Annotated in this window: 49 protein-coding genes; 10 read left to right on the plus strand and 39 right to left on the minus strand. The window is 73.7% G+C overall.

The features are described from left to right. Positions 1-207 precede the first annotated feature (207 nt). The 3 genes from ABZY91_RS24015 to ABZY91_RS24025 all read right to left on the minus strand — a co-directional run bounded on the left by ABZY91_RS24015 (position 208) and on the right by ABZY91_RS24025 (position 2,123). Positions 208-1,011, minus strand: coding sequence for a DUF3710 domain-containing protein (locus ABZY91_RS24015; RefSeq protein WP_329882675.1), 804 nt, complete (start codon positions 1,009-1,011; stop codon positions 208-210). Positions 1,012-1,080: 69 nt separating this feature from the next. After that, on the minus strand, positions 1,081-1,548 hold the full coding sequence (gene dut / locus ABZY91_RS24020) for a dUTP diphosphatase (RefSeq protein ID WP_329882674.1): 468 nt from the start codon (positions 1,546-1,548) through the stop codon (positions 1,081-1,083). Next, complete coding sequence (locus tag ABZY91_RS24025; protein ID WP_329950060.1) at positions 1,545-2,123, minus strand: PaaI family thioesterase; 579 nt, start codon at positions 2,121-2,123, stop codon at positions 1,545-1,547. Before ABZY91_RS24025 ends, dut begins: the two co-directional genes overlap by 4 nt. A 135-nt stretch (positions 2,124-2,258) precedes the next feature. Here ABZY91_RS24025 and ABZY91_RS24030 point away from each other — a divergent pair, with 135 nt between their 5' ends. Further along, on the plus strand, positions 2,259-2,708 hold the full coding sequence (locus tag ABZY91_RS24030) for a DUF3093 domain-containing protein (RefSeq protein WP_329882673.1): 450 nt from the start codon (positions 2,259-2,261) through the stop codon (positions 2,706-2,708). A 255-nt stretch (positions 2,709-2,963) separates the two neighbouring features. Here the strand turns inward: ABZY91_RS24030 and ABZY91_RS24035 are convergent, their stop codons facing one another. The 4 genes from ABZY91_RS24035 to ABZY91_RS24050 all read right to left on the minus strand — a co-directional run bounded on the left by ABZY91_RS24035 (position 2,964) and on the right by ABZY91_RS24050 (position 7,164). Beyond that, on the minus strand, positions 2,964-3,263 hold the full coding sequence (locus ABZY91_RS24035) for a DUF4193 domain-containing protein (protein ID WP_327681335.1): 300 nt from the start codon (positions 3,261-3,263) through the stop codon (positions 2,964-2,966). A 597-nt stretch (positions 3,264-3,860) separates the two neighbouring features. After that, complete coding sequence (locus ABZY91_RS24040; RefSeq protein ID WP_355405185.1) at positions 3,861-4,844, minus strand: acyl-ACP desaturase; 984 nt, start codon at positions 4,842-4,844, stop codon at positions 3,861-3,863. A 291-nt stretch (positions 4,845-5,135) separates the two neighbouring features. Then, positions 5,136-6,293 carry a HAMP domain-containing sensor histidine kinase gene (locus ABZY91_RS24045; protein WP_329882684.1) on the minus strand — a complete coding sequence of 386 codons (1,158 nt, stop codon included), beginning with the start codon at positions 6,291-6,293 and terminating at the stop codon, positions 5,136-5,138. Between the two features lie 217 nt (positions 6,294-6,510). Next, a complete protein-coding gene (locus tag ABZY91_RS24050; protein ID WP_329489897.1) occupies positions 6,511-7,164 on the minus strand; it encodes a response regulator transcription factor in 654 nt (217 codons plus the stop codon). Positions 7,165-7,616: 452 nt separating this feature from the next. Here ABZY91_RS24050 and ABZY91_RS24055 point away from each other — a divergent pair, with 452 nt between their 5' ends. Next, entirely contained in the window at positions 7,617-7,802 is a 186-nt protein-coding gene (locus ABZY91_RS24055) for a hypothetical protein (protein WP_030301315.1), read from the plus strand. A 175-nt stretch (positions 7,803-7,977) separates the two neighbouring features. On the opposite strand, the gene ABZY91_RS24060 is transcribed toward ABZY91_RS24055, so the two are convergent. Next, complete coding sequence (locus tag ABZY91_RS24060) at positions 7,978-8,811, minus strand: inositol monophosphatase family protein (RefSeq protein ID WP_355405187.1); 834 nt, start codon at positions 8,809-8,811, stop codon at positions 7,978-7,980. Positions 8,812-8,830: 19 nt separating this feature from the next. Continuing rightward, positions 8,831-9,973, minus strand: a complete 1,143-nt coding sequence (locus ABZY91_RS24065; RefSeq protein ID WP_355405189.1) for a ferrochelatase — start codon at positions 9,971-9,973, stop codon at positions 8,831-8,833. Positions 9,974-10,104: 131 nt separating this feature from the next. On the opposite strand from ABZY91_RS24065, the gene ABZY91_RS24070 reads away from it, so the two are divergent. Both ABZY91_RS24070 and ABZY91_RS24075 read left to right on the plus strand, forming a co-directional pair. After that, the gene (locus ABZY91_RS24070) at positions 10,105-11,361 is read left to right on the plus strand and encodes an MFS transporter (protein ID WP_355405191.1); all 1,257 of its coding nucleotides are present in this window, start codon (positions 10,105-10,107) and stop codon (positions 11,359-11,361) included. A gap of 92 nt (positions 11,362-11,453) precedes the next feature. Next, on the plus strand, positions 11,454-12,776 hold the full coding sequence (locus ABZY91_RS24075; protein ID WP_355405192.1) for a D-arabinono-1,4-lactone oxidase: 1,323 nt from the start codon (positions 11,454-11,456) through the stop codon (positions 12,774-12,776). Positions 12,777-12,848: 72 nt separating this feature from the next. On the opposite strand, the gene ABZY91_RS24080 is transcribed toward ABZY91_RS24075, so the two are convergent. Further along, complete coding sequence (locus ABZY91_RS24080; RefSeq protein ID WP_355405193.1) at positions 12,849-13,829, minus strand: hypothetical protein; 981 nt, start codon at positions 13,827-13,829, stop codon at positions 12,849-12,851. Between the two features lie 512 nt (positions 13,830-14,341). On the opposite strand from ABZY91_RS24080, the gene sepH reads away from it, so the two are divergent. Continuing rightward, entirely contained in the window at positions 14,342-15,418 is a 1,077-nt protein-coding gene (gene sepH, locus ABZY91_RS24085) for a septation protein SepH (protein ID WP_329882666.1), read from the plus strand. Between the two features lie 106 nt (positions 15,419-15,524). Here sepH and ABZY91_RS24090 read toward each other — a convergent pair whose 3' ends face one another. Continuing rightward, positions 15,525-16,385, minus strand: a complete 861-nt coding sequence (locus tag ABZY91_RS24090) for a sulfurtransferase (RefSeq protein ID WP_355405194.1) — start codon at positions 16,383-16,385, stop codon at positions 15,525-15,527. 153 nt (positions 16,386-16,538) lie between these two features. On the opposite strand from ABZY91_RS24090, the gene ABZY91_RS24095 reads away from it, so the two are divergent. Further along, positions 16,539-17,291 carry a VOC family protein gene (locus ABZY91_RS24095; protein ID WP_355405195.1) on the plus strand — a complete coding sequence of 251 codons (753 nt, stop codon included), beginning with the start codon at positions 16,539-16,541 and terminating at the stop codon, positions 17,289-17,291. 57 nt (positions 17,292-17,348) lie between these two features. Here the strand turns inward: ABZY91_RS24095 and ABZY91_RS24100 are convergent, their stop codons facing one another. The 4 genes from ABZY91_RS24100 to ABZY91_RS24115 all read right to left on the minus strand — a co-directional run bounded on the left by ABZY91_RS24100 (position 17,349) and on the right by ABZY91_RS24115 (position 22,849). Beyond that, positions 17,349-18,011, minus strand: coding sequence for a thymidine kinase (locus ABZY91_RS24100; protein WP_329882663.1), 663 nt, complete (start codon positions 18,009-18,011; stop codon positions 17,349-17,351). Between the two features lie 33 nt (positions 18,012-18,044). Beyond that, entirely contained in the window at positions 18,045-19,229 is a 1,185-nt protein-coding gene (locus ABZY91_RS24105) for a nucleotide pyrophosphatase/phosphodiesterase family protein (protein WP_355405196.1), read from the minus strand. Positions 19,230-19,402: 173 nt separating this feature from the next. Next, on the minus strand, positions 19,403-20,002 hold the full coding sequence (locus tag ABZY91_RS24110; RefSeq protein ID WP_329950043.1) for a DUF5998 family protein: 600 nt from the start codon (positions 20,000-20,002) through the stop codon (positions 19,403-19,405). Positions 20,003-20,095: 93 nt separating this feature from the next. Next, complete coding sequence (locus ABZY91_RS24115; protein WP_329882683.1) at positions 20,096-22,849, minus strand: GNAT family N-acetyltransferase; 2,754 nt, start codon at positions 22,847-22,849, stop codon at positions 20,096-20,098. A 355-nt stretch (positions 22,850-23,204) separates the two neighbouring features. On the opposite strand from ABZY91_RS24115, the gene ABZY91_RS24120 reads away from it, so the two are divergent. After that, a complete protein-coding gene (locus tag ABZY91_RS24120; protein ID WP_355405197.1) occupies positions 23,205-23,486 on the plus strand; it encodes an HPr family phosphocarrier protein in 282 nt (93 codons plus the stop codon). A 77-nt stretch (positions 23,487-23,563) separates the two neighbouring features. Here ABZY91_RS24120 and ABZY91_RS24125 read toward each other — a convergent pair whose 3' ends face one another. The 11 genes from ABZY91_RS24125 to ABZY91_RS24175 all read right to left on the minus strand — a co-directional run bounded on the left by ABZY91_RS24125 (position 23,564) and on the right by ABZY91_RS24175 (position 36,914). After that, entirely contained in the window at positions 23,564-26,134 is a 2,571-nt protein-coding gene (locus tag ABZY91_RS24125; RefSeq protein ID WP_355405198.1) for an FtsX-like permease family protein, read from the minus strand. Continuing rightward, positions 26,131-26,883 carry an ABC transporter ATP-binding protein gene (locus ABZY91_RS24130; RefSeq protein WP_329882682.1) on the minus strand — a complete coding sequence of 251 codons (753 nt, stop codon included), beginning with the start codon at positions 26,881-26,883 and terminating at the stop codon, positions 26,131-26,133. Before ABZY91_RS24130 ends, ABZY91_RS24125 begins: the two co-directional genes overlap by 4 nt. Before the next feature lie 38 nt (positions 26,884-26,921). Further along, the gene (locus ABZY91_RS24135) at positions 26,922-27,302 is read right to left on the minus strand and encodes an SHOCT domain-containing protein (protein WP_329882658.1); all 381 of its coding nucleotides are present in this window, start codon (positions 27,300-27,302) and stop codon (positions 26,922-26,924) included. 364 nt (positions 27,303-27,666) lie between these two features. After that, entirely contained in the window at positions 27,667-28,335 is a 669-nt protein-coding gene (locus tag ABZY91_RS24140; RefSeq protein ID WP_329882657.1) for a response regulator transcription factor, read from the minus strand. Between the two features lie 36 nt (positions 28,336-28,371). Further along, positions 28,372-29,619: a histidine kinase gene (locus ABZY91_RS24145; protein ID WP_355405199.1), complete on the minus strand. Its 1,248-nt coding sequence runs from the start codon at positions 29,617-29,619 to the stop codon at positions 28,372-28,374. 14 nt (positions 29,620-29,633) lie between these two features. Next, a complete protein-coding gene (locus ABZY91_RS24150; protein ID WP_355405200.1) occupies positions 29,634-30,410 on the minus strand; it encodes a DUF2269 domain-containing protein in 777 nt (258 codons plus the stop codon). A gap of 397 nt (positions 30,411-30,807) precedes the next feature. Continuing rightward, a complete protein-coding gene (locus ABZY91_RS24155) occupies positions 30,808-31,446 on the minus strand; it encodes an NAD(P)H-binding protein (RefSeq protein WP_329882654.1) in 639 nt (212 codons plus the stop codon). 97 nt (positions 31,447-31,543) lie between these two features. Further along, complete coding sequence (locus ABZY91_RS24160; protein ID WP_329950039.1) at positions 31,544-32,173, minus strand: NAD(P)H-binding protein; 630 nt, start codon at positions 32,171-32,173, stop codon at positions 31,544-31,546. Between the two features lie 76 nt (positions 32,174-32,249). Then, positions 32,250-33,884, minus strand: a complete 1,635-nt coding sequence (locus tag ABZY91_RS24165) for a PQQ-binding-like beta-propeller repeat protein (RefSeq protein WP_355405201.1) — start codon at positions 33,882-33,884, stop codon at positions 32,250-32,252. Positions 33,885-33,915: 31 nt separating this feature from the next. Further along, positions 33,916-34,893, minus strand: a complete 978-nt coding sequence (locus tag ABZY91_RS24170) for an NAD(P)-dependent oxidoreductase (protein ID WP_355405202.1) — start codon at positions 34,891-34,893, stop codon at positions 33,916-33,918. 290 nt (positions 34,894-35,183) lie between these two features. Next, positions 35,184-36,914 (minus strand): MDR family MFS transporter, encoded by a 1,731-nt coding sequence (locus ABZY91_RS24175; protein ID WP_355405203.1) that lies wholly within the window; start codon positions 36,912-36,914, stop codon positions 35,184-35,186. Positions 36,915-37,131: 217 nt separating this feature from the next. On the opposite strand from ABZY91_RS24175, the gene ABZY91_RS24180 reads away from it, so the two are divergent. Beyond that, on the plus strand, positions 37,132-37,995 hold the full coding sequence (locus ABZY91_RS24180) for an SDR family oxidoreductase (RefSeq protein WP_355405204.1): 864 nt from the start codon (positions 37,132-37,134) through the stop codon (positions 37,993-37,995). A gap of 58 nt (positions 37,996-38,053) precedes the next feature. Next, positions 38,054-38,905 carry a GNAT family N-acetyltransferase gene (locus ABZY91_RS24185; RefSeq protein WP_355405205.1) on the plus strand — a complete coding sequence of 284 codons (852 nt, stop codon included), beginning with the start codon at positions 38,054-38,056 and terminating at the stop codon, positions 38,903-38,905. 290 nt (positions 38,906-39,195) lie between these two features. Here the strand turns inward: ABZY91_RS24185 and ABZY91_RS24190 are convergent, their stop codons facing one another. The 13 genes from ABZY91_RS24190 to ABZY91_RS24250 form a co-directional block, all read right to left on the minus strand. Beyond that, positions 39,196-40,245 carry an ArsR family transcriptional regulator gene (locus tag ABZY91_RS24190; protein WP_329882647.1) on the minus strand — a complete coding sequence of 350 codons (1,050 nt, stop codon included), beginning with the start codon at positions 40,243-40,245 and terminating at the stop codon, positions 39,196-39,198. 204 nt (positions 40,246-40,449) lie between these two features. After that, on the minus strand, positions 40,450-41,628 hold the full coding sequence (locus tag ABZY91_RS24195) for a hypothetical protein (protein WP_329950033.1): 1,179 nt from the start codon (positions 41,626-41,628) through the stop codon (positions 40,450-40,452). 31 nt (positions 41,629-41,659) lie between these two features. Then, a complete protein-coding gene (locus tag ABZY91_RS24200) occupies positions 41,660-42,058 on the minus strand; it encodes a nuclear transport factor 2 family protein (RefSeq protein WP_327681289.1) in 399 nt (132 codons plus the stop codon). A 54-nt stretch (positions 42,059-42,112) separates the two neighbouring features. Further along, positions 42,113-43,540: a tryptophan 7-halogenase gene (locus ABZY91_RS24205; RefSeq protein ID WP_329882645.1), complete on the minus strand. Its 1,428-nt coding sequence runs from the start codon at positions 43,538-43,540 to the stop codon at positions 42,113-42,115. A gap of 4 nt (positions 43,541-43,544) precedes the next feature. Beyond that, positions 43,545-43,910, minus strand: coding sequence for an antibiotic biosynthesis monooxygenase family protein (locus ABZY91_RS24210; RefSeq protein WP_329882644.1), 366 nt, complete (start codon positions 43,908-43,910; stop codon positions 43,545-43,547). A gap of 29 nt (positions 43,911-43,939) precedes the next feature. Beyond that, on the minus strand, positions 43,940-45,175 hold the full coding sequence (locus tag ABZY91_RS24215) for a beta-ketoacyl synthase N-terminal-like domain-containing protein (protein WP_329882643.1): 1,236 nt from the start codon (positions 45,173-45,175) through the stop codon (positions 43,940-43,942). Further along, entirely contained in the window at positions 45,172-46,458 is a 1,287-nt protein-coding gene (locus ABZY91_RS24220; RefSeq protein ID WP_329950032.1) for a beta-ketoacyl-[acyl-carrier-protein] synthase family protein, read from the minus strand. The genes ABZY91_RS24215 and ABZY91_RS24220 overlap by 4 nt, the downstream gene beginning before the upstream one ends. Further along, positions 46,455-46,886 carry a cupin domain-containing protein gene (locus tag ABZY91_RS24225; protein WP_329950031.1) on the minus strand — a complete coding sequence of 144 codons (432 nt, stop codon included), beginning with the start codon at positions 46,884-46,886 and terminating at the stop codon, positions 46,455-46,457. The genes ABZY91_RS24220 and ABZY91_RS24225 overlap by 4 nt, the downstream gene beginning before the upstream one ends. A gap of 5 nt (positions 46,887-46,891) precedes the next feature. Next, positions 46,892-47,383: an SRPBCC family protein gene (locus ABZY91_RS24230; protein ID WP_329950030.1), complete on the minus strand. Its 492-nt coding sequence runs from the start codon at positions 47,381-47,383 to the stop codon at positions 46,892-46,894. A gap of 3 nt (positions 47,384-47,386) precedes the next feature. After that, positions 47,387-47,656 (minus strand): acyl carrier protein, encoded by a 270-nt coding sequence (locus tag ABZY91_RS24235; RefSeq protein ID WP_329882639.1) that lies wholly within the window; start codon positions 47,654-47,656, stop codon positions 47,387-47,389. A 119-nt stretch (positions 47,657-47,775) separates the two neighbouring features. Continuing rightward, positions 47,776-48,108, minus strand: a complete 333-nt coding sequence (locus ABZY91_RS24240; RefSeq protein ID WP_329882638.1) for a TcmI family type II polyketide cyclase — start codon at positions 48,106-48,108, stop codon at positions 47,776-47,778. 41 nt (positions 48,109-48,149) lie between these two features. Next, on the minus strand, positions 48,150-48,605 hold the full coding sequence (locus ABZY91_RS24245) for an ester cyclase (RefSeq protein ID WP_329882637.1): 456 nt from the start codon (positions 48,603-48,605) through the stop codon (positions 48,150-48,152). Positions 48,606-48,722: 117 nt separating this feature from the next. Then, the gene (locus tag ABZY91_RS24250; protein ID WP_329882636.1) at positions 48,723-49,178 is read right to left on the minus strand and encodes a hypothetical protein; all 456 of its coding nucleotides are present in this window, start codon (positions 49,176-49,178) and stop codon (positions 48,723-48,725) included. Between the two features lie 408 nt (positions 49,179-49,586). On the opposite strand from ABZY91_RS24250, the gene ABZY91_RS24255 reads away from it, so the two are divergent. Continuing rightward, the coding region (locus ABZY91_RS24255; RefSeq protein WP_355405206.1) for an amidohydrolase family protein at positions 49,587-50,418 on the plus strand (832 nt) is incomplete at its 3' end.

The following is a 50,418-nucleotide window of genomic DNA, read 5'->3' on the forward strand; positions in this document are numbered from 1 at the left end:
CTTTCACACCGGCCCTCCGGGCGCTTCGTTCTTTCGTGTTTCCAGCTTACCAGACGTTTTCCGCTCCGTTTTCCGGAGTTTCATTCATCCGATTTGCTTTCCCGCTTGTCCCCGCTCTTTCGCGGCGACTCCGGAACTGTACGGGGATCGGCCCGTCACATGCAAATCGCCCCCGTCCGGCGGTCCGGACGGGGGCGATCGCGGTGCTCAGCGGACCTCGGTGATCTCCGGGCCGCGGGCGAACGGGTCGAGCGAGGTGCCGGTGTAGCGGGTGTCGCCCTCACCGGCGCCCGTGACCGCGCCGCCGCCGTCGGCGACCATCTGCGCGTCCTCGGGCAGCTTCAGCACGATCGGGTCGCGGGGTGCCATCGGGCCCTCGCCGCGGACGACGACGGTCTGCCGGAAGACCTGCTCCAGGATGCCGCCCACCTCGGGCTGCACCGCGGCCTGGCCGGAGATCACGCCGCGCAGGAACCAGCGCGGTCCGTCACAGCCGACGAAGCGCACCAGCTGGACACCCTGCGTGCCGTCCGGCAGCTGGACGGGGACCTGTGCGCGGAGGTGCCAGCCCAGCGGGCCCTCCTCCTCCTCGACCACGCCGCCCTGCGAGGTGATGCCGGTGGCGATCTCCTCGCGGACCTCGCCCCAGATGCCCTCGGACTTGGGGGCCGCGAAGGCCTGGAGCTGGATGGCGCTGTTGCCGAGGACGAGCGTGGCGGCGACGATCGACTCGCCGGCCACCTCGACCCGGAGCTCCATGCCCTCGACACCGGGGACCAGCAGGCCCCCGAGGTCCACCCGGCCCTCTTCGGGATCCTCCAGCTCGGAGTGGTCCCACGGCCCCTCCGGACGCGGGGCCGGCGGCAGCCCGACGCGGTCCGTCGGATCCAGGTCGGTCACGTTCTCGCTCTCGGCGGAACCTTCGACGTCATCGGCCGTCTCGTCGGCGCTGATGGCGTCGTCGGCGAGCTGCTCGACAGCGTCCTCGCTCTTCTGGCGACGACGGAACACGGTCACTGTCCTTCCCGGTCCAAGACCGATGCGAATACCTGCTCGGCTTCCTGCGAGGCCGCGGGCAGCCTAGACCGCGGCGTGGCCGCCGGTCGACCCGAACCCGCCCTCGGCGCGTGCCGACCCCGGCAGCTCGGCCACCTCGTGGAAGCGGGCCTTCTCGACCTGCTGGATGACCAGCTGGGCGATCCGGTCCCCTCGGCGGAAGCTGACCCCCTCGCGCGGGTCCAGATTGACGACGATCACCTTGATCTCTCCACGGTACCCGGCATCGACCGTCCCTGGGGCGTTCACCAGAGCAACACCGCAACGAGCTGCCAGGCCGGACCGGGGGTGAACGAACGCCGCGTAACCGTCGGGCAGCGCAATGGCGACACCGGTGGGAAGCACGGCCCGCTCGCCGGGGGCCAACTCCGCGTCGACGGTGGTCCGCAGGTCGGCTCCCGCGTCGCCGGGCTGCGCGTACGCGGGCAGCGGCAGCTCGGCGTCGATCCGCCGGATCAGGACGTCCAGGGGCGGGCGGGGGGTGCTGGTCAAGGGTTCACCTCAAAGGCTCGGGCGCGCTGCATCAGGTCAGGGTCGTCGAGGACCTTCTCGATGTCCTCCGGACGACCGTGCTTGGTGAAGTGTTCCAGCTTCACCTGGATGAAGAGTGCCTGCGCGCGCACGGCGACCGGTCCGTCCGGTCCGCCGATCCGGCCCTCGGCGGCGCTGTAGACCTTCCGCCCGTGGACGCCGGTGACCCAGGCGCGGAGGTGCAGCCGGGTGTCCACCGGTACCGGGGCGAGGAAGTCGGTCTCCAGCCGGCCGGTGACGCCGGGGGCGTGCAGCAGCCAGTTGAGCGAGCCGAGGATCTCGTCCATGGCGGTGGTCAGCAGGCCGCCGTGGGCCAGACCCGGGCCGCCCTGGTGCTCGGAACGGACGGTGAACTCGCCGGTGACGTCCAGGCCCTCGCCGGCCACCGCGTCGATCCGCAGGCCCGTGGGGTGCCGGGGGCCGCAGCCGAAGCAGTGTTCGTAGTGCGAGCCGAGCCGGGTGCCCGGGGCGGGGGCCTCCGGGGCGCGCTCGGGGAGGACGGCCTCCGGCGGCGGCGTGGTCGACGACCGCGGCACGGCCGGCGCCGACGGGACGGAGGGCGAGGTGGGGGCTATCGAACCGGTCACGCCGCCCCACCCTACCGACCGGTAGGCGGGCCGGGACCGGGGGTGCCGTCCAGGGCCGGCCGTTGCGGCGCCCACAATGGGGGCATGTACGACGAACGCCTCACCGCGCCGCGCTCCTGGTGGTTGTTCCCGGTCGCGATCGGCCTCACGCTCGCGCTGACCCTGCTGCGAATCAGCGCGGTGGGCGCGCTGGTCGGACTGGTGGTCGGCATCGCCGCAGGTGCGGCCGCGATCAGCAGTTACGGCTCGGCCCGGATCCGGGTGGTCCAGGGCTCCCTGGTGGCCGGCCCGGCCCGGATCCCGGTGGACGCCCTCGGCGCCGCCCACCCGCTCAGCCCGGCCGAGGCCGTGGCCTGGCGCGGGCCGAAGGCCGATCCCCGGGCGTTCATGCTGCTGCGCAGCTACGTTCCGACGGCGCTGCGGGTCGAGGTGACCGATCCGGCCGACCCGACGCCGTACCTCTACCTGTCGACCCGCTCCCCGATGAAGCTGGCCGAGGCCCTGGACGAGGCCCGCCGGGGCGCCCGCGCCTGACCGGGGCCGCAGCGGGGCCGCAGCGGGGGCGGGCCCGCCGAGCGGACCCCGCCGGGGCGCGGACAACAGAAAAACGGAGAGGGACGGTTCCGCCTTCGCGGGACCGTCCCTCTGTATCTCCGTATGACCGTATGACTGGTGCGTCCGCCACGGCGACCGCCGGAGCTGCCGTCCGGCCCCGCTGCCCGGGGCCGGAAGGGGCGTTGTACCGGTCTCGCTGAAATCGCGAGGCCCGAGTCATGGCCGCCCTGGTCCTCAGGCGCCGCAGTCCCGGCAGATCGGGTTGCCGTTCTTCTCGCTGTACAGCTGGCTGCGGTGGTGGACCAGGAAGCAGCTCATGCAGGTGAACTCGTCGGCCTGCCGAGGCAGCACCCTGACGGAGAGCTCCTCGTTCGAGAGGTCCGCGCCGGGGAGCTCCATGCCCTCGGCAGCTTCGAACTCGTCGACGTCGACAGAGCTTCCGCCCTTGTCGTTCCGCCGAGCCTTGAGCTCCTCGATGCTGTCCTCGTTGAGCTCGTCATCGGTCTTGCGTGGGGTGTCGTAGTCGGTAGCCATATTTCGCTCTCCCCCTCCGGGTTGTGCGGTGTGTGCGGTATCTCCAGCGCACGTAACGCATGGGGGGTCGGTCTTGTGCCCGACCCGAGGCGGAGATTTTGCCTTACTTCAAGCCCTGTTACTCAATCGACACTCAGCCGGGGGTCCGTTGGGGTGATCGACTCGGGTGCGAGGGGCCTCACGCTGGGCCATCGCCAAGCCGCCGGAACGCCCGCGCGGCGGACACGGAGAGTGATCAAAAGCCCGTGCGGCGCCCGCGAATTCCCTTGCCCACCAGGGACGCGGGTCAATCCTCCGCGCCGGAGTCGATCATCGATCCGCTCACGGAAAGCGATCGGCGACGCCGCGGGCATGATCACGCTCCGAGGTCGGCCCGCATCGCGCAGCGACACGGTGTGAGCTTGGTCACGTTCTGAATCTTCCCGGGCAAAACGTGGAAAATCCGCCCAACCGGAGCGACCCGGTCCGTGACCTTCCGGCCCCCGAGTTCGTGTCCGGCACACTGCCCTCCGGGCGGTCCGGAGGCCGCGCGGAGGGCCGTTCCCCGCTCCCGTCGGACCCCGGCCGCTCCGGCCGGGGGGTGGGCGCGGGCGCCGGCTACTTGGCGGCCTGGCGGGCCGCCCGGCGGGCCTGCAGCGCGGCCTGCCGCTCGTCGAACTTGGTCGCCTGGGCGTCCAGCCCGGCGAGGAAGAGGCCGAGCTCCTCCTGGGCCCGCGCGCCCTCCGGACCGAGACCGCCCACCTCCATGACCTTGAGGTGGCGCAGCACCGGCTGCAGCACGTCGTCGAGGTGGATCCGCAGGTTGTAGACGCCGCCGATGGCGATCTGGGCGGCGGCACGCTCGAAGCCGGGGATCCCGTGGCCCGGCATCCGGAAGTCGGTCACCACGTCGGCGATGGCCCGCATGGCCTGGTCGGGGGCGATCTCCAGGGCGGCCTTCAGCAGGTTCCGGTAGAAGACCATGTGCAGGTTCTCGTCGTTGGCGATCTTCGCGAGCAGCTGCTCGCAGAGCGGGTCGCCGGCGAAGTGGCCGGTGTTGCGGTGCGAGATGCGGGTCGCGAGCTCCTGGAAGGCCACGTAGGCGACCGACTGCAGCATGCTGTGCGCGTTGTCGGACTCGAAGCCCTCCGACATGTGCGACATCCGGGCCCGCTCCAGCTCGACCGGGTCGACGGCCCGGGTGGTGAGCAGGTAGTCACGGATCGCTATCCCGTGCCGGCCCTCCTCCGCGGTCCAGCGGTGCACCCAGGCACCCCACGCGCCCTCGCGGCCGAACATGGTCGCGATCTCGTGGTGGTAGCTCGGGAGGTTGTCCTCGGTGAGCAGGTTGACCACCAGCGCGACCCGGCCGAGCGGGGTCACCTTGGACTGGCCGAGCTCCCAGGCCTCGCCGCCGAGGACGCCGTCGAAGTCCCGGCCCTGGCTCCACGGGACGAACTCGTGGGGCATCCACTCCTTGGCGACCTTCAGGTGGCGGTCGAGTTCCTTCTCGACGACCTCTTCGAGGGCCAGGATCAGCCGGGCGTCGGTCCAGGTGCTCGAACCGAGCGAGGCGCTGCGCTGCACGGGGGCGATGGTCACGAGTCTGACTCCTGGGGGACGGGCACGCGCGGGACGGGCGCGTTGGGACGGGCGCGTCGGATACGCACTTACGGTTGCGTAGGTTACGACACCGTAAGTTGCTCGGGCCGGAAAAGACAAGCCGCCCCCGCCAGGGCTTATGTCTTCTTGACAGCCTGACGGGGGCGGCTAGCGGTCGGGGCGCGGAGGCCGGGCGGCACGGACGGCCGGTACGGACCACGGAGGGGCCAGGAGGGCCCTGACGGGGCCGGGAGGGCCCTCGGACGCTCCCGGCGCGCCCGGTGGTGCGGCTCAGACGCCGGGGATGCGCACGCGCATCGTGAGGCCGCCGCCGGAACGCGGGGTGGCCTCGATGGTGCCGTGGTGCGCGCGGACCACCGAGCGGACGATCGAGAGTCCGAGGCCGACGCCCTTGTCGCTGCGGGTCCGGTCGGCCCCCTTCACCCGGCGGAACGGTTCGAAGATGTGCTCCAGCTCGTACCCGGGGACGACCGGGCCGGTGTTGGAGACCACGAGCTCGCCGCCGCCGGGCACCGGGGCGGTGGTGATCTCGACCCACCCGCCGGCGGAGTTGTAGCGGACGGCGTTCTGCAGCAGGTTGAGCGCGATCCGCTCCAGCAGCACCCCGTTCCCGGCGACCGTCGCCGGGTGGAGCGTGGCGCGCAGCTCGACCTCGCGGTTGCCTGCCTCGGCCCGGGTCTGCTCCAGCGCCCTGGTGGCCACCTCGGAGAATTCCACCGGACGGCGGTCGGTCAGCTCGTTGTCGCTGCGGGCGAGCAGCAGGAGGCCCTCCACCAACTGCTCGCTGCGCTCGTTGGTGGCGAGCAGGGTCTTGCCGAGCTGCTGGAGGTCGTTCGAGGCGTCGGGGTCGGAGAGCTGGACCTCCAGCAGGGTCCGGTTGATCGCCAGCGGGGTGCGCAGCTCGTGCGAGGCGTTGGCGACGAAGCGTCGCTGGGAGTCGAAGGAGTGGTCGAGGCGGTCGAGCATGTCGTCGAAGGTGTCGGCCAGTTCCTTGAGCTCGTCGTCCGGCCCGTCCAGCTCGATCCGCCGGTGCAGGTCGGAGGAGGCGACCTCGCGGGCGGTGCGGGTGATCCGGCCCAGCGGGCGCAGCACCCGGCCGGCCATCGCGTAGCCGGCCGCGAAGGCGATCACGGCGAGGCAGACCAGCACGGTGAGGGACTTGCGCAGCAGGGTGTTGAGGGCCGCGCTGGAGGCGGCCTCGTGCCGCTTCACGAGGAACTGGTTGAACTGCTCGGGGGTCATCACCACGCCGTTGACGGTGGTGCCCTTCTCGAAGATGAAGGGCGGCGGCGCGACGTCGTGCAGGGCCTGGCGGAGGAAGAAGTACATGAGCATCAGCAGGACCACGCCGGCCATCAGGAACATCCCGCCGTAGAGCAGGGTGAGCCGGATCCGGATGGTGGGGCGGAACGGCAGCCAGGCGAGCATGCCGTCGCCGGGCACGTAGGTGTCCTGCGGCTGGTGCAACCGGGGGGCGCGCGGCGGGTGCACGGGCTTCGGCGGCACGGCCCTGGGTCCTGCGGCGCGCCCGCCGGCGGGCGCGCCGGAGGGCCCGCCGGCCGTGGGCGGGGTGGTCATGATGGTCCTCTCGGAGCGTCCGCCGGGGCGGCGGGCGCGATGGGGCCGGCCGCGGGGGCCGGTACGGTCAGATCCGGTAGCCGGAGCCCGGCACGGTGACGATCACCGGCGGGTCGCCGAGCTTGCGGCGCAGCGTCATCACGGTGACGCGCACGACGTTGGTGAACGGGTCGGTGTGCTCGTCCCAGGCCTTTTCGAGCAGCTGCTCGGCGGAGACGACGGCTCCGCCGGCCCGCATCAGGACCTCCAGGACGGCGAACTCCTTGGGGGCCAGCTGGACGGGCCGCCCGTCACGGATCACCTCGCGGCGGCCGGGGTCGACCGAGATGCCGGCCCGTTCCAGGACGGGGGGCAGCGGGACGGTCGCACGGCGGCCCAGCGCCCGGACCCGGGCGACGAGTTCGCTGAAGGCGAACGGCTTCGGAAGGTAGTCGTCCGCTCCGATCTCCAGCCCTTCGACGCGGTCGCTGATGTCACCGGAGGCGGTCAGCATGATCACCCTGGTGGCCAGGCCCTGGTCGACCACGCTGCGGCAGACGTCGTCACCGTGGACCAGCGGAAGGTCCCGGTCGAGCACGACCACGTCGTAGTCGTTGACCGCGATGCGCTGGAGCGCGGCCTCCCCGTCGTACACCACGTCGACGGCCATCGCCTCGCGGCGCAGACCTGTGGCGACTGCCTCGGCGAGCAGCTGCTCGTCCTCGACGACGAGAACCCGCACGGTCGTTGTCCCTTCTCCAGGCCGGCCCCGGAAAAGCGGACGCACGGCTCCGACGGTGCCCCCCATCCTGCCTGGTCCTGCGGTAAAGCAGCGATAAGCTGCCCCGGAGGCAGCGGCGGCCGGCCGCCGGGCAACGGTCCGGTGACGGTTCGGGTGTCCACCACTCCGATTGGACTGTGACGCGGGCAACTTTCTCGCGTGGGGAGGTTTCCCCGTCCCGGGGGCGGGGAGGACAGCTGCACACCCGCGATCTGGCTGTAGGCCGATCGCACCCACCCGCCGTGCGTTCATCCGCGCCGGCCCTGGGGCTGGGGCGTCACGGGAGCGGCCGAGGGCCGTCTCCGCGCCCGACCGGAGACTTCACTGCCCGGCTCGGACGCTTCCGCTGGCCACCACGACCTCGGGGCGGGGGACGCACGACCGTGCACGTCCGACACAGTAAGGGGGCCCGTATGGACGCCTTCACCGCCGGAATCCTGCAGCGCATCGCCAACGCCGAGCAGGATCTGCACCGCGCGATCGAGGCCGGGGACGAATTCCTGGCCGAGGTGGAACAGTCCGAGCTGGACGACCTCCGCCGGCTCGCCGCCGAACACGGCGTGGACACGGTGCTGGAACGGCACCGCACCGCCGCCTGACCGACCACCGACCCGACGCCGGTTCCCCGGCACCAGCGGCCCTGAGGGGGTCGTGCGAAAACCCAGGCCCTGGCATCCCCCGTATGCCAGGGCTCTTCGCTGTCCCGGCACGGCCGCGGGCCCGGCCGGAGCGGGCGCGGCACGCGCTCCCTGGCCGGCCGCGCCCGGGAGCGGGTCAGTCGGCCCAGGCCCGCAGGGCGGCGAGGCGCTCCTGGAGCGGCTCGTAGACGCCGGGCGCGGCGGCCACCGTCAGCGCTCCGTCCGGCCCGTGGCCGGGTCGGCCGCCGACCAGCGCACCGGCCTCGGCGGCGATCAGGCAGCCGGCGGCCCGGTCCCAGGGGGCCAGCCCGCGCTCGTAGTAGCCGTCCAGCCGGCCGGCGGCGACGTCACAGAGGTCCACCGCGGCGGCGCCGCCCCGGCGGATGTCGCGCACCTCGGGCATCAGGGCCAGCAGCACCTCGGCCTGCCGGACCCGGACCGGCTGGACGTAGTTGAAGCCGGTGGCGATCAGGGCCTGGCCCCACGGGGGCGCCGGACGGGCCACGATCGGCCGGCCGTCCAGCTGCGCGCCGCGGCCCAGCACGGCCTGGAACAGCTCGCCCCGGGCCGGTGCGAGGACCACGCCGACCACCGCCCGCCCGTCCAGCTCGGCGGCCACGCTGACCGCCCAGGACGGCAGTCCGTAGAGGTAGTTCACGGTGCCGTCGAGCGGGTCGACGACCCAGCGCACGCCGCTGGTGCCGGCCCGCTCGGCGCCCTCCTCGCCCAGGTAGCCGTCCCTGGGGCGGCGTTCGGCGATCAGCTCCAGGACGAGCTTCTCGGAGGCCAGGTCCATCTCGGTGACCACGTCGACCGGGCTGCTCTTGGTCCCGGCCACGCCCAGGTCGGCGGGCCGGCCGTCGAGCAGCAGGGCGCCCGCCCGCCGGGCGGCGTCCAGGGCGACGTCGAGCAGCTCGTCGAGCAGGGCCGGGTCGGGCGCGGCGGTTCCGGGAACGGCGGGGCTGGTCACGAAGGTCTCCTCGGAGGGGTCAGCGCTCGGCGGCGGCCGGGCGGGGGGCGCGCGGGTTGGGGCAGCAGGCGACCGCGCAGACGTCGTGGCCGGGGCCGAGCGTGCCGAGGGCGCGGCGGGTCACCGGCTCGCCGCGCTCGGCGGCGGCCCGCTCCAGGACGAGTTCGCGGACGGCCGCGGTGAACCGGGGGTCGGCGCCGACGGTGGCGGCCCGGGCGACCGGCAGGCCGAGTTCGGCGGCCTTGGCCGTCGCCTCGGTGTCGAGGTCGTACTTGACCTCCATGTGGTCGGAGACGAAGCCGATCGGGACCATCACCACGGCCGGGTCGCCCTCGGCGTGCCGGGCCTCCAGGTGGTCGCAGATGTCCGGTTCCAGCCACGGGGTGTGCGGGGCGCCGCTGCGGCTCTGGAAGACCAGGTCCCAGGGCCGGTCCCGGACGCCGGTCCGCTCGGCGACGGCGGTGGCGACCAGCCGGGCCACGTCCAGGTGCTGGGCGACGTACGCGCCGCCGGGGCGACCGCGGGCCGGGTCGTCCGGGGCGCCGGAGCTCTCGGCCATGGTGTCCGGGATCGAGTGGGTGGTGAACGCCAGCCGGGCGCCGTCCCGGACGTCCTCGGGGAGCCGGGTCAGGGCGTCCAGGGTGGCGTCGATCATCGGCTCGACGAAGCCGGGGTGGTTGTAGAAGTGGCGCAGCATGTCGACGGCCGGCACGGGCAGGCCCTCGGCCGCGAGCTCGGCCAGCGCGTCGGCGAGGTTCTCCCGGTACTGGCGGCAGCCGGAGTACCCGGCGTAGGCGCTGGTGGCGAGGACGGCGATCCGGCGGTGCCCGTCGGCGACCGCCTCGCGCAGGGTGTCGACCAGGTAGGGCGCCCAGTTCCGGTTGCCCCAGTAGACCGGCAGGCCGAGGCCGTGCTCGGCGAAGTCCTTGCGCAGCGCGGCCAGCAGCTCGCGGTTCTGCTCGTTGATCGGACTCACGCCGCCGAACAGGAAGTAGTGCTTGCCCACCTCCCGCAGGCGTTCCTTCGGGATGCCGCGGCCCCGGGTGACGTTCTCCAGGAACGGGACGACGTCCTCGGGGGCCTCGGGCCCGCCGAAGGAGAGCAGCAGCAGCGCGTCGTACGGGGCGGCGCCGGTGAGGGAGGTGTTGCGCGCGTCGGACATGGCACCGATCCTGCCACTGCGGGACGGACCGCCCGGGGCGGGGCCGCCCCGGGTGCCCGGAAAAATCCAGTTTGCCAAGGTTCGTAGGCTGTCCTTACCGGTCTCGTTCCTTACCCCCCTGCGGAGCTCCCGTGCTGTCCAGCTACCGCCAGATCTTCGCCGCACCCGGCAGTCTGGCCTTCTCGTCCACCGGATTCATAGCCCGGCTGCCGATCTCCATGACGGGGATCGGCATCGTCACGATGCTCTCCGAACTCAGAGGCTCCTTCGGCGTGGCCGGCCTCGTGTCGGCCACGATGGCGGTGTCCGCGGCCGTCCTGGGGCCACAGGTCTCCCGGCTGGTGGACCGGCACGGACAGCGCCGGATCCTGATGCCCGCCACCGCGATCACCGTCGCCGCCGCCGTCGGGCTGCTGATCTGCGCGCGGCTGGGGGCTCCGGTCTGGACGCTCTTCGTGTTCGCGGCCGGGATGGGCGTGATGCCGAGCGCCGGGGCGATGGTCCGGGCCCGCTGGGCGCACCTGTACCGGGACCAGGCGCCGCGGCTGCACACCGCGTACTCGTTCGAGGCGGTGGTCGACGAGGTCTGCTTCATCGTGGGCCCGATCCTCGCCGTGACCCTGGCCACCTCCGTGTTCCCGGAGGCGGGCGTGCTGCTCGCCGGGGTCTTCCTCGCGGTGGGCGTGGTGCTGTTCGCCGCCCAGCGGAGCACCGAGCCGCCCGTCCACCCCTCCGCCCGGCACACCGGCACGCCGGTGATCCGCAACCGCGGCCTCCAGGTGCTGATCCTGACCTTCGTGGCGACCGGCGCGATCTTCGGCTCGGTCGAGGTGGTCACCGTCGCCTACGCGAAGGCGCAGGGGCACACGGCGATCTCCAGCGTGATCCTGGCGCTCTGGGCCTTCGGCTCCTGCCTGGCCGGGGTGGTGTTCGGGACGCTGAAGCTGACCGGCTCCATGGCCGGCCGCTTCCTCGGCGGGGTGGTGTTCATGGCGGTCAGCATGGTGCCGCTGCTGCTGATCGCCGAGTCGGTGAGCGGGGTCGGCGGACTGGTGGCGGTCGGCGGCGCGCTGCTGATCGCGGGCATCGCCATCTCCCCCACCCTGATCACCGCGATGGCGCTGGTCGAGCGCCTGGTCCCGCCGGCCCAGCTGACCGAGGGCATGACCTGGACGACCACGGGGCTCGCCCTCGGTGTCGCGACCGGCTCCTCGGCCGGCGGCTGGGTGGTCGACGCGGCCGGGGCGGCCGCCGGATACTGGGTGCCGTTGACCGCCGGGGCGTTCGGCGTGGTCGCCGCGCTGATCGGGACGGGGCGGCTGCGGACCGGCTTGGCCGCGCTGGAGGCCACGCCGCCCGCCGCCAAGACCGTAGACCTCGAACGGTGAGCTGACTTACCCTCCTCCCTACCCGTGGGCTACCCGCGGGTAGGGACCCAGGTGCGCCGACGCCGCTCGGCCACGGAGCAGGAGGCGCCGCAATGCCCCAGGCCAGGACCGCAGCCCGTACCCGCTGGACCAACTGGGCGGGCAACCAGAGCGCCCACCCGGCCCGGGCGGTCACCCCCGGGACGGCGGAGGAACTGGCCAAGGAGATCCTGCGCGCCGCCGACGGGGGCCGGACGGTCAAGGCGGTCGGCTCCGGCCACTCCTTCACCTCGATCGCCTCCGCCGGGGACGGCGTCCTGGTCCGCCCGCACGCGATGACCGCCGTCCGGGGCGTCGACCGGGAGAACGGCACGGTCACCGTCGAGGCCGGGCTCCCGCTGCACCGGCTCAACCGGGTGCTCGCCGCCGCCGGCCTCTCGCTCACCAACATGGGCGACATCGAGGTGCAGACCGCGGCCGGCGCCACCAGTACCGGCACCCACGGCACCGGCCGGGACTCCGCCTCGCTCGCCGCCCAGCTCCGCGGGCTGGAGATCGTGCTCGCCGACGGCAGCATCCGGCAGTGCTCCCCCACCGAGAACGCGCGGCTCTTCGAGGGCGCCCGGCTCGGCCTCGGCGCGCTCGGTGTGATCACCGCGCTCACCTTCGCGGTGGAACCGGCCTTCCTCCTCACCGCCCACGAGCAGCCGATGGGCTTCGACGAGGTACTGGAGCGGCTGGACGACCTGACCGCCGTCAACGAGCACTTCGAGTTCTACTGGTTCCCGCACACGTCCCGCTGCTCGACCAAGCGGAACAACCGCAGCCAGGGGCCGGCCGCACCGCTGCCCCGGTTCAAGGAGTGGCTGGAGGACGACTTCCTCTCCAACACCGTCTGGGAGGGGGCCTGCCGGGTCGGCCGCCGGTTCCCCGCCGCGGTGCCCACCATCGCCGCGGTGGCCAGCCGCGCCTGGTCGGACCGGAGCTACACCGACACCGCGTACCGGGTGTTCACCAGCCCCCGCACGGTCCGGTTCACCGAGATGGAGTACGCGGTGCCGCGTGAGGCGGTCGGCGACGTCCTGCGCGAGCTGAGGGCGATGGTCGAACGGTCGGACTGGCGGATCAGCTTCCCGGTCGAGGTGCGGTTCGCGCCCGCCGACGACCTCTGGCTCTCCACCGCCCACGGCCGGGACACCGCCTACATCGCCGTCCACCTCTACCGGGGCACCGCCGAACAGGGCTACTTCACGGCCGTCGAACAGCTCATGACCGCCCACCGGGGGCGGCCGCACTGGGGCAAGCTGCACACCCGGGACGCCGAGTACCTCGCCGGGGCCTACCCCCGGTTCGCGGACTTCACCGCGCTGCGGGACGAGGTCGACCCGGACCGCCGGTTCGGCAACGACCACCTCCGCCGGGTGCTGGGGGCCTAGCCGCTTCCCCGCCCGACCCGCCCGACCCGCCCGAACTGCCCGACCCGCCTGCCTCGGCCCTCTCGGCCGGCCCTACTGACCCGACCCGCCCGGCTGCTGCTGCGGATCCGGAGCCGCCGGGTTGGTGGCCGCCGGCGGGACGACCGCGGTACCCGGGGCCGGGGGCTTCGGCGTCGCACCGCCGGACGGACCGGCGGAGGCCCCGCCCCCGGACGGCGCGGACGACTCGCCGGAGGGACGGGCGGAGGGCGTCGCGCCCGGACTCCCGCCCGGGTCCGGCGTGGAGCCGGCCGAGGGGGACGCGGTGGCGCCGGACGTCCCGGTGCCCGCGCCCGGACTCGTTCCCGGGCTCGGGCGTTCCGAGGCGCCGCCGCCCTTGCCCGCCGAGGGCGAGGCCCCCGGTCCGCCGGTCGCACCGGGAGACGGCACGGGCGAGGGGACGGAGGAGGGTCCGCCACCCGACGGCCCGCCGTCCGACGGGGCCGGTGGCTTCCGCTCGACCGTGCCGCCCAGCGAGGTGCCGGTACCCGACCCGCCCTTCACCGTCGCGGACACCGGCTGCCCGGTGGCGAGCTCGAACGCGAGTATCGGCACCATCGCGAGCGTGAAGACCAGCGCGGAGACCGTCGCGTACGACTTCCACGTCCAGCGCCGACGCGCCCGGACCGTGCGCGGGGCGTTCCACTCCGCGGAGGGCGGCTCGGAAGACCGGGTCGAGGACGGGGTGGTGGAGACCCCCGGCACCGGTTGCGGTCCGGTCGCCTGCCGCAGCCCGTTCGCCAACTGGCCCGGCGCGGCGGTGCGGTCCACCGCCTCCCGCAGCTGTTCGCCGGTCCTTTTGAAAACGTGCTGGAACACCGCACCGCCGGTGGTCGCGCCGACACTCACCACGGCCGCGCCCAGAATGGTTCCGTAGACCCCGAGTTCGGACGCGAGCAGCGCCCCCACCACCGTGGCCAGCGCACTCGCCACGACCTGAGCCACACTCAGATCAATTCGCCTGCGACCTTCCTTGCCGTCCTCCCCGGCGGGCTTCTCCTGCGGCATCGACATCCCTCAAGTCAGTACGACTGTCTTTCGAACAAGTCACTCCATCTTGCCCAAAGAAGGACACAAGGGTCGAAAATGCGGTTCTGTGCGGGAGATATATGTGAAGATGATCACCGTTCACCGGGTGATCCTCGGCCATTGAGGTCGTGCGCTCTTGAGATTCCCGTGAATCGCGGGAGACTTGAGCGGCGAGCCGCCCCTCTGGTTGCCACGAATGGAGTACTGTTCGTAAAGCCTGAGCCTTGGGTCGACTTGTCGACTACCCATCAACAGGGAAGCCGACAAGGAGCCACGGTGCAGACACGCACGGCGACGCCCGTCCCGGATCGTCGCGTTCACTGCGCGTGCGAGAACGGCCGGGACACCCAGGCGCGACGTCGACGGATGGCGTGGCAAAAAGGCAACCGTGCCACAGCGGCGTGACCGGGCGTAAGCCCGACACGCCGGGGAACTCAGCAAGGTTGTGGCCAGTCGCGAGCGGGCAGGCCACACTCAGTACGGGAGCAGCGACGCAGGTGACGTCGGCAGGCACCACCCGGGAGGTAACCGTGCCCGAACTGCGGGTTGTGGCCGTCAGCAACGACGGCACACGGCTGGTGCTCAAGGCCGCCGACAGCACGGAGTACACCCTTCCCATCGACGAGCGGCTTCGTGCCGCCATCCGTGGTGACCGTCCGCGTCTCGGCCAGATCGAGATCGAGGTGGAGAGCCACCTCCGTCCTCGGGACATCCAGGCCCGGATACGAGCCGGTGCCTCCGCCGAGGAGGTCGCGCAGGCGGCCGGCATCTCCGTCGACCGCGTCCGACGCTTCGAGGGTCCCGTCCTGGCCGAGCGCGCCTTCATGGCCGAGCGGGCCCGGAAGACCGCGATCCGCCGGCACGGCGAGTCCTCCGGCCCCCAGCTGGGCGAGGCGGTGGCCGAGCGGCTGGCGCTGCGCGGCGCGGAGAAGGACACCGAGCGCTGGGACTCCTGGCGCCGCGACGACGGTACGTGGGAGGTCATCCTCTCCTACCGGGCCGACGGCGAGGGCCGCAGCGCGGCCTGGACGTACGACCCGCCCCGGCGCCTGGTGCAGCCCAACGACGACGAGGCCCGCGCGCTGATCGGCGAGAACGTCGAGCGCGAGGAGGAGTCGGTCTTCCCGTTCATCCCGCGGATCGCCCGGCTCCCCCACGACCGGCCGCTGCGGCCGATGATCGACCGTCCCTCCGCGGACCGGATCATGTCGTCCCGCGAGGTGCGCGAGTCCCGCGAGGCGACGGCCGAGGCCAGGGACTCGCTGACCAGCCTGCTGGACGTCGTCCCGGCGTTCCGGGGCGACCTCGCCGTGGGCGCCCCGCCGCCGGTCGAGCCGATGCCCGCCGAGGTCGCCGAGGAGGCCGAGGAACCGGCGGCCGCCGCTCCGGCGGTCGGCGCGGGCTCCGCGTACGCGGACATCCTGATGCCGCGCGCGGTCGCGCCGCACCGGGAGCGACTGGTCGGCACCACCGACCGGCAGGCCGAGGCGGACGGCGTCCGGCCCGGGCGCCGGGCCACCGTGCCGAGCTGGGACGAGATCGTCTTCGGCAGCCGGCGCAAGAAGCAGGAGTGACACCGGGCACGACGGTGTGACGAAGGGGCGGGAGGCCGTGGCCTCCCGCCCCTTCGTCACACCGTCACCCGTCACCCGTCACGGGTGGCGTCGGCCGGGCCCGGGATCAGCCCGGCTGGTCGGTGACCGCGACCGGCCGGGTCTCGTCACCGGACCACTCGCTCCAGGAGCCCGGGTAGAGGGTGGCCGGCAGGCCGGCCACCGCCAGCGCCAGGATCTGGTGCGCGGCGGTCACCCCGGAGCCGCAGTAGACGGCCGTCCCCCGCTCCCCCGCTCCCAGCGCCCGGAACCGGGCGGCGAGTTCGGCGGGCGCCAGGAAGCGGCCGTCCGGGCCGACGTTCTCGGTGGTCGGCGCCGAGACCGCACCCGGGATGTGCCCGGCACGCGGGTCGATCGGCTCGGTCTCGCCGCGGTAGCGCTCCCCCGCCCGGGCGTCCAGCAGCAGACCCTCACGGGCCCAGACGGCGGCGCCGTCCGCGTCGACCGTCGGCAACTGCCCCGGGACCGGCTTGAAGTCGCCCTCCCCGGCGGGCGGTGCCTCGGTGGTCACCGGCAGGCCGGCCTCCTGCCAGGCCGCGAAACCGCCGTCCAGGACGCGGACGTCCGGGTGGCCGGCCCAGCGCAGCAGCCACCAGGCGCGGGCCGCGGCCAGCGAGGTCGCGCCGTCGTACAGCACCACCGGGCGGTCGGCGCTGACGCCGAAGCCCCGCAGGGCGGCGCCGAACGCCTCCGGGTCGGGCAACGGGTGACGGCCACCGCGGCCGGGCGGGCCGGCCGGGGCGGCGAGATCCGTGTCCAGGGACACGAAGTGGGCGCCGGGCAGGTGGCCCGCCGAGTAGTCGTCGATGCCGGGCGGGCCGCCGAGCTGCCAGCGCACGTCGAGCAGAACCGGCGGGTGCGCGGAGTCGAGCGCCGCCCGCAGGTCGGTCACCGAGACCAGCGGGGAATCATCGTGATGGGTCGTCATGGCGGCCATTCTGGCGCAGCGCGACCTGGCCGGCGCTCTTTGTCCGGTCTTTGCCGGACTTTCCGCGCGGCCCGAGGGTTCGATGCACGCCACGGTGGAAGCATCACCCTCACTGCGCCGTTTCGTGCGCCTACCGCCCGTGAGGAGACTGTCATGCCCGCGGTGACACTCCGGCTGGCCCAGGGCACCCCGTGCTGGGTCAGCCTGATGACCGACGACCTGCCCGGCTCCCGGGCGTTCTACGGCGAACTGCTCGGCTGGGACTTCGCGCCGGGCCCCGGCCCGCTCGGCGAGTACGTCCGGGCCCGGCTCGGCGGGGAGTCGGTGGCCGGCCTCGGGGAGTCCTCGGTGACGGGCTTCCCCGTGCAGTGGACCACGTACTTCGCGGTGGACGACGCCGACCGGGCGACCCAGTCGGTGCGGGAGTGCGGCGGGACGGTCGCGGTCGGGCCGCTGCAGGCCGAGCGGGCCGGGCGGCTGGCGATCGCCTCCGACGTCTCCGGCGCGGTCTTCGGGCTCTGGCAGGGCGAGGAGCACCCGGGCCGGGAGACCGGACCCGAGCCGGGCGGCCCGGCCTGGGCGGAACTGCTCACCCCGGACGCGGACGGGGCGGCGGCCTTCTACCGTGCGGTGCTCGGGGTGTCGGCGGCGGCGGCCGAGGGCGGGTCGGCGCTGCTGGTGGGCGGCCGGCCGGTGGCCGGGATCCGCCGCGGCGACGAGCTGCGCGGCCACCCGCCGCGCTGGCGGTCCCATTTCGCCGTGCAGGACGTCGACTTGACGGCCCGCCGGGCGGCGGAGCTGGGCGGCCGGGTGCTGGTCCCGCCGCAGGAGACGGTGCGCGGCCGGGCGGCCCGGCTGGCCGACCCGCGTGGCGGGCACTTCTCGGTGCTCGAAGCCCGGGCCTGACCTGACCCGACCCGGGGCCTGACGTGACCTGACCGCGAACCTGTCGGTCCGTGCACCTCAGAGCGTGGGCTGCTGCTCCTCGAAGGGGAGGACGTCCGGGGAGAGGACGGAGGCCCGGGCGGTGGCGGCGGTGAGCCGGCGGCGGTGGTGGCGGCGGCAGAGCACCTCGTAGCCGACCTCGTCGTCGCGGACCGAGATGTCGCCGATCACGACCTGGGCGCCCTCGACCACCATCACGCCGCCGACGGTCCGGGCGTTGTGGGTGGCGCGGGCACCGCACCAGCAGAGCGCCTCGACCTGGAGCACCTCGACCCGGTCGGCCAGCTCGATCAGCCGCTGCGACCCGGGGAAGAGCCGGGTGCGGAAGTCGGTGGTGATGCCGAACGTGTAGACGTCGATGTCGAGTTCGTCGACCACCCGGGCGAGCTGGTCGACCTGCTCGGCGGCGAAGAACTGGGCCTCGTCACAGATCAGGTAGTCGACCCGACCGCCGGCCGAGAGCCGCTGCACGACGTGCGCGTGGAAGTCGAAGCCGTCGGCCACCTCGACCGCGTCGGCGCGCAGGCCGAGGCGGCTGGAGATGGTGGCCTTTCCGGCCCGGTCGTTACGGGTGAGGATGATCCCCTGCCGACCGCGGGCGGCGTGGTTGTGGTCCATCTGGAGCGCGAGCGTCGACTTGCCGCAGTCCATCGTGCCCGAGAAGAACACCAGTTCAGCCATGGGTGGTGCAGAGGCCTTTCGGATCGGGGGAGTTCAGCTGCGGACTTCGAGCAGCGGCACGAACTGCTCGACCGGGGTCATCGAGCCGTGCAGGCCGATCATCGCGGACTCGCCGGGCTCGTTGCGGGAGGCGGTGATCGCGATGTCGTCCCGGGCTGCGGCGACCACGTCGCCGATCCGGTGGTAGACCCGGTCGTCCACCGCGGGGCCGAACCAGCCGGCGGCGATCGCCTGGTCGCGGGTGGCCACCCACATCCGGTCACCGAGCACCTCGCTCCAGACCGTGTGGACGTCCGCGGCCGCGCCGGGGACCGCGTAGACGTGCCGGGCCCGCCCCTCGCCGCCGAGCAGGGCGACCCCGGCGCCGAGCTCCCAGTCCTCGTCGAAGTCGATGCGGTCCTCGGGGGCGATGTCGATCATGCCGTGGTCGGCCGTGACGTACATCGCCGAGCGCGGCGGCAGCTGTTCGGCGAGCCGGCGGGCGAGCCGGTCGACCGCGTCCAGGGTCATCCGCCAGTCGTCGGAGTCCACGCCGAAGCGGTGCCCCGCGCCGTCCAGTTCGCTGACGTAGGTGTAGACCAGCGCGCGGTCGTGCTCGGCCAGCCAGGCGGCGGCCAGGTCCATCCGCTCCTCGCCGGTGGTACGGCCGTGGAAGGTGCCGCCGGAGAGCGCCACCCTGGTCAGCGGCGTCTGGGCGAACAGCGGGGACGACACCTGGGCGGTGGCCACCCCGGCGGCGTGGGTCTGCTGGAAGACGGTCGGGTACGGCTGCCAGGCCGCCGGGTCGGTCGGCGGCTGCCAGCGGAGCTGGTTCATCAGGTGCCCGGCGCCGGGGACGGCCACCGTGTAGCCGACCAGGCCGTGCAGACCGGGCGGGGTGCCGGTGCCCACCGAGGCCAGCGAGGTGGCGGTGGTGGAGGGGAAGCCGGCGGTCAGCGGGCGACCGGTGCCGCCGAGCGAGCCGGAGGTCAGCGAGGAGAGGAACGGCGCGTACTCGGGGTGGCGCAGCAGCAGCTCCCAGCCGAGGCCGTCGACCAGGAAGACCACCACGCGGTCGGCGGGCGCGATCGGCAGCGTCGCGGTGAAGCCCGGGACGCCGAGGCCGGCCGCCACCGAGGGCAGCAGGTCGCAGAGCGAGCCGCTGCCGTAGGGGGGCGCGGGGGCGGCGGCCGGGTCGAGGAGCTCGAAGGCGTCGTAGTCGTCGGGGGCGAAGGGCATGTGGCGGGGGTGGCTTCCTGGCTGGCCGGTGCGTCACGGGCGCGGTGGCGGGGCCGCGTCCGGGCGTGCGTCGGTACGGGTCGGTCCGGCGGGGATCGGTCCGGTGTACGGGTCGGTCCGGTGGCGATCGGTCCTTCGGGGTCGGGCGGGCGGGGGTCGGGCGGGAACCGGGTTCAGACCCGGGAGCCGCCGCCGGTCGTCGCCTCGGAGAGCGCGCGGGCGAAGACCAGCGCCTGGGCGACCGTCTCCGGGCCGTCGCCGGCCTCGCTGACCCGCAGGGACAGGTCGTCGGCCGTGGCCGAACCGGTGTAGCCGTGGTCCGCCTCGCAGTTGGGGTCGGAACAGCCGGCCGGTTCGAGGTCGAGGCGCTGGACGGCGCCCCAGCCGATGGTGAGCACGACCTCGCGCGGGAGGGTGCCCGGGGTGTAGGTCTCCGGGTTGGCGACCATCCGGCTCACCACGACGGAGTTGATCCGGTCCAGCCGGACGCTCTCGGTGGAGGTCGTCGCGTACGGGACGGCGGGGGTGGTCGCGTCACCGGACTGCTCGTCGGTGTGGCTCACCACGAACCGCGTGGAGGTGAGGACCAGCACCGTGACGTGCCGGCGGACCTCGTTGGCGTCGAACGTGGTCTCCTGGTGCACCAGGTAGGAGCTGATCGGCTCGGGGCCCACCGCGGACTCCACCGCCTCGGACACCAGGGCCGGGTAGTAGCCGCTGCGTTCGATCGCCGAGCGCAGGTCCTGCGTGGTGGTGGTACCGGTCTTCGCCATAACTCCATCCTGGCATGGTCCGCCGACGAAGCGGGCGGCACGGCGCCGAGCTTCGGACAACGGCGCCCGCGGTCCGGACGCAACCAAGGAAGGTTACAGCGTGCTCATCGCGCGCGGACCCAGATCACTGCGGACCGGCAGGGGCGCGATCCGCACGCGCGCCCCCAGGATCGCCAGCCCGTGCGGGGCGACGACCACCGGTTCGAGATCCACCGAGGCGACCTCCGGCAGGTCGTCGACCAGCCGGGACACCCGCAGCAGCAGCTCCTCCAGCGCGCCGGTGTCGACCGCCTCGGCGCCGCGCCAGCCGAACAGCAGCGGGGCCGCGCGGACCTCGCGGACCAGCCCGGCGACGTCCTGGTCGGTGGCCGGAACCAGCCGGTGGGCGACGTCGCCCAGGAGTTCGGCGGGGGCACCGGCCAGGCCGAAGGAGAGGATCGCGCCGACCGCCGAGTCGACGGTGGCCCCGATCACGGTGTCGACCCCGCGCGGGGCGAGCCGCTGCACCACCAGCGCGGCCTCGGCGGCGCCGCCGAGCAGGGCGTCCAGCTCCCGGTGCGCACGGCGCAGCCCGGCTTCGCCGGTCAGGTCCAGCCGGACGCTGCCGAGGTCGGGGCGGTGGCGCAGGTGCGGCGCGGTGGCCTTGAGGGCGACGGGGTAGCCGAGGGTCGCGGCGGCCCGCACGGCGGTCTCCTCGTCGGGGGCGGGCAGCGTCGGCGAGACGTCGATGCCGTAGCGGGCGAGCAGCGCGACGGTGTCGGCGTCGGGCAGGGTGATCCGGGCTCCGCCGGGCTGGGTGCGGGCGGCGATCGCGGCGCGGGTGGAGAGCGCGGCCTCGACCAGGCCGCGGGCGCCGGCCTCGTCGATCCGGTCGAGCTCGGGGACCCGGGCGGTCTCCTCGGCCTCGGCCATCCGGCGGCGCCAGTCGGCGTAGTGGACGGCGTGGGCCAGCGCGTGCACGGCCCGTTCCGGTGCGGGGTAGGCCGGGATGCCGCCGGGGCGCAGCCGGGACGGCAGGTCGGTGAGCGCCAGGTGGGCGAGGAGCAGCGGCTTGCCCAGGGCCCGGGCACGGGTGCCGGCCTCCAGCAGGGCGGCGGCGATCTCGGGGTCGTCGGAGCCGACCTCGGGGTCGTCCGGGCCGGTGAGCCGGCCGCCCATGAACGCGTGCGCGGAGGTCCCGATCGGCGGGATGGCGACGGCGATCACCGCGTCCACCGCCGGGTCGTCCAGCGCGGTGTCCAGGGCGATCCGGAAGTTCTCGCCGGTGGCGGCGGTGGTGAGGTCGACGGGGGTGCGCGGGCGCAGGCCCGCGGAGAGGCAGGCGTCGTGGGTGAGCAGGCCGAGCGAGTCGGAGTTGCCGACGACGGCGACCCGGTCGCCGGGCGGCAGCGGCTGGAGGGCGAGCAGTTCGCCGGTGTCGTACAGCTCGGTGATGGTCTCCACCCGGGTGACGCCGGCCTGCTGGAAGAGCGCGTCGACGGTGGCGTCGCGCAGGCCGGTGGCGGTGGGCGGGACGGCGTGACCGGGCGGGAGGCTGCCGGTGTGGCGGGCTCCCTTGACCACGACCACCGGCTTGGCCTGGGCGAGCCGGCGGGCGATCCGGGTGAACTTGCGCGGGTTGCCGAAGGACTCCAGGTAGAGCAGGACGACGTCGGTGGACGGGTCCTCGGCCCAGTACTGGAGGAAGTCGTTGCCGGAGACGTCGGCGCGGTTGCCGACCGAGGCGAAGGAGGAGATGCCGAGGCCGCGCCGGTGGGCGGACTCCAGGAGGGCGACGCCGATCGCGCCGGACTGGCAGAAGACGCCGAAGCCGCCCCGGCCGGGCAGGACGGGGGCGAGCGAGGCGTTCAGCGGGCGGTCGGGGTCGGTGGAGATCAGGCCGAAGGCGTTCGGGCCGATCACCCGCATGCCGGCCGCGCGGGCCTGGCGGACCAGGGCGCGCTGGCGGTCGCGGCCCTCGGGGCCGGTCTCGGCGTAACCGGCGGTGACCACCACCAGGCCCTGGACGCCGTGCGCGCCGCACTCGGCGACGGCCGCGGGGACGGCGGAGACGGGGACGGCGATCACCGCGAGGTCGACCGGCCCGGGGATGTCCAGGATCGAGCGGTGCACCGGGACGCCGTCCAGCTCGGTGCCGGGCGGGGCGTTGCGGTTGACCGCGTAGACGGGCCGGTCCTCGTCGGCGGAACCGGCCAGCAGGTCGCGGAGCAGGGCCCGGCCGACGGTCTGCGGGTTACGGGAGGCGCCGATCACCGCGACCGAGCGCGGGGTGAGCAGCCGCTGGACGGACCGGGCCTCGGCGCGGTGCTCGCGGGCCCGCATGACGGCGAGCGAGGCGGCGGTCGGTTCGAGGTCGAACTCCAGGTGGACGACGCCGTCGGCGAAGCTGCGGTGCTGGGTGTAACCGGCGTCGGTGAAGACCTTCACCATCTTGCGGTTCTCGGGCAGCACCTCGGCCTGGAAGCGGCGGATGCCGCGCTCCTGGGCGACCGCGGCGATGTGTTCCAGCAGGGCGGAGGCGACGCCGCGGCCCTGGTGGGCGTCCTGGACCAGGAAGGCCACCTCGGCGTCGGTGCCGGTCTCGGAGGGGCGGCCGTCGGCGTCGATCCGGTCGTACCGGACGGTGGCGATGAAGCGGTCGCGGACGACGACGGCGAGGCCGACCCGGTTGACGAAGTCGTGGTGGGTGAAGCGGCGGACGTCCTTGTCGGAGAGCCGGGGGTAGGGCGCGAAGAAGCGGAAGTACTTGGACTGGTCGGAGACCTGTTCGTAGAACTCGACCAGGCGGCCGGCGTCGGCGGTGCCGATCGGCCGGATCCGGGCCGTGCCGCCGTCGCGCAGCAGGATGTCCGCCTCCCAGTGCTGGGGGTAGTCCGGCTCGGCGGGCCGGCCGTGCTGCCGGTCCTTCTCGCCCGGCCGGACCGGCCGGTCCTGCTGGTCCTGCTGGGGGGGCGGTGCCGCGGAGTCGTCCACATTCGTCAGGTTATCCGGCGGCGAGCCGAATGGCGCCGGGCGTGCGCACGAGGCAGGGTGGACACGGCCGTTGGCCGGGGGTTATGCGCCGGTTATGCCCCCGAAAGAAACAATCACAAGTCCCGAACGCAGCTCCTCGCCGGGGTCGGCTGCATGCAACACTGGTCTAGACAACATGGCCGATTCCCCCATCACGGCCATGACCAGCTTTACCGGAAAGGCACGTCTCATGGCTGAGCGCCGCGTCACCATCGGTTGGGCCGAGGGCCTGCACGCCCGTCCCGCCTCCGTCTTCGTCAAGGCCGTGACCGCCACCGGCGTGCCGATCACCATCGCCAAGCCCGGCGGCAAGCCGGTCAACGCCGCCTCCATGCTCGGCCTGCTCGGCCTGGGCGCCCAGGGCGGCGAGGAGGTCGTCCTGGCCTCCGACGCCGAGGGCGCCGACGAGGCCCTGGACCGCCTGGCCCGGCTCGTCCAGGAGGGCCTGGACGAGCTGCCGGCCGCGGCCTGAGCCGACCGCCTCCGCACGCGCCGGAGCCCGGGCCCCGTTGGTCGGGGGGCCCGGGCTCCGTCACGTCCGCCCTGCGCTCAGCCGGCCGCGATCGCCCGCAGGATGTCCAGCCGGGCCGCCCGGCGGGCCGGCCGCAACCCGGCCACCGCGCCCGCCACCAGCCCGGCGACCAGCACCACCGACAGCTGCAACGGCGGCACCGCGAAGCTGCCCGTCCCCTCGGTGTCGGCCGCCCGCACCAGCGCCCAGCCGAGGAACGCCCCCAGGCCCAGCCCGCCGATCGTGCCGAACAGCGCCACCAGCACCGACTCCCAGCGGACCATCGCCCGCAGCTGGCTCCTGGTCTGCCCGACCGCGCGCAGCAGCCCCAGCTCCCTGGTCCGCTCGTGCACCGCCAGGGTCAGCGTGTTGGCGATCCCCAGCAGCGCGATCAGCACCGCCAGCGCCAGCAGCGCGTAGACCACCGAGAGCATGATGTCGACCACCGAGGCGGCGCTCTTCGCGTACTCGGACCTGGTCTGCACCGACGGGTTGCCGAACGGCTCCGCCGCCTTCGTCACCGCCGCCTTGCCCGCCGCGAGCGAGACGCCGTCACGCAGCGCCACCGCCACCAGCGAGTCCGCGTCCTGGCCCTTGTGCGGCGCCCACGCCTCCCGGGTGATCAGGTAGTCCCCGGTCAGCTCGCCGCCCCGGTAGAGCGCCTTCACCGTGAACGGGGCCTCGGCGCCGTCGCTGAACCGCACCGGGACCTGCGTCCCCACCTGCCAGCCGTGCTTCTCGGCCTCCGTCCGGGAGACCGCCAGGCCGTCCGTCCCCAGCTGGAGCGAACCGTCCACCCGGCCGAGGTCGACGATGCCGGACAGCTTCGTCGGGTCGGTGACGTCCAGGGTCCGGCCGTGGCCGTCCACCCGGGCCACGCCCCGGCCGAGCCCCACGCTCTGCTGCACCTCCGGCAGCCCGCCGATCGCCTCCGCCAGCTTCGGGCTCAGCCCGCCGCCGCGGAACCCGCCGGTCGAGACCGCGAGGTCCCCGGCGAAGGTCTTCTTCACCGTGTCGTCCATCGTGGCCTTGATCGAGGCACCGAAGACCGTGAACAGCGACACCACCGTGACCCCGACCATCAGCGCGCTGGCCGTCGCCGCCGTCCGCTTCGGGTTGCGGGCCGCGTTCCGCTCCGCCAGCACGCCGGGCATCCCGCGCAGCCTCGGCAGCGGGGCACCCAGCACCCGCACCACGAAGGTCGCGAACACCGGCCCCAGCACCACCACACCGAGCAGCGTGCCCAGCGCACCGCCCGCCGTCAGCGCCACCGACGGCCCGTTCGTCGCACCGACCACCGTGCCGACCACACCCGCCGCCACCAGCAGCGAGCCGACCGCCCAGCGGATCCGGCCGGCCCGGCCGGCCGCCGCGGTGTCCACGGCCACCGCGCGCATCGCGGCCAGCGGAGCCGTCCGGCCGGCCCGGACCGCCGGCAGCACCGCCGAACCGACCGCCGTCACCGTCCCCACCAGCAGCGGCAGCGCCACCGAGACCGCGCTGATCGCCAGCCCGCCGGTGGGCAGGTTGAACCCGATCACCTTGAACAGCGACTTCAACCCCGCCGCCACACCGATCCCGCCGAGCAGACCGGCCACCGAGGCCGCCAGGCCCACCGCGACCGCCTCCGCCAGGGTCGCCGCCAGCACCTGGCCGCGCGCCGCACCCAGGGCCCGCAGCAGCGCGTTCTCCCGCGTCCGCTGCGCCACCACGATGGCGAACGTGTTGTAGATGGTGAAGGTCGCCACCAGCAGCGCGATACCCGCGAACACCAGCAGCAGCGTGGTGAACATGGTCAGGAACCGGCTGGACACCTGGTCGGTGGCCTCCTGGGTGACCTTGGCCCCGGTCACCGCCTCCAGACCGGACGGCAGGTTCGCGGACAGCGCCGTCACCAGCTCCTGCTGGGAGACACCGCTCGCCGCCCGGAACTGGATCGAGCTGGCCTGGCCCTGCCCCTTCGGCGTCAGGTACCGCTCGGCGTCCGCCAGCGTCAGCCCGGTGTAGGTGTTCTGGCCCATGCCGTCGGCCTCGGGGCCGAAGGTCGCGATCCCGACGATCCTCACCGTCACCGGGTCGGGGGTGCGCAGCAGCGTGGAATCGCCCACCGCCAGACCGCCTGCCTTGGCCGCGCCCCGGTTGATCACCGCCTCCCCCGGCTGCTCCGGCGCCCGGCCCTCGGCCAGCCGGTACGGGTTCAGCCCGCTGTCCGCCTGCCAGTAGCCGGCCAGGGTGGGCGGCCCCTGGCCGCCCACCGCCTTGCCGTTGCTGCCGATCAGCTGGCCGAAGCCCTGGACGGCCGGCTCGGCCGCCGCGACGCCGGGCACCGACCGCAGTCGGTCGGCGAGCGCGAGGTCCACCGGGGCCCGGACGCCGCCCGGGGTGTTCTCGGTGTCCATGACGTCGGCGCTGCGCACCACCGCGTCGGTGCCCCGGTTGGCGTCGGCGAAGAGCGTGTCGAAGCTGTTGCGCAGGGTGTCGCCGAGAACCAGCGTCCCGGCCAGGAAGCTCACCCCGAGCATGATCGCGGTGAACGTCCCGGCCAGCCGCCGTTTGTGCGCCGCCAGCGAGCGCAGGCTGATCCTGAGGGTGGCGGTGGTGCTGCTCATGACCGGACGCCTCCCCGGCCGGCGCCGGAGCCGCGCTCGAAGGCCTTCATCCGGTCCAGCACCCCGTCCGGGGTGGGCCGCTCCATCCGGTCCACCAGCCGGCCGTCGGCGAGGAAGAGCACCTCGTCCGCGTAGCCGGCGGCGGTCGGGTCGTGGGTGACCATGACCACGGTCTGGCCCATGTCGTCCACCGCGCGGCGCATCAGGCCCAGCACCTCGGCCCCGGTACGGGAGTCCAGGTTGCCGGTCGGCTCGTCCGCGAAGACCACCTCCGGGCGGCCGGCCAGCGCCCGGGCCAGCGCGACCCGCTGCTGCTGCCCGCCGGAGAGCTCGGTCGGCCGGTGGCCCAGCCGGTCACGCAGACCGACCGCGTCGATCAGGGTCTCCACCCACGACTCGTCCACCGTCCCGCCGGCCAGGTCGACCGGCAGGGTGATGTTCTCCCGCGCCGTCAGCACCGGCACCAGGTTGAAGGACTGGAAGACGAAACCGATCCGCTCCCGGCGCAGCACCGTCAGCTTGCGGTCGCTCAGCCCGTCCAGCTCGGTGTCGCCGATCATCGCGGTGCCGGCGGTCAGCCGGTCCAGCCCCGCCGCGCAGTGCAGCAGGGTGGACTTGCCGGAACCGGACGGGCCCATGATCGCGGTGAGCCGGCCGGCCGGGAACCCGACCGTCACGTGGTCCAGGGCGCGGACCTCCGTCCGGCCGATGCCGTAGACCTTCACCGCCTCGGAGACCTGGGCCGCCATCCGGTCGGTCTCGACCAGTTCGAGGACGGGGAACGCCGTCACTTGGCACCGCCCCGGCCCGGCTTGGTGTCGTCGGGGCCCTCCAGGTGCTCCAGCAGGGTGTCCCGGCGGATCCGGTACTCCTCCTCGGTGATCTGGCCCTCGGCGTACCGGCGGGCCAGCGAGGCCAGCGGGCCCTCGGGGCCGCCCGGCCAGCCGCCGCGCCATCCCGGGCCGCCGCCCCACGGGCCACCGGCCCACGGCGGGCCCCACGGACCGCGGCCGGCTCCGCCGCGGCGGCGCAGCGTGGTCACCACCACGACCAGGACGAGCAGCCAGAACAGCGGGAAGATCAGGAACCACGGACCCGGGCCGCCGCCCCACGGGCCCCAGCCCTCCCGGCAGACGGTGTCGGCGAGCAGTGTCGCGGTGCTCTGCATGTCGTTCAACTCCTCGGTGTGCCCCCCGCGCACTCCGGCGGGGGCCCTGCCCCGGGACGCTCCCCGAGGCCACCACGAGCTTCTCGCCGGGGAGGGGTCCGGCGCGTCCTCCGGGGAGCGGCACCCGGGCTACGACACGGGGAGTACGGCCTGGCGACCGGGCTGCTTCCGGCCGGACGGCTTCCGGTCGTGCGCCTTCCGGGCGGGTGGTCGCGCGCGGGACGTCGGACCCGCCGACTTCCCGCGCCGGCGGCGGGGCGAGGAGCGGCGTGACGGCGCGGGGCGCGGGCGCGGCGCGCTCCGGGCGCGGGGCGCGCGAGACCGGCGGACCGGTGCCGGGCGGGCCGGTGGCGGGGCGCGGTGGTCAGCCCAGCCAGCCGGGGCGGACCAGGCCGGACTCGTAGGCGAGCACCACCAGCTGCGCCCGGTCGCGGACGCCGAGCTTCACCATGGCCCGGCTGACGTGCGTCTTCGCCGTGAGCGGGCTGACCACCAGCCGGCGCGCGATGTCGTCGTTGGTGAGGCCCATACCGACCAGGGTGAGCACCTCGCGCTCACGGTCGGTGAGCGAAGCCAGCAACCGGCCGGTGTCGGAGGGCTCCCGGGAGCGGCTGGCGAACTCGTCGATCAGCCGGCGGGTCACGCCCGGGGAGAGCAGCGAGTCCCCGACCGCGGCGACCCGGACGGCGCGCAGCAGGTCGGCCGGCTCGGTGTCCTTGGCCAGGAAGCCGGCCGCGCCGAGCCGGAGCGCCTCGAAGATGTACTCGTCCATCTCGAACGTGGTCAGCACGACCACCCGGACGCCGGAGAGCTCGGGGACGGCGTAGATCCGGCGGGTGGCCTCCAGCCCGTCGGTGCCCGGCATCCGGATGTCCATCAGCACGACGTCCGGCCGGAGTTCCCCGACCAGCCGGACGGCCGCGTCCCCGTCGTCGGCCTCGCCGACCACCTCGATGTCGGGCTGGGCGTCGAGCAGCGCCCGGAAGCCCGCCCGGACCAGGACCTGGTCGTCCGCCAGCAGTACTCGGATCATGTCGTTCGTCGTCCCTCGCTGTGCTCGCCCTGCCGGCTACCGCCCGTGCCGTTCCGCGCCGTGCCGTTCCGCGCCGGTCCGCCCGGCGCCGTTCCCCGCCCGGTCCTTCCCCGCCGGATCGGGCAGCCACGCCCGGACCCGGAAGCCGCCGCCGTGCGGACCGACCGTCAGCTCGCCGTCGAACGCCGCGGCCCGCTCGCGCATGCCGATCAGGCCGTTGCCGGAGCCGCCGCCGTCACCGCCGGCGGCCGGACCCGGATCGTCCACCTGGAGCAGCAGCCCCTCCGGGGAGGTCCAGTCCATCAGAACCGTGGCACTGCGCGCGGCCGAATGGCGGATGACGTTGGTGAGCGCCTCCTGGACGATCCGGAACGCGGCCAGCTCCAGCTGGGACGGCAGCGGCCGCCCCTCCCCCGCCGTCTCCACGGAGACCGTGAGGCCGGCGTGGCCCGCCTGGGTGACCAGTTCGGGCAGCCGGGCCAGCCCGGGTGCGGGCGTGCGCGGGGCCTGGCCGTCGGGGCCCCGCAGGGTGCCGAGCACCTGCCGGACCTCGCCGAGGGCCTCCTTGCTGGTGGCCTTGATGACGGTCAGCGCGGCCCGGACCTGCTCGGGGTGCTGGTCGATCAGCTCCAGCGCCACCCCGGCCTGCAGGTGGATCACCGAGATGGAGTGGGCCAGGATGTCGTGCAGCTCGCGGGCCATCCGGAGCCGCTCCTCGGCGGCCCGGTTCTCCTCGGCCTGCCGCCTGGCCAGCCGGCGGGCGGCCAGCTGCTCCCCGCGCGAGCGCATGATCTCGGCCACGGCCAGGACCAGCAGCAGCCAGGCGGCCACCCCGGCCTCCTGCCACCAGCCGGGGCTCTGCGCGGGCGCGCGCAGCCAGCTCTGCGGCAGCAGGTGGGAACTGGCCAGATGGACCAGGTAGCCGGTGCCGACCGAGATCCAGGCGACCCGGCGGTAGCCCCGGGACAGCGCGCCGTACACGGCGACGGCGAGGCTGAAGAAGACCGGCCCGTACGGGTAACCGGCCAGCAGGTAGCCGGTGGTGACGGCGGTCACCGCGATCACCACCGGGCCGGGGAAGCGGTTGCGGAACAGCAGCAGGACCGGGCCGAGCAGCAGCAGGGCGTATCCGGCGGCGTCCAGCGGGACGCGGTAGTCCTGCTGCTGGCGGGCGGCGGCGGTGGAACCGACCACCTGGAACAGCGCCACCAGGACGGCGGAGACCACCGTCCAGGAGGGCCTGGTCCAGGGCGGGCCGCCGAGCGGGTCGTGGTCGGTGCTCATGCCGGGACTCCCGCTCACCGCCCCGGCCGCACCGCGGCGGCGTCGGTGTCGGCGGTACCGGGCGCGGCGGCGTCCTTGGCACCGGGGGCGTCCTCGGCACCGGGGGCGGACCGGGCGTTCCGGGCGGCCGCGGGGTCGGACCCGCTGCCGGCACCGGCCGGGCGGACGCGGCCGGCCCGGGCGGCGGCGGCCAGCCGGGTGCCCCGCCGGGTCATGCCCCAGGGCTTCAGCACGGAGAGGATCGTGGCGGTCAGGTAGATGGTCAGTGCCACCGACGGGGCGATCACCAGGACGTGCGGGGACCGGCCGTCCGGCGGCACCGTCCCGGCGGCGACCTGGCCGGCGGCGTCGTGGATGAAGGCGCGCAGCGCGAAGATCGAGGCCAGGGTGGCGGCCAGGGTCAGCCAGAACTTGGTGACCACCCAGCGGTACTTGAGCAGGCCCCAGGTGGTGCCGAGGGACAGCACCAGACCGGACAGCAGGGAGAGCAGGCTGACCGGGATCAGCAGCCAGTCGGCGAAGATCTCCTGGGCCAGGTACGCGGCCTTGACGGTGTCCGGGTCGTCGGAGAAGCGGCCGGCGATGCCGAGGGCGAGCACGCCGGCGGTGAGGCCCAGCCAGCCGACCGAGAGGGCGACGTGCGCGACGAGCCAGATCCGGCGGGCGTGCCGGGGCAGCCGGAACCGCGCGGCGCGGTCGGCCGGGGGCTCGGGCGTCTCGGTGGTCGCCGCGGTCGCCCGGCCGGGCGGCACGGACGTGTCGGCGGCGGGCGGGCCGGGAGGTGTGGACATCGGCTGTGCTCCGGAAGGCGAGGGGCGACGCGGGCCACGGGCCGGCGGCCACCGGGGGTGGATGGTGATGAGGCCGCCGGCCCACGGCTTGGGTGATCCGCGGATCACTCCATACTCTGCCCCGTCCGGGAAGGCCGGGCATCGCACCACGGGAGTAGCCGGCCGTACCCCCCGTTGAGTACGGACCGTCCTCGGGGAGACGGTCCGTACACGGTCCGGGCGGGCGGCGCCCCGACGGGCGGCCGTCGGGAGGGAGTGGGGGGAGGTCGGGGGGCGGTCGGGGGGAGGCCCGGCCCGCCGGCCGGGCCGGCGGAACGGTGCCCGGCCGGCACCACCGGCGAGCGGTGCCGGGGCGGTATCGGTAGGCGGTCTCGGTACGCGATATCAGTAGGCGATCTCAGTAGGCGATCTCGACCACCGCGCGGTGGGTGGACGGCTCGGCGAGCGCGCCGACCAGGTAGTGCGCGAGGTCGGCCCGGGATATCGACCAGGCCCCGGGCAGCCGGCTCCCGACGCCGGTGCGGTACCGGCCGCGGGCCCGGCCGCCGGTGAGCCGGGCGGCCCGGACGAGCGTCCAGTCCAGCCCGGTGTCCTCCAGCACCAGCCGTTCCATCCGCGCCATGTCGGCGTACGGCCGGCGGAGCATCGGGTGCAGCACCCAGGACGTGAGCGCGCGCTGGAACGGGGCGGCCCGCCAGGGCGGCGGGCCCATGCTGGTGGTGGAGACGCAGAGCACCCGGCCGACGCCGGCCGCGCGCATGGCCTTCAGGATGTGGTCGGTGCCGGCCGAGTAGACGGTGGTGGCGGCCCGGCTATAACCGATGCCGAGCGCGGAGACCACCGCGTCGGCGCCCTCGACGGCCCGGGCCACCGCGTCCGGGTCGAGGACGTCCCCCTGCCGGATGCTGTGCGGCCGGGCGTCGACCAGCGCCAGCGGGTCACGGGCGAAGGCGACGGTGGAGTGCCCGGCCTCGGCGGCCAGGTCCAGCACGTGGCGGCCGGTACCCCCGGTCGCGCCGAACACGACGATGTTCACGGAGCGTTCCCCTCCTCGCTCGGGTCCTCGGGTCCGGGCGCGCGGCCGGCCCGCGCCGCGGACGTGCCGCGGGCGGGCCGGCCTCCGCCGGGGTCCATCAGTTGGCCACCTCGACGCGACGGCCGTAGGTGGCCGTGTCATCCAGATGGGTGACGATGTAGTCGGCGACGTTCGCCCGCGCGATGCGCGAGGCCTTGGCGATGTGACCGCCGACGACCGCCTGGTAGTTGGGCGTGGCCGGGCCGTCCGTGAGCATCGGCACCCGGACGATCGTCCAGTCCAGCGGGCTGGCCTCGACCTCGTCCTCCATCCGGGCGAGGTCGAGGTGGATGTTCCGGTAGACCCGGTCCACCACGAACTCGGCGACGAACCGCTGCATCGCCGGCAGGTGCTTGGTCTCCAGCCCCGCCGAGGACATCGTGACCAGCCGGCGCACCCCGCCCGCCCGGGCGGCGGCGATGACGTTGCGCACGCCCTCGGAGAAGACGGTCGTCGTGGTGCGGCTGGTGACCCCCAGCGCGACCAGGACGGCCTCCTTGCCCGCGAGCGGGCCGTTCAGCGACGCCACGTCGAAGACGTCCGCGCGCACCTTGGTCAGCCGCTCGTGCTCGACCGGCAGCTTGGCCGGGTCGCGCACCAGTGCGGTGACGCTGTGCTTGTTCTCCAGTGCCTTCTCGACCAGCAGTCGTCCGGTACGACCGGCCGCTCCGACCACGACGATCTCCATGATGTGCCTCCTTGCCGGGGCCGGCGGCAACTGTTCGCCGCCGGCCGTGAGTTGACCTTCGCTACGACAACGTGTCCTACGGTAGGGAAAAGGCGAGCAGTACGCCGCCCGAGTTGCTCGGATACTGCGGGTAGTAGGCGGCCTGGATGTAGAGCATGCCGTCGGCCACCACCGCGCCGCCACCACCGGAGAGGGCCGTGCCGTGTGCCGGCACGCCGTTGACCGTGGTGAAGTCGCGGACCACGTCGTACTGCCAGAGCACCGCGCCGGTGGCGGCCGAGAAGACCCTCATCTTGCCGTCCGCGCCGCCCTCGTAGACGAGGCCGCGGGTCGCGGTGACCGCAGGCGTGAAGGCCCGCTGGCAGAGCTGCGGGTAGGCGGCGGCGCCGCCCCACTGGCAGCCGTCGGCGGGGCTCTCGGTCTGCCAGAGGATCGCGCCGGTCGCCGGGTCGAGCGCGTACAGGGTGCCCGGGTTGGCGAACCAGGTGGCGACGTAGAGCCGGTTGCCGTCGTAGCTGGTGCCCCACTGGATGCCCGAACTGCCGCCCTTGGTGTTCGGGTTGGCGACGACCGCGCGGTCCCAGACCTTGGCGCCGGTCAGTGCGTCGTAGACGTGGTAGACGCCGTTCTTCTGGCCGATGCCGACCACCCGGCGGTTGCCGATGCTGAAGACGTTGGCGCTGGCGCCGAAGTCCCAGTCGTGGTCGGTGCCGTCGGCCTTGCTCGGGCAGTAGGCGTCGGCGCCCGGGGTGCCGCAGGCGACGGTGAAGGTGTCCGGGAAGGTCTCCTGGGTGCGCCAGCGGACCGCGCCGGTGCGGGCGTTCAGGGCGAGCACCGAGTCGGTGTCGCCGGCCGCGCCGGTGTAGTTCTGGCCGGTCCCGACGTAGACGGTGTTGCTGGCCCGGTCGAGGACCGGGGAGCTCCAGACGGCGACGCCGGAGGGCTCGTAGCGGTTCGCACCGTTGGGCCAGGTGCCGACCAGCTGCGGCTCGGGGTTGGTCCAGTGGCGCCACTCCAGCTGCCCGGTCCAGGCGTTGACCGCGACCACCGAGCCGCGGAAGGTGCAGCACGGGTAGGTGAGGTCGAAGGTCGCGCCGGACTCCTTGCTGGACACGCCGACGTAGACCTTGCCGTCGTGGACCAGCGGGGAGCTCGTGATCTGGGCCAGCGGGTGGGTGTCGAGCTTCAGCGACCACCGCAGCGCGCCGTTGCGGCGGTCCAGCGCGTACAGGTAGCCGCGGTTGTCACCGAAGTAGACGGTGTTCCCCTCGACCGCCGGGCTGCTGCGGACCGGGTCCGGGTTGCTGGTGGAGTGGGCGCCGGCCACCGGGGCGACGTCGAAGGTCCACCGGGCCGCGCCGGTCTTCGCGTCCATCGCGTGGAAGGTGCCCTCGGCGCCGCCGACGTAGAGGGTGCCGTCCGCCACGGCGGGCTGGCTGCCCAGGTAGACCCCGGGCACCTTGGCGTGGCCGAAGGCCCACTTGAGGCCGAGACCGGAGACGTTGGCGGGGGTGATCCGGTGCTCCTGGCCGTTGAACCGGGTACCGGTGGCGTCGAACTGCCAGCTGCTCCAGTCGGCGGAGCGGTGGCGGGAGCCCTCGGCGTCATCGGCTCCGGCGCCGTTGGTCACGGTGAGCATCACGAGGGCGGTCAGCAACGCCACCAGGGCGGAGCCGTACCTGGCCGCCCGGGGCCGTCTGTACTGGGACACGTAAATCAACTCCTCGGTGAAGGCGTGTGGTTCACGTACGGTCCGGAGTGGCGGCCAGGCCTGCGGCGGCCTCCGCGTGGGAGAGCACGGCGGCACAGTCCAGTTCGCCGAGGCCCGCCTCGGCGGCGGCGATCAGCGTCTCATGGGTGGCGTCGCAGACGGGGGTCTCGACGCCGAGGCGGTCGGCCTCCGCGGTGGCCAGCCGGAGGTCCTTGCGCATCAGGTCGAGCCGGAACTGCGGGTCCCCGTAGGCCCGGCGGCGCATCACGCCGGCCTTGAACCGCATCACCGGCGAGCTGAAGCCGCTCTCGCTGATCATCTGGAGCGCCAGCTCGCGGTCGATGCCGGCCGCCTGGGCCAGCGTCACCGACTCGGCGAGCACCTGCATCTCCACGCCCATCAGCACGTTGAGCATCACCTTGGCGGTGGCGCCCAGACCGCTCGGGCCGAGGTGCCGGATCTCCTTCGCCAGCGGCTCCAGCACGGCGCTCAGCCGCTCGTAGGTCTCGGCCGATCCGCCGACCATGAAGCGGAGTTCGCCGTCCTTGGCGTGCTGGCCGTTGCCGATGATGCAGGCGTCGACGGCGTTGCGGCCGCGGCCGGCCACCCGCTGGGCCACCGACCGGGCGAAGTCGGGGGAGACGGTGCTGGTGTCCATCACGATGCCGTGCGCGGGCAGCGTCTCCAGGACGCCGCCGGGGCCGAAGAGCTGTTCGTCGACGGCGGCCTCGGACGCGAGGCTGAGCAGGACCACGTCGACCCGCTCGGCCAGCGCGGCCGGGGTGTCGGCGACCTCCGCGCCGCGGGCGGCGAACGGGGCGGCGCGCTCGGGGGTCCGGTTGTGGACCACGATCCGGTGGCCCTGGTCGAGCAGCCGGGAGGCCATGCCGCCGCCCATCACACCGAGGCCGATGACACCGATCCTGGTCACCGGCGGGATGGTGGGGGCGTCTGCGGGCGGGAGGTCCCGGGAGAGTGCACGCCGCTGCTGGCTGGGTATGTCGGCCATGGAGTCGACCCGCTTCCTGGTGGGCTGGTCGCGCCGGGACTCCCGGCGCTCGGAGTGCGGCGGGGAAGGCCGTGCCAGGCACCCCGCCCCACCGCGGCCGGGGTGCCGACTGCCCGTCCAGCCTAGCGGGTGAACACTCACTCCGCACTGTCTTTCGACGTCCGTTTCGAGCCGTACCGTGCACTGATGTGGCGTCAAATCGCTGCCCGGACAGACCTCCTCCCCCACCACCCGGCGAGGGCGGAGGGGGAGGAGGTCGTCACGTCGGCGGGACACCGGTCCGGCAGCCGTCAGCCGGCTGCGGCCTCCGGACGGGCACCGGGGCCGGCGGCCTCCGGTCGCCCGCCGCCCTGGCCGGCCTGGGCACCCTGGCCGGCCGGCCCGCCCTGCGCGCCGACGCCCTGGGCACCCGGGGCACCCTGACCGCCCTGCGCACCCTGCCACTGGCCACCGGGGCCGCCCTGGCCCTGGTGCTGACCCTGGTGCTGACCGCCGGGACCACCGGGGCCGCCCTGTCCGCCGGGCCCACCCGGGCCGCCCTTGCCGCCGGGCGCACCCATCGGCGCCCGCATCGGACGCTCCTGGAGGAAGAGCACCACCACGGCACCGATCAGCGAGACCACCATGCCGACCAGGTAGACCACGTGCAGCGACTGGGCCAGCGCGTCGGACACGCCGTCGCGCACCGGCTCGGGCAGCGCCCGGACCTTGGCGGGAGCGGTCAGCACGCCATCGGTGCCGAGCCGCTCCAGCGCCTCGGCCGGCACCTTCTTCGGCAGCAGGTCACGCAGCTGCGAGTTGAGGATGGCACCGAAGACGGTGACGCCCATCGCGCCGCCGAGCGAGCGGAAGAAGTTCGCCGCGGCCGTGGCCACGCCCAACTGCCGCATCTCGACCGAGTTCTGGACCGCCACGATGAGCACCTGGGTCACCATGCCGAAGCCGATGCCGAAGACGGCCAGGAAGCCGCCGGCCGCCACCTCCGAGGAGTCGGCCTTGAGCGTCGACATCAGGAAGAGCCCGAGCGACATCACCAGTAGGCCGATGATCGGGAAGATCTTGTACTTGCCCGTCGCCGCGACGACCTTGCCGGAGACGGTCAGGCTGACCACGGTGGCGAGCATCATCGGGACCAGCAGCAGGCCGGACTCGGTGGCGGTGTCACCGTTGGCGACCTGGAGGAACAGCGGGGTGTAGACGGTCGCCACGAAGAGGGAGATCGAGGTGAGGAAGAGACCCAGGGTGGCGACCAGGACCACCGGGTCCTTGAACAGCTCCAGCGGGACGACCGGCTCGGCGGCCCGCTTCTCCTGGAGCACGAACCCGACCAGCAGCACCACGGCGAGCACCAGCAGGCCGATGACCTGCACGGAGCCCCACGCGTACTGGTCGCCGGCCCAGACCGAGACCAGCAGGATCGAGACGATCGCGGCACTGAGCAGCGCCGACCCGAGGTAGTCCAGCTGGTGCTTCTGCCGGTTGACCGGGAGCTTCAGCACGGAGGTGACCACCACCAGCGCGACGGCGCCGATCGGCAGGTTGATGTAGAAGATCCACGGCCAGCTGAGGTGGTCGACGAAGGCACCGCCGACCAGCGGGCCGACCACGCCGGCCAGCACGAAGCAGGACTGCGCGTAGCCCTGCCACTTGCCGCGCTCGCGCGGCGGGACGAGCTCCGCGATCAGGGCCATGGCCAACGCCATCAGGCCGCCGGCGCCGAGACCCTGGAGGGTCCGGAAACCGATCAACTGGCCGATGTTGGCGGAAAGTCCGGACAACGCGGAGCCGAGGAGGAAGATGGTGATGGCCGACTGGAACATCAGCTTGCGGCCGTAGAGGTCGCCCAGCTTGCCCCAGAGCGGCGTCGCGGCGGTCGCCGCGAGCATGTAGGCGGTGACCACCCACGCCAGGTGGGTGACACCGCCGAGGTCGCCGGCGATGGTCGGAAGGGCCGTCGCCACGATCGTCTGGTCCAGGGCTGCCAGGAACATGGCAAGCACCAGGGCAGCAAAGATCGTCAAGAAGGTCTTCCGTGGCACTTCTGGGGCGGGTGCAGCGTACGGGGCGCTCATTGGGTACTCCTTGAGGAGGCGTCCGCCGGCTCGGAGTCCTTGCTCCGAGCTTGAATTCGTATAGACTATACAATCAAAATTAGCCGTCAAGAGCCAACGTCAGGGCGGCCACGGCCGCCCGGAAGGGCAGCGAACGATGAGCCAACTCCAGGGGAAAATCGCGCTCGTGACCGGATCCACCTCCGGCATGGGGGCGGCGGCCGCGCTCGCACTCGCCGCCGCCGGGGCGCACGTCGTGGTCTCCGGCCGCCGGGCCGAGCTGGGCGAGGCCGTGGTGAACAGGATCCGCGAGAAGGGCGGGCAGGCGGACTTCATCGCCGCCGATGTCACCGTGGAGGATGACGTCGCCCGCCTCGTGGGTACCACGGTCGAGCGACACGGCCGGCTCGACATCGCCTTCAACAACGCCGGCGGCGGCGGCGCGTTCGGCCCGCTGGACCGCGTCCCGGCCGAGGCCTTCGCCGCGGTCCTCGCCGTCAACCTGACCGGCACCTACCACTCGCTCAAGCACGAGATCGCCGCCATGCGGGCGAGCGGCGGCGGCAGCATCATCAACAACGCCTCCACCGCCGGCGTCCAGGGCACCGCCTTCGGCCTGGGCGCGTACACCGCGGCCAAGCACGGCGTGGTCGGCCTCACCAGGGCCACCGCCCTGGAGGCCGGTCCGGCCGGCATCCGGGTCAACGCACTCATCACCGGGCCGGTCGACACCGAGGAGTTCCGCCAGCGGGTCGGCAGCCAGCCCGGCGCGCTGGAGCGGGCGGGGTCGGGCACCGCGCTCGGGCGGATCGCGACCGAGGAGGAGGTGGCCAACGCGGTGGTCTTCCTGAGCAGCGACGCGGCCAGCTTCGTCACCGGCTCGCTGTTCGGCCTGGAGGGCGGCATGACGGCCGGCGTCTCGGCCGGAATGATCCAGCGGCCGGGCGGCCAGGGAGGCCCGGGCGGAGGCGGTCAGGCAGGCCCCGGTGCGGGCGGCCAGGGCCGTCCGGGACAGGGCGGTCCCGGAGCCGGTCGGCCGAACGCGGGCTGAGTCGGGAAAAGCCCATTGCCCCATTGCCATCGAACCACCCTCGGGATATTTTTTCGACATGCTCGTAAAAACCACGAGGAACACCGAAGAGTTCATCTCCGAAACCGGTGGGTGGATTGCTGGCAACCCCGTCGAGAATTCCATCCTGCTGACCATGCTGGCAGGTGCGAAGTTCCGGCCGCCGACCGCCCCGCCGATCAACTGGAGCCGGGTCGAGGACCCGGCCTCCGGCTCGGCGCCGGTGGTCGGCGTGGCGGCCTTCGCACCCCCGCACCTGGTCGTGCTGAGCGGGATGCCGGAGGCCGCCGCGGCCGCGCTCGGCACCGAGCTGGGCGCCGGCCCCGACCGGCTTCCCGGCGTGATCGGACCGGGCGCGGCGGCCGCCGCGTTCGCCGCCGCGTGGTCCGAGGCCACCGGCCGGCCCGCTCACGCGGGCCGGCGTGAGCAGGTACTGAGCCTGGCCGGCCCCGCCGTGACCTCCGACCGGCCGGCCCCGGCCGGGCAGTCCCGGGCCGCCCTGGCCGAGGAGTTGGAGCTGTTCACCGACTGGTGCCTGGAGGCCGCACACGGCGCCGGGCTCAGCCGGGAGACGGCCCGGCGGTCGGTCCAGCAGCAGATCTCCTCCGGTCTGCTGCGGGTCTGGGAGCACGAGGGGGACGCCGTCGCCATCCTCGGCCGGACCGCCTCCGTCGCCGGTGTGGTGCGGTTCAACCCGATGTACGTGCGGCCGGAGATCCGCCGCGGCGGGTACGGCCGGGCGCTGCTCGGCGAGATGCTGGCCGAGCTGGCCGTACGCGAGACGGTGATCTGCCTGGCGGTCACCGGCGAGGGCAACAGCGCCATCCGGTCACTCTTCGAGTCATTCGGGTTCCGGCCGGCCGGCAGCCTGTCGGAATTCCGCTTCGACTGAGCCGAAAGACCTTCCGGGAATTCACCCGGGAGGACGACCGGGGGCCCGGATCCGTTACGGATCCGGGCCCTTTTCCATGGCGCTCCGAAAAATCACCGGAGAATACGCGGACGGCCGGTGGAGCGAATATGCGGACGGATATTTCGGCGGCTGTTCCGGCGCCGCCGCCGGGCCGCGACGACCGCACGCCGACGGCCGGGCCGAGGGTCCTCGGTCCGGCCGCTCACGGTCCTGCGGCGCACGGCCGCGCGGCCGTACGGTCACCCGACCGCACGGCCGCACGTGGTCGCTCAGTCCAGCGGGTCGGGGTCGGGCACGGCCTCCAGCAGCGAGAAGGCCGTCCCGGTGGGCACCACCCGGTTCAGCCGGAAGCCGCCGCGCCGGAAGACCTCGGCGAACTGCTCCTCGGTCCGGACCTCGCCGCTCATGGTGACCAGCATGACCAGGTCGAAGTTCTTCACGAAGCGCGGCACGCCCTCGCGGTGCACCAGCTCGGCCGCGACGAAGCGGGCGCCCGGCGAGGCCTCCCGGCACTTGCGCAGCAGCCGCACCAGCGCGTCGTCCGGCCAGGAGTGCCAGACCTGCTTGGTGACGTACGCGCCGATCCCGGCCGGGACGCCGGCGAAGAAGTCGACCGGCTCGAAGTCCAGGCGGCCCTGCTCGGCCAGCTTGGCGACGTCCGGCTGGGTCCGGGCCTGCTCGATCACGCTGGGCAGGTCGGCCAGCACGCCGCGGCCGAGCGCGTCGTACTTCTGGAGGATCGCCGCCAGGTAGGTGCCCTGCCCGCCGCCCAGGTCGCAGACCGCACCGGCCTCGGCGAACTCGGGGTAGGAGGAGACCAGGGCGTCGGAGAGCGCGTCGGTGAAGTCGGTCATCGCCTGGTTGAAGGTGGCGGCCGCACCCGGGTTGCGCTGGAGCCACGGCCAGAGCGCGGTGCCGTGCACCTTCTCGAAGCCGGGCTTGCCGGTGACCAGGCTGTGGTCCAGCGCGCCCCAGGAGGACCAGAGCCACTCGGCGCCGACCATCCGGGCCATCGCGTCCATCGAGCCCGGCACGCCGGGGCGCAGCAGCTCGGAGAGACCGGTGTTGGCGAAGACACCGGGCTCGGTCTCCTCGAAGACACCGTCCTCGGCGAGCAGCCCCAGCACCTTGGCGAGCGGGCCGGCGGCCACCCCGGCGCGCTCGGCCAGTTCGGCGGCCGGCAGCGGGCCGTCGGCCAGCAGCTCGGCGATCCGGTACTCGGCGGCCAGTGCCAGGCACCGCGGCGTGGACGGGAACATGAGTTCGGAGAGGAACACCGCGCCGGCCGAGGCAGGGGCGGTCTGGGGAACGGCGGTCATAAGGGTGAGGCCTCCCTGCGGGGACCGGGCCGCGGGCGGACGGTGCCCGCGGCCCGAGCGGTCATGGGTGGACGGGACGACGGACCGGTCCGCGCTGCACGGACCGCCGGGCGGACCCGGCGGTGCGTGCGGGGCGGGCCCGTCGGCCCGGCACCGCGCGGCCCCGAACGGGCCGGGACCACGCGGCGGTTGCCCGGAAGGGGCTCAGCCCAGCAGGGCGAAGGCGAAGCCGCCGCCCGGGTTGGCCATGAACTTGTTGGTCGGCGGGATCTCCCCGCCGGCGGCGATGCCCACGGCCGGGCCGGACAGCGCGATCCGCGCCGGGGTCGGGACGGTCTCGGCGTCACCGGCGGCCAGCTGGCCCCAGTTGTTCCAGCCCCAGCCGAGCACCGAGCCGTCGGCGAGCAGTGCCAGCGCGTGGCCGCCGGTGCCCGGGTTGGCGTCGGTGCCGCCACCGCTGGCCGTCACCGCCTTGACGCCGGTCAGACCCGGCACCGGGGCGGGCACCGCGCGGTCGACGGTGGTGCCGTCGCCGAGCTGGCCGCCGTCGTTGAGGCCCCAGGCCGCGACGGTGCCGTCGGCCAGCAGCGCCACCGTGTGGTGGTAGGCGCCGACCAGCTGGGTGACCGGGCCGAGGCCCTGCACCTTCTGCGGGGCGGCGCGGTCGACCAGGGTGCCGTCGCCGAGCTGGCCGCGGTCGTTGAAGCCCCAGACCGAGGCGGAGCCGTCGGCGTGCACGGCCAGGCTGTGGCCGCCGCCGGCGCTCAGCCGGACCGCCGGCTCCAGGCCCTCGATCACGGCCGGACGCGGCCGGCAGTCGAAGGAGGCGGTCATGTAGGAGCGGACGATCCGGCCCTCGCGGGTGGAGTTCGGGCCGTCGCCCAGCTGGCCGCGGTCGTCACGGCCCCAGGACCAGACGGTGCCGTCGGCCTTGAGGGCCAGGTTGTGCGCGCCGCCGACGGCGAGCTCGATCACGTCCTCCAGGCCGTCGACCCGGACCGGGACCGGCTGCACGCCGAAGTTGGCCTCGCCGAGGGCGCAGAAGAAGCCCGCGCCCCAGGCCCAGACCGTGCCGTCCTCCAGCAGCGCGGCGCTGTGCCCGCCGCCGGCGCCGGCCGAGCGGACCCGGCCGGGCAGGCCGATCGTCCGGACCGGGCTCGCCTGGTTCTCCGTCGAACCGTCGCCGAGCTGGCCGAAGGCGTTGCGGCCGAAGCCCCAGAGCTCGCCGTCGGCGGTCAGGGCCAGGGCGTGACCGCTGCCGGCCACGACCCGGACCACGCCCTCCAGGCCCTTGATGTCCTGCGCGGCGGCCCGGTTGACGGTCCCGCCGTCGCCGAGCTGGCCGTTGGTGTTGTCACCCCAACTGCTGATGATCCCTGCCATGGTGATGCCACCTCTCAATCGTCGGGGAGCGTCAGGCCCAGAACTGGTCGACGGCGTACTGGTCCTCGGGGTAGGTCCAGAACTCGGCGATCAGGCCGTCCTGGATGCGCGCCACGTTGACGAACGGCATCTCGAGGCTCTTGCCCTCGCGCTCGTAGCGGGTGAAGACCGTGGCGAACGCGAACGTGTCGCTGGCGCCGATCTCGTGGATCTCCATCTGGATGCGGCCCTGGCAGATCTCGAACATCCGGCCGGCGAAGGCCAGTGCGGACTCGATGCCCTCGTGCGCGCCGGACAGTTCGCTGGTGCCCGGGTAGTAGTGCACGCAGTCCTTGGTCCAGTAGCCGGCGGCCTTCTGGACGTCGCCCACGGTGAACGCGGCGTAGACCGCCTCCATGAGCTTGGCGTTGGGGTGGTCGACGACCTTCATGATTCTCCTCCTGTGGGTGGTGCCTTGCGGGGCGGGAAGGGAAAGGTGAGAACGTCAGCCCGCGGCGCGGCGGACGACGTCGACCAGGGAGGCCCGGTCCGGGGCGGGGAACGGCGGCGGCCCGCCCGCGGCGGCCTGCTTGACCCGCAGCCGGATCTCCTCGTCCTCGTAGAGGCCGGCCGGGTTGTCGAGCGACATCATGGTGCGGGCCAGCCGGCGCCAGACCACCTCGTCGGTGGCGGCCGCCTCGGCCACGGTGCCGAAGGTGATGACGTCCGGCGGCAGCGGCGGCAGCTGCTGGCCGGCCACGGTGGCCCGCCAGAGCCGGGCCCGGCCCGCGTCGTTGCGGACCGCGTCCTCGAACCACGGGCGGAAGGTCCGCCCGGCCAGGCCGGCCGCCAGCGCGGCCTGCTCGGCGTCCGGCTCCGGGTGCTCGCGCACCAGGTCGGCCAGGCCGAGCACGTGGGCGATGGCCAGGGAGACCCCGCGCCCGTACGCCGGGTTGGTGGTGCAGACCGCGTCGGCGACCGGCAGGAAGCCGGGGACCGGCTGCGCGTTCTGCCCGTACAGCCGCAGCGAGTTGTCCAGGCCGCCCATCGCGTGCACCGGCGAGATCGGCGCGGCGACCTCCGGCGACACCCAGGGGGCCAGCAGCGGGGTGGCGCGGACCGCGGCGGTGAACGCGTCCTCGATGCGCAGCGCCTTCAGCTCCGTGTCGTCCGGCAGCACGCCGAAGGAGATGGTGAAGGTGTTGCTGTCACCGAGGAACAACACGCCGGTGTAGTGGTCCCAGAGCCCGCCGGCGCCGAAGCCGCGGTTGAGCGGACCGGCCGGACGCGGGCTCAGCGCACGGTAGTAACGGGTGTAGTAGGTGATGTCGGCGCTCTGCGCGACCTGCTCCGGCTCGGCCAGGCCGTGCTCGCGGAGCCACTCGTGGCCCTGCGAGCGGCGACCGCTCGCGTCGATCACCAGGTCGGCCGCGACGCTGCGGCCGTCCTTGGTGACGACGCCGGTCACCCGGGCCGGGCCGCGGTCGGCCACGGTCAGACCGCGCACCGTCTCGCCCCGCCGGAAGGAGATCCCGGGCCGGCGCAGAGCCTCCTGGCGGAGGATCAGCTCGAAGGTCGAGCGCCGGCTGCCGATCATCCGGAGCTCGGCGTCGGACGGGTGCGGGGTCTTGTCGGCCAGTGACGGCGGCATCGCCCGGCCGAGCTCGATCTCCCGGGCACCGGCCGCGACCAGGGCCTGGTAGACGGCGGGCAGCCGGTCCCGCAGCAGGTTGGTGCCGAGCGAGCCGAAGGCGTGCGACTGGTGCATCTGCGGCACGGTGGGCCGCTGCCAGTCGCTGTGCGCCAGGTCGACGGTGTCCGGCGCCTCGTTGGCGTCACGCTCCAGCACCGTGACGTCGTGCCCGAGGTCGGCGAACGCCAGCGCGGCCACCAGGCCCGCGACGCTGCCACCGATGATCAGTGTCCGTGTCATGACCTCAACCCGTGGTGGTGGGAGTGGAAAGGCTCGCCCGCGGGGTGTCCCGCGAGGTCTCGGCCTGGATGTGGAACCGGATGGACTTCGCGTTGGTGAAGCACTCGCGCATCGGGCGCACCAGGTCCCGGTGCTCCTCGGTCTCCTCCCAGGCCACGAAGTCGTCCAGGGCGCGCCACTCGCTGGTGATCAGCCACTGCTCCGGGTCGGTGGACGACTGGCAGACCTGGTCACGGACGTGTCCGGGGACACCCTCGGCCACCAGGTGGCGGACCTGCTCGTACGCCTTGAGGAAGTCCTCGCGGCGCTCTTCCTTGACGGTGATGAGGAAGAGCACGCGGCCTCGCGCCGCGCCCTCGTCGACCGGCATGGCGGTCTCCCTTCCGAGGTCGTTGGGTGTCAGGAGTGCGCGCGCAGGACGACGGCGCTGTTGAAGCCGTCGAAACCGCGGGCACCGATCAGCGCGGCGCCGACCTCGACGGCCTGCTCCTCGCGGACGAAGGCCAGCTCGCAGCCGTCGGCCGGGCGGGCCGGGCCCGCCGAGGGCGGGATCAGGCCGTTGTCCATGGCCAGCACCGCGGTGGCGGCGTCCAGTGCGCTGCCGCCCTGGTAGAGCCGCCCGGTCAGCGGCTTCTGGGTGGTGACGGCGGCCGGGCCGGCCTCGCCGAACACCTCGCGCAGCGCCTGCACCTCGGTGCGGTCGTACGCCGCGACGCCGACCGCGTCCGGGAAGGCCACGTCGACGTCGCCGGGGGTGAGCCCGGCCCGTTCGATCGCGGTGCCCAGCGCGCGGGCGTACTGGCGGACCGAGCCTGCGCCGGTCCGGGTGGTGGAGGCGCCGTCGTGGGTGGCGGCCCAGCCGGAGATCTCGGCGCGGATCCGGGCACCCCGGGCCAGCGCGTGTTCGAGGTCCTCGACCACGAAGACCGCGCCGCCCTCGCCCGGCACGTAGCCGGCCGCGCGCTCGTCGAACGGCAGGTACGCCGCCGCCGGGTCGGTGCCGGTGTAGAGCCGGCCGCTGCGCTGCTGGCAGGCGAGCGCGTACGGGCCGAGCGGCGCCTCGGTGCCGCCGGCCAGCACCACGTCCGCGCCGCGGCGGATCAGGCGGGCGGCGTGCGCCAGGGAGTCCAGGCCGCCGGCGCCCTCCGAGACGAGGACGCTGGACGGGCCCTTGGCCTGGTGCCGGATGGCCAGCTGGCCGACGGTCGCGGCGTAGAACCAGGCGATCGACTGGTAGGCGCCGACGGTCCGCGAGGTGTCCGGCTGCCAGAGCCGCTGGAGCTCGCGCTGGCCGAACTGGTTGCCGCCGGACGAACTCGCCAGCGCCACCGAGAACTTGTAGGGCTCGACCGTGGACGGATCCAACTCGGCTTCGCCGAAGGCCAGTTCGGCCGCCGCGTAGGCCAGGTGGGTCCAGCGGTCGGTCTGCACCTGGAGCCGGCGCTCGACGTACCGGTTGGCGTCGAAGTCGCCGACCTCGCCGGCCAGCGTGGTCTCGTACGAACTCGCGTCGAAGAGCGTGATCGGGCCGATCCGGCTCTCGCCGCCGCAGACCGTCTTCCAGTGGGCCTCACTGCCGGTCCCGCTCGGCGCGACCACGCCGACGCCGGTGATGACCGCGCGCCGCTCGCTCATCGGATCCTCCCGAGCTTGGCGAAGAGCATCGCGGACTGGAAGCCGCCGAACCCGCTGCCGACCGACAGCGCCGCACCGACCCGTACCTCACGGGCGTTGTTGGGCGTGTAGTCGAGGTCGCACTCGGGGTCCCGGTTCTGCCAGTTGGCGGTCGGCGGGACGACCCCGCGCTCGACGGCCAGCGCGCAGGCGGCCATCTCGATCGCGCCGATCGCGCCCAGCGAGTGGCCGACCATCGACTTGATCGAGCTGATCGGCACGCCGTACGCGGCGTGGCCCAGCGAGCGCTTGAACGCGCCGGTCTCGTGCCGGTCGTTCTGCCTGGTCCCGGAGCCGTGGGCGCTGATGTAGTGCACGTCCTCGGGGTTGAGCCGGGCCTGGCGGAGCGTGTCGCTGATCGCCTCGGACATCTCCAGGCCGTCCGGGCGCAGCCCGGTCATGTGGAAGGCGTTGCCGCGGTTGGCGTAGCCGACCACCTCGCAGTAGATCCGGGCGCCGCGCCGGCGGGCGTGCTCCAGCTCCTCCAGGACGAGCACCGCGCAGCCCTCGCCGAGCACGAAGCCGTGCCGGTCCCGGTCGAACGGCCGGGAGGCGTGCTCCGGGTCGTCGTTGTCCGGGGTGGTGGCCTTGATCGCGTCGAAGGAGGCCACGGTGACCGGGGAGATCGGCGAGTCGGAAGCACCGGTGATCATCACCTCGGCCTCGCCGTCCACCAGCAGCTGGTAGGCGTGGCCGATCGCGTCGATGCCGGAGGTGCAGCCGGTGGAGACCACCACGGCCGGGCCGTGCACCGCGTGCCGGGCGGCCACGTCGGCGGCCAGGCTGCTGGGGATCAGGCCCTGGTAGAGGAAGGGGCTGGTGACGTCCGGGTCGACCAGCCAGTTGCGGCCGGAGTCGCTGGCCACCACGAACTCGTCCTCCAGGACGATGGTGCCGCCGACCGCCGAGCCGAGCACCACGCCGGTGGCCTCACGGGTCTGTTCGTCGAGCTGCAGTCCGGCGTCGGACACCGCCTCCTGGGAGGCGGCCAGCGCGAACTGGACGTAGCGGTCGGCGCGGCGCAGCTCCAGCGGGGTGAGGCCGGCCGCGACTGCGTCGAAGTCCGCCTCGGCGGCGATCTGCGAGCGGAACGCCGACGGGTCGAACGCGCTGATCCTGCGGGTCGCCGTGCGGCCGGAGGTGATGAGGTCCCAGAAGGACTCCCGGGTGGTGCCGCCGGGCGCCACCACACCGATCCCGGTGACCACCACGCGGCGGGCGCCTGCGGAGGGGGATGCGGTCATCGCTCCCCCAGCACTATGTGTCCCTCGTGCGCCTTGGTGCCGGGGCCGTCCTCGGTGTCGACGTGGCCCAGCTCCGGGGAGGGCGCCAGCGGGCCGAGGTGGAAGACCGCGAAGGCCTCCTCGTTGCCGGTGTTGCGCAGCCGGTGCCGGACGTCCTTGGGGATGACCAGGCCCTGGCCGGCGAACAGCTCGAACGGCTTGTCGTCCAGGTCGAGGGTGAGCTCGCCCCGGACGAGGAGCACGAACTCCTCGCTGTACGGGTGGTAGTGCTCGCTGATCCGCTCCCCGGGCTGGAGCCGGGCGATCCCCATGAAGCCCGAGGTCGAGCCGACCGTGGCCGGGGAGAGCACCGCACGGGTCTCGCCACCGCGCTTCCGGTTGGCGGGGACGTCGTCGATGCCGACGATTCGGTAGTTCCTGACGGCCATGGCGCTCACTCCTCTTCGGCGGGGCCGGCCTGGGCGGTGCCCCGGTCGGCGGCGAGTGCCTCGACCTTGCGGCGGATGATCTCCAGCTGCACGGGCGAGTTGGTGTTGAGGCGTTCGGTCATGCCCTGGTCGTCGACCGGGGCGGCGGGCTTCATCGAGAAGTCCTGGATCCAGGTCATCCGGGTGCCGCCCTCGGGCAGCTCCTCGTAGCGCCAGTGGATCTGCATGTAGGCGAAGGGCCCGGTCTCGACCCGGTGGGCGTGGACGGTGCGGTCGGCCGCGTTGACGGTCCGGTCGCTGATCCAGCTCCAGATCCGCCCCTCCTCGTCCGGGTGCATGGTGAGCCGGAACCGGACGGTCTCGCCGCGCTGCTCGATGATCTCGGCGGACGCGTACTCGGTGAACAGCTCGGGCCAGCCGGCGACGTCGTTGGTGACGTCCCAGACGAGCTTGAGCGGGGCCTGGATGACGATGCCGTTCTCGGTGTGTCCGGCCATCGGTCAGCTCACCGCCCCGGCGCCCTGCAGCTGGGCGACGATCTCGTCGACGCTGAGGGCGACGGCGCCGTCCGGGACCTTGAGGCCGTACCGGTCGGCGATCACCGCCTCCAGCTCCAGGACGGCCAGCGAGTCGAGGCCGAGCTCCTCCAGGGGGACGTGCCGGGAGCCCTCGAAGACGTCCGGCGCCGCGCCGGCGCTGGTGATGAGGACGTTCTCGATCTCCGCCGCGGTGACGACCGTGGTCGTCCCGCCGGCCTGGTGGTCGGTCATGGTGCTGCCTCTCGTTTCTCCGGTGTAGGGACTGCTCCGGGGCGGGGGTGCCGCTCCGGGGCACAGCGCTGCTCCGGGGTGAACGGACCCCGTCGGTCAGGGCGCCGGCGGTGGTCGGGTCACCGACCGCCGGTACCGGACTCCCAGCTGTAGAAGCACTGGGCGACCGCGTCCTGCGGGGAGCGCCACGTGGCCAGGTAGGGGGAGATGAACGGGGTGAGCCGTTCGCTGACGCGGGCGAACTCGGGGTGGCGGCGGGCGGCGTCGACCGCTGCCTGACCCGGGTCGTCGGTCTCCAGCAGGTGGACGTAGGTGTCGCCGAGCAGGTACAGCGAGCGGTGGGTGACGCCGGCGATCCGCGGCAGTTCGGTCTCGTCCGACTCGCCGAAGATGCGGGCGACGTCGCCCTCCGATCCGGGCACCATCCGGGCGATGATCAGTGAGCGGTGCATGGGGGCTCCCCTCGGGGTGCGATGGGCTCGGGCTGGTGGGGTCAGTGCTGCGGGCGGCCGACCGGCTGGATGGCACCGATGTCGAGCAGGATCCGGGGCACGTTGTCGCCGATCCACGACTCGACGACCCGGCCGTCGACGATCCGGTGGCAGGACATCTCGTGCACCGTGACCGGCTTGCCGGTCGGCGGGATGTCGAACAGCTGCCCCTGGTGGGTGCCGCGGGTGGTGAAGCGGGCGTAGACCCGGTCGCCGTCGCCGGCCACGTCCTCGACGGTCACGTGGACGTCGGGGAAGGCGTTGCGCCAGAGCAGCACGGCCTGGCGGAACGAGTCCGGGCCGGGCGGCATCGGGGGCAGGCCGGGGGCGTGCACCACGTAGTCCTCGGCGAAGCGGTCGCCGATGGTGGACAGGTCGCCGTCGTTGAAGGCCCGCTCGGTCAGGTCACGGATGAGGGCCTTGTTGGTCTCGACCGTGGTCTCGGTGGACGAGGTCATGACACTCCTTGGCTCGGCGGACGGCCCGGCGGCCGAGGCCGTGGGCGGTCCGGGTGGGCGGAAGTCAGGGCTTCGCAAACCGGGGCAGGGAAGGCCCCGGAGGTGGACCGGCGCAGGTCAGAGAAGTGCGGCGAGGGTGAAGCAGACCGCCGCACCGATCGCGCCCATGGTCCGGGTCTCGTGCGCCAGGTGCCACCGGCGGCGCTTGCCGCGCCAGGCGGCGTCGCTGTCCTGGTGGGGGCTCCAGCGCTCGATCTGGCGCCAGATCGGGCGGTTGACGCCCTCGGAGGCGACCGCGACGGTCGCCATGCCGACGGTGCCGGCCGCGTACAGCACCTTGGCCACCTTGCTCTCCGAGCGGACGGCCTTGGTGGCGCCCACGGTGGCGGTGGCGATGCCGTTCCAGAAGGCGATCGGGTGGAACACGTGCATGTCGATGAGCTGGCACGTGTTGACGTACCGGTCGTAGGGCAGAGAGTTCAGCATCGGCAGGATCGAGGTTTTCATGATCCACAAGGTGCCGAGCTGAACGCTGGACGATGTCACCAGCCAGACGTTCGCATTGTCCTTCATGTCGATTCCTCGAATCGATCCTGGAGATCACGGGACGTTCGCCGAGTGTTCGGCGAACCGGGGCGGGGTCGCCCGGTGCGATGGCACGGGACCCCGGGGGCCGGGGCATCTCGGCCCCCGGGGCGGCCCCGCCGGCTCATCCTTGCCGCCGGGTGGTCCCAGTGTCAGGAGGCATCCGTCTCCACCGGGCTGGGACGTCGCCCGGGCGTCCACGGACCGCGTCCCGGTCCTCCCGGGCCGGTTGCCCAGCCGGTTCGTTGCACCAACCGGCCGGGGAGGAGGCCGTGTTGACGCGCGCACCGGCTGCACCCTACGGTGCGAGCGGGCACTCACTCACTTGACTGTCCGGGCCCGCGACCACCCTGCCGAGCCGACCGGCCGGCGGACATCCCAGGAGGTGTCGAGCCGATGACGATCGATGTGCACGGCCACATCACGTCGCCCGAACTCTTCCGCCGGTTCCCCATGCCGCCGAGCCTCGTCGACGTCGACGGCATGGTGGAACTCAAGGCGGCGGCCGGGATCACCACGTCCCTGGTCGGCAGTCCCGTAGGCGCGGGCACCATGGTGCGCACGCCGGGACTGGACAACTACCGCCAGCCGCTCGACACCCTGGAGCGGTTCCACGACTGGCTCGGCGAGCAGGTCCGGGCCCGGCCCGGAGCCCTCCGCGGATACGTCTACACCAACCCGCTGGGCTCCGACGCCGAGCTGGCCGCCACCGCCAAGCGGCTCGAACAGCCCGAGTTCGTGGGGCTGATGGTGAACTCCAGCATCGAGGGGCGCTTCCTCGACGGCCCGGAGGCCGACGCCTTCTTCGCGATGGCCGCACAGTACCGGACCCCGGTCATGCTGCACCCGCCGGCCGAGCCGGCCGGTGCCGGCGAGCTGGACGACCTGCGGCTGGTCGAGCAGATCGCCCGGCCCTGCGACGTCACGCTGGGAACGGCGGCGGTGCTCTTCGCCGGCTGGCTGGAGAAGTACCCCGACCTGCGGATCGTCGCGCCGGTCTGCGGCGGCGGGCTGCCGCTGCTGCTGGAGCGGCTGGAGCTGGCCCGGCGGATGCCGGTCACCTTCGGGCGGCCGGGCGCGGGCGGCCCGCCGCCCGGCGCCGGCGGGCCCCGGCCGGCACCGCCCGGGGCGGGGGGCGCCCGCGGGCGCCCGGGGGGGGGCCGCGCCGGGGGGGCCCCCCGCCCGGGGCGGGGTCAGCGGGTGACGGCCGACGCGTCGCGCAGCAGCC

Origin of the sequence: Kitasatospora sp. NPDC002965, assembly GCF_040611255.1 — a bacterium.
Classification (GTDB): Bacteria; Actinomycetota; Actinomycetes; order Streptomycetales; family Streptomycetaceae; genus Kitasatospora.

Coding starts and splice junctions, on each gene's coding strand:
- ABZY91_RS24030 (WP_329882673.1), top strand. CDS start 2,259: ATGTACGACGAACGCCTCACCGCGCCGCGCTCCTGGTGGTTGTTCCCG.
- ABZY91_RS24035 (WP_327681335.1), bottom strand. CDS start 3,263: ATGGCTACCGACTACGACACCCCACGCAAGACCGATGACGAGCTCAAC.
- ABZY91_RS24045 (WP_329882684.1), bottom strand. CDS start 6,293: ATGCTCGCCTGGCTGCCGTTCCGCCCCACCATCCGGATCCGGCTCACC.
- ABZY91_RS24055 (WP_030301315.1), top strand. CDS start 7,617: ATGGACGCCTTCACCGCCGGAATCCTGCAGCGCATCGCCAACGCCGAG.
- ABZY91_RS24065 (WP_355405189.1), bottom strand. CDS start 9,973: ATGTCCGACGCGCGCAACACCTCCCTCACCGGCGCCGCCCCGTACGAC.
- ABZY91_RS24075 (WP_355405192.1), top strand. CDS start 11,454: ATGCCCCAGGCCAGGACCGCAGCCCGTACCCGCTGGACCAACTGGGCG.
- ABZY91_RS24080 (WP_355405193.1), bottom strand. CDS start 13,829: ATGTCGATGCCGCAGGAGAAGCCCGCCGGGGAGGACGGCAAGGAAGGT.
- ABZY91_RS24090 (WP_355405194.1), bottom strand. CDS start 16,385: ATGACGACCCATCACGATGATTCCCCGCTGGTCTCGGTGACCGACCTG.
- ABZY91_RS24095 (WP_355405195.1), top strand. CDS start 16,539: ATGCCCGCGGTGACACTCCGGCTGGCCCAGGGCACCCCGTGCTGGGTC.
- ABZY91_RS24100 (WP_329882663.1), bottom strand. CDS start 18,011: ATGGCTGAACTGGTGTTCTTCTCGGGCACGATGGACTGCGGCAAGTCG.
- ABZY91_RS24105 (WP_355405196.1), bottom strand. CDS start 19,229: ATGCCCTTCGCCCCCGACGACTACGACGCCTTCGAGCTCCTCGACCCG.
- ABZY91_RS24110 (WP_329950043.1), bottom strand. CDS start 20,002: ATGGCGAAGACCGGTACCACCACCACGCAGGACCTGCGCTCGGCGATC.
- ABZY91_RS24120 (WP_355405197.1), top strand. CDS start 23,205: ATGGCTGAGCGCCGCGTCACCATCGGTTGGGCCGAGGGCCTGCACGCC.
- ABZY91_RS24125 (WP_355405198.1), bottom strand. CDS start 26,134: ATGAGCAGCACCACCGCCACCCTCAGGATCAGCCTGCGCTCGCTGGCG.
- ABZY91_RS24130 (WP_329882682.1), bottom strand. CDS start 26,883: ATGGCGGCCCAGGTCTCCGAGGCGGTGAAGGTCTACGGCATCGGCCGG.
- ABZY91_RS24135 (WP_329882658.1), bottom strand. CDS start 27,302: ATGCAGAGCACCGCGACACTGCTCGCCGACACCGTCTGCCGGGAGGGC.
- ABZY91_RS24140 (WP_329882657.1), bottom strand. CDS start 28,335: ATGATCCGAGTACTGCTGGCGGACGACCAGGTCCTGGTCCGGGCGGGC.
- ABZY91_RS24145 (WP_355405199.1), bottom strand. CDS start 29,619: ATGAGCACCGACCACGACCCGCTCGGCGGCCCGCCCTGGACCAGGCCC.
- ABZY91_RS24150 (WP_355405200.1), bottom strand. CDS start 30,410: ATGTCCACACCTCCCGGCCCGCCCGCCGCCGACACGTCCGTGCCGCCC.
- ABZY91_RS24160 (WP_329950039.1), bottom strand. CDS start 32,173: ATGGAGATCGTCGTGGTCGGAGCGGCCGGTCGTACCGGACGACTGCTG.
- ABZY91_RS24170 (WP_355405202.1), bottom strand. CDS start 34,893: ATGGCCGACATACCCAGCCAGCAGCGGCGTGCACTCTCCCGGGACCTC.
- ABZY91_RS24185 (WP_355405205.1), top strand. CDS start 38,054: ATGCTCGTAAAAACCACGAGGAACACCGAAGAGTTCATCTCCGAAACC.
- ABZY91_RS24190 (WP_329882647.1), bottom strand. CDS start 40,245: ATGACCGCCGTTCCCCAGACCGCCCCTGCCTCGGCCGGCGCGGTGTTC.
- ABZY91_RS24195 (WP_329950033.1), bottom strand. CDS start 41,628: ATGGCAGGGATCATCAGCAGTTGGGGTGACAACACCAACGGCCAGCTC.
- ABZY91_RS24200 (WP_327681289.1), bottom strand. CDS start 42,058: ATGAAGGTCGTCGACCACCCCAACGCCAAGCTCATGGAGGCGGTCTAC.
- ABZY91_RS24205 (WP_329882645.1), bottom strand. CDS start 43,540: ATGACACGGACACTGATCATCGGTGGCAGCGTCGCGGGCCTGGTGGCC.
- ABZY91_RS24210 (WP_329882644.1), bottom strand. CDS start 43,910: ATGCCGGTCGACGAGGGCGCGGCGCGAGGCCGCGTGCTCTTCCTCATC.
- ABZY91_RS24215 (WP_329882643.1), bottom strand. CDS start 45,175: ATGAGCGAGCGGCGCGCGGTCATCACCGGCGTCGGCGTGGTCGCGCCG.
- ABZY91_RS24220 (WP_329950032.1), bottom strand. CDS start 46,458: ATGACCGCATCCCCCTCCGCAGGCGCCCGCCGCGTGGTGGTCACCGGG.
- ABZY91_RS24225 (WP_329950031.1), bottom strand. CDS start 46,886: ATGGCCGTCAGGAACTACCGAATCGTCGGCATCGACGACGTCCCCGCC.
- ABZY91_RS24230 (WP_329950030.1), bottom strand. CDS start 47,383: ATGGCCGGACACACCGAGAACGGCATCGTCATCCAGGCCCCGCTCAAG.
- ABZY91_RS24235 (WP_329882639.1), bottom strand. CDS start 47,656: ATGACCGACCACCAGGCCGGCGGGACGACCACGGTCGTCACCGCGGCG.
- ABZY91_RS24240 (WP_329882638.1), bottom strand. CDS start 48,108: ATGCACCGCTCACTGATCATCGCCCGGATGGTGCCCGGATCGGAGGGC.
- ABZY91_RS24245 (WP_329882637.1), bottom strand. CDS start 48,605: ATGACCTCGTCCACCGAGACCACGGTCGAGACCAACAAGGCCCTCATC.
- ABZY91_RS24250 (WP_329882636.1), bottom strand. CDS start 49,178: ATGAAGGACAATGCGAACGTCTGGCTGGTGACATCGTCCAGCGTTCAG.